We start from the raw sequence: 57,636 nt of genomic DNA on the forward strand, positions 1-57,636 counted from the left end.
ACCGGGTGCTCCTGAATGACGTGCAGGCCACGGCGCAGCAGCTTTTCCGTGAGCTGCCCGCCGACACCGCCAACAATGGCCGAGCGAACCACGACACAGGCAATGTCCAGGTCGCCGGGCAATTGCTCGATGTCGGTGTACAGCGGGATGCCGAAGGCATTGGCCAGCGCTCTGGAACGCGGGCTGCCATTGGCCAGCAGGCCAGCCAGTTGCAGGCCGGGTTGCTCGTCCAGAAAGCTGTTGAGGTACAGCTCGCCGAATTTGGCCCCGACGATCAGGACTTTCAAAGGCGTACTCATTGTTGATGCTCCTTGTCAGTGGCGACCAGCCAGGCATTGATGGCTGCGGCGGTACGTTCGACTTGTTGCGGTTCGAGCAGCAGTTGCCAGTGATCGCAGGCCATGGATTCACGTCGGGCTTGTGCAGCCCACTCCTGCCAGTCCTGTTCGGCGGGTTGCCAGTGCTGCGGGCGGCCTTCGGCGGTCAGCCACAGGCACGGCAGGTCCAGGTGTTGTGGGCGTGAGTGGCGGGTCAGCAGCTTCATCAAGTGCTCGATGCGTTGCAGCCACTGTCGGGCCTGCTCCGGTTCCGGCTGGTTCTTCAGTACGCCGGCACGGGTGGCATTGCCCATGAACACTTCCAGTTGCCGGGATGCGGAAAGTTGTTCCAGATCGTCGGGCAACTCGACGGTCTTCGCGCCCCGGGCCATCAGGCGCAACAGGCCCGAACGGTTCTCGAAGTGGAAGTCTTCACGGCAGACCGGGTCGAGCAGGATCAGGCGCACCTGCTGACCATCGCGCTGCAACAGATGAGCAGCCGCTTCGGCCACGAATGTCCCGTAGGACCAGCCCAACAGCACATACGGTCCGCTGGCCTGTTGGCGGCGAATGGCGCGAACGTAATGTGCTGCCAGATCTTGCAGAGACTGAATACCCAGTGCATCGGCGGCCTGCAGGCCGAAGACCTGCAGATCCAGCGCTTGAGCCAGCGGCAGGTAAGAGCCTATTTCGCCATCGGACGCATGGAACACAAACATCGGCAGCTTGTTGCGGCCACGGGCCAGGGCCAGCGGGTTGTCGTCGGCACGGGTTTCGGTGGTCTGCAAGGTGGCGCAGAAGTCACCCAGACGCGGGTTGTCGAACAGATTGCGCAGGCTGCTGCTTGGGTAACCCATGCGGTTGAGGCGCGCGATCATGCGGGTCGCGATCAGGCTGTCACCGCCACTCTGGAAGAAGTCGCTTTCGGCATCCAGGCTTTGCCCGAGCAATTCCTGCCATAGCCGGGCGACGGCATCCAGTGTTGCCGGGTTCACGACTGCTGTGGGACGAGACTCGGTGCTGGCTGCTTCGGCACGCTGGGTTTCAGTCGCGCTCAACAACTGTTCGACCTGACGCAATGCCAGTGGCCAGTGTGTCTGCTGTTCAATATCTGCCTGCACGGCCGCCAGATCCAGATGCGTGTTGCCTTCGGCGCGGGCCAGCATGAAATGCTGCCGCATGCTGTCCTGAGCCTGTTGCGGCCAGTTCATCACCCAACTGAAGCCCGAAGCCTGCACGGCAGTGCGCCAGCGCGGCAGATCCAGCATGGCCTTGTCGTCTTCGCTGCGCTCGTCTTCAAAGTTGCTCAGGCCTTCGATGAACCCGATGCTCGCCAGTTGCAGCGCGCTGTCGCGTTCTGTGGCCTCCAGCAGCAGCAAATGCCCGCCACTGCGTAACAGACGATGCAAGCGCTTGAGTGAGCGTGTCACATGGGAAGCATCGTGCATCACGTTGACCGCCACGATCAGGTCGTAGCCTTGTGCCGGATGCTGGCTGAAGTCCACGGGCTGGTTCAGGTCCAGAATCGAGCTGGTCAGTTGTGGCCAGGCTGCGAAGCGCTCCTGGGCCTGCTTGAGGAACAGGCTGGAAACATCGGTAAAGCGGTATTCGCTCAGATGACTTTCCAGCATCGGCAGCAAGTGGTTGGTGGTGGCACCGGTACCGGCACCCACTTCCAGCACGCGCAGGTCACGACGTTTACCGGCCAGCGCCTTAGCGGTCTGTGCGAGAACACTGTTCAGGCAATGCAGGACCGGGTTGTTGCTGTAAAGGGCTTTCACGACCTCGTCGCTGTTACCGAACAGCAGGCTCAGTGGCGAGCGATCACCACGCAGCAACTCTCCATGCAACTCGATGCAGGCATCCAGATAGGTGGAAAGTGTCTGGCTCCAGTCGGCATCAGGCAGTGTCTGCGCTATCGCCGGGGCACCTTCTGGCGCCAGGGTCAGGTAGCGCTGCCCGTCCTGTTGTACCCAGCCTTGCTGGCAGAGCATGGCCAGCCATTGGCGCAGCAGGCCGCCAAATTGCGGCAATGCTCCCAGACGGGTCATCACCTGAGCCAGGTCATGGCTCTGACCTGCTTCAGTGAACAGCCCGTGTTTTTGCAGAGTGGCGAGGATGCCCTGGCGGGCACGGCTTTCGAGCGCTTGCCAGGTCAGGTCCACTTCCCGACGCTGGGCATCGCTCAGGTCCGGCAACTCGTTCAGCGCCAGTGGCAGCGGGGCGAGAAGGGTGTCATCAAGGGCTGCCGGTTCTCTGGCGACCAGTTCACCCAGCAAGGTCCGGCCATCGGTATCGACGCTGATTCTTGCCGCCTGAACGCCTTGAGCACGGCGCAACTGTGCCTCAAGGGCTTGCGGGTCGAAACGCTCGCCGTCCAGATTGACCGACCAGTCGTGGCGCGGCAGATCGGGCAGACCATCGAAGCCTTGGGGCTGGCTTGCCAGCTTCTGCAACAATTCGCCATAGGCTTGGAACAGGCTGTCGATCAAACCATCGGCCAGCACGTCCTCCATGCAGTACCAACTGAACACCAGCTCCCCGTCGATCTCCATGACCTGATGATCGAGCCAGACCTGCGGCGTCTGGGTGAAGACATGCACCGGGTCGCCGAGGGTCGAGGTCATGGCCTGATCGATGGCTTTACCGTCCAGCGACATGCCCAGCATGCTGGTGAACACCACCGGCATTGCCGGTTGACGGCTCTGGCCCTGACGGCGTCCGAGTTCGCGCATCAGTTCCACACCGTTGACGTTGGTGTGGGTGAGGCGTTGCCAGAGACGTGCCTGGGTACTTTCCATGACCTGGCGCAGACTGTCGCCGCGCCCCAGCTGGAAGTCGATCAACAGCACCGAAGTGAAGTCGCCGATCAACTGCTGGACCTGCGGATGCAGTGGACGGCGGTTGAAGTAAGTCAGGTTGAGGGTGAAGTCCGGCGTGCGGCTGACGCTTTCCAGTGTCTGGGCAAACAGCGCCAGCAAGGCCGCGGAGGCGGTGACGCCAGACTGTTGGCATTGCGTCTTGAAGCTGCTCCAGTGCTCGGCACCCAGCGTGGCCTGCAGAGTGCGGAAACGTGGCTGGCCCTGTTGCGGCACGGCGGCCATCGGCAACTGCGGAGCGGCTGGCAGGTGCTCCAGCGTGTCCTGCCAGTAGCGCCAGGACTGGCGCCATTGCAGGCTGTCGCGCTGCGCCAGGTCGGTCAGCACATAGTCGCGGAAGGTCAGTTGCAGAGGTGCAAGGTCCTGACCGGCATAGGCCGTGGCCAGATCGTCCATCATCACCTTGAAACTCTGCACATCGAACAGCAGCAGATCGAGGTTCATGTGCAGGCGGCAATGTTCGGCATCCAGTTCGCTGACCGTGACCTCGAACAGAGGCCAGCGGTCGGCGGGCAGGACCCGATACGACATTTCTTCGCGAATGCCCAGCAAGCGCTGTTGTTGCTGTTCCTCAGGCAAGTCGCGCAGGTCATTGCGTGGCAGCTTGTACCAGGGCGTCTGTTCAAGGATGCGTTGCCGACCGTCGCTGTCGACCACCATGCGCAGCATGTCGTGGCGTGCGATCAGCGCATTCCAGGCCCGCTCGAAACGGCTCAGGTCAAAGTCGGCATAGGCCTTGTCCCACTCGAACAGCACATGGCAGGCCACACCGCCGTATTCGATCAGGTCGGTGCGTCCCAGCCAGTAGGCGTGCTGAATCGGTGTCAATGGGAACGGCTCGAAGCGCGCCTTTGGATCAGGCACGATCTGCTGATCGTTCGCGGCCACCGGCGCTTTCCCGGCATCGGCCAGCAACAGGGCGCTCAGGCCGCGGATGCTCAGGTCGCGATAGGCCTGTTCGGCGTCCAGACGGATGCCCAGTTGGCGCTGGATATCGCTGCTCAGTTCCAGGAACAGCAACGAGTCCAGACCCAGTTGCATCAGGTCCTGATTTTCCGCAGGCGCAGAATCGGAGCCCAGGCGCAATTGTCGGCAGATCGATGCGCTCAGCCACTGGCTCAGGGCCTGACGATCAGCCTGTGCTTCGCCGGTCAGCACCGGTGCCGCGATGGCATTGGTCTGCCGAGTGTTCTTGGCCTGAGGTCGGGCGGCAGGTTGTTCGGCCTGTTGTGCGAACAGGCGACGACGCGGGTCGATACGCTCATGATCCACGCGCATTGCCAGGTGCCATGGCGCACCGCGCATGACAGCTTGCTCCAGATGCCAGAGACCTTCGCCTGTTTGCAGCGTGCCCATTCCGCCCTGAGCCAGTCTGGCATGCAGGTTGTCTTCGGCAGCCCGGCCGATTTCGCCCCAGGCACCCCAGGCAATGCTGATGGTGCGCAGGCTGGTGCGAGGATTGGCTTCGGCCAGACCGTCCAGATAGGCACTGGCCAGCGCATGGGCACCCTGGCCCGATGCGCCGAGGCTGGCAGCGGCCGAAGAGTAGAGCAGCAGATAGCGGCCCTGACCGGCCAGTGCGGTCTGGAGCTGGCTGGCGGCCGAGCATTTGACCTGCAACAGCGGTTGCATGCGTTCGCTGTCGAGGTTGGCCAGCGGTGTATCGTCCAGCAGACCGGCGCTATGAATCGCGCCAGTCAGGCCGCCATCCAGTTGCAAGTCTTCCAGGCACATGCCCAGTGCAGCCGGATCGCTGACATCGCAGTCGAACCAGCGCAATTCGCAGGTGTGCTCCTGTTGCAGGCGGGCGAACCATTGCCCGACGTCTTCAGGGCAACGAGGGGCGAGCAGGGCAATGCGACGGGCACCTTGATGAGCCAGCCACTCGACGCTCAAGCGACCCAGCCCGCCAAAGGCGCCGGTGACCACATGCCAGCCGTTGCCGGTGAAGCTTTGCGCGGGCAGGTTGGCGGTGCTGTGGGGTTGGACGGCCAGTGTCTGGACCTGCACCAGGCCATTGCGTACCGCGATCCAGCGTTCGCCGCTCTGTGCGGCGCTCAGTCCCGGCAAGAGTTGTTGCCATTCGTCACTGCCATTCAGGTCGATAGCCGCCAGCGCCCGCTCTGGCTGCTCGGCACTGGCAACCTTTAGCAGACCCCAGATTGCACGTTGTTCCGGACTTACGGCGGTCGGTGCCCAGGCATTGCGGGTGACCACCAGCAACGGTTGATCGGTGTTGTGGGTCAGGGCATTGAGCACGTCGTTGGTGATGCTTTGCAGCTCGCCGTTTTCCACGATCAGCAGACAGGCCTTGGCGTCAGGGTCATGAGCAATGCCCACTTCAGCCAGTGCAGATCGCATGCTGGCCGGTTCAATACGCAACGCGGGTACAACGGCATCCTGCACTTTCAGTGTCAGCCACTGCCAGGCGTAATGAGTTCCCGGCGCTGCTTTCAGTGCGGGCAGAGACGCGCTGGCCGCTGGCTGGTTATCGGCGCTGCCCAGCAAGAGCCATTGGCCTTGGTCATTGCGTTGTTTGAGGGTGACGCGGGCGACGCCGAACGGGCTGGCACACCATTCCAGCGACAAACTGTCCAGCCGCTCCGGCAAGGCGACAGACTGATTGAAGACTGGCACTTGGCGCGTATCGCCATGCCGCGCCGCCAGTTCGCTGCACGCCTGTTGCAGACGCGCCTGCCAGCGTTGTGCCTGGCCGGCACAATCGCGCCAGTCGGGTTGATAAAGGCTTTCGCCCAATTGTCGACCGAGGACAGCGCTGCCACTGTCGTGACCGGCACTGGCAGGGTTGTTGGTGACGTTCGACGCCTGGGTTCGGGCCAGCAGAATATGTTCGCTGATGTTGGCGGTGGCGCTGCCATCGTCCGGCAGCCAGTCCAGGCGCTCGAAACCGCTTTCCCGGCATTGCTGCTGCCAGTGTTCAGTGGACAGGAACAACTCGCCGCCACGGGCCTGTTCGTCATGCAGCGGCAGTACCAGCGGGCCGAACACGAAGTCGAAAAGACGCATCGGGCGGGTGATTTCGCGCATCAACAGGCCGCCACCGGGCTTGAGCAACGGGCGCAGGTTTTGTAGCGTCTGGCCCACATGCTGGGTGGCGTGGATCACGTTGGCGGCGACGATCAGGTCATATTGCCCGGCCAGGAAGCCTTGCTCGCCGGCCGGTTTCTGCAGGTCGAACTGGGCGTAATCGACAAAGTCGTATTCGCTGAACTTGTCTTCGGCGCGGCGGCTGAACAGGGCGGAGATATCGGTGAAGCAATAACGCACATCCGCCACATCCTTGAGCTCGGGCAACAGCCAGGCGGTGGTGCCGCCCGTGCCGCCACCGACTTCCAGAATGCGCAGCGGGCCACCACCGTTCTGCTGGTTCTGGTTGACCAGCCCGGTTATCACGCCTGCGGCAATCTGGTTGAAGTAGCGACCGAAACTGAATTGCTGATACAGCACTTCCACGCCGCTCGATGCGCTTTCCGGGAAGATCACTGCCACGGGCTCCACGGAGCCGTTCATCATGGCGAAAAGCTGCTCGCCAGCGCGTTCGACCGTTTCGGCGATCACGTCCAGGCCTTCGCAGCAGTCGCGCAACTCCTTGAGCAGGGCTGCGCGCTGCTCGTAAGGCACCGGAATGGCGGTGCGATAGAGGCCTTGTTCCTGCGCGTAGTAGCCGTCCTCGACACAGGCGTTGAGCAGGCGTACCAGCAATTGCCGGTGACGCGGTAGCAGACGCCCGCCACGCAGTATATCCAGCGCCGGAGCACCGGCATCGATGCGCTCGCCCACGCACTGACTAACCATCTGATCGACATAGATTGCATGCAGCTTGGTCACGCACACATAGAGGCGTTCCAGACGCGGCAGATCCAGGCTTGCGCCTTCCTGAATGACTGCCTTGCGACCGGCTTCCAGCAACGGATCCTGCTGAGTCACCGCGAGCGTTTGACGTGGCGTATCGCACCAGTAGCGTTGTTCATCGAAGGCATAAAGTGGTGCCTGGATGCGCTGCCCGCTGCTGGGCAGCAACTCGCGCCATGGCAGGTTGGCGCCAGCGGCGAACAGGCGCAGGAGGCTGTCTTGCAATACAGTCTGTGCGGGTTTGTGACGTCGGGCACTGGCGATCCAGTGAACGCCCGGTTGTTGCAGGCGAGTGCCAATGCCGGTCAGCGGTGCATCGGGGCCAAGCTCCAGGCTGATGCCGACGCCGGTTTGCAGGGCTTGTTGCAATGCCTGATGGAAGCGCACCGGCTCGCGCATGTGCCGGCGCCAGTAATCACCGCTTTCCAGCTCTGCCTGAGTCAGCGGCTGGCCGGTCAGGGTCGAGATCAGCGGGATTTTTCCGGGGTTGGCATGCAGGCGGGCGCAGGCTTGCTGGAACTCATCAAGGATCGGGTCGAGCAGACGAGAATGTGCTGCACCGGCCACGCTCAGGCGATTATGGCGGATCTGCCGGTCTTGCAGTGTTTGCACAAGCGCCTCGATGCCGTCACGGCTGCCCGAAGCCACCAGATGCTGTTCGGCGTTATGCACGGCAATCTCGACGCCATGCTGGCGGGCCAGAGGCTCAAGGGTTGCGGCGTCGCAGAACACCGAGAGCATCGTGCCTTCGGCGGCGCTCTGGTTCATCAGGCGACCACGGGTAATGACCAGTGGCAGCACGTCTTCCAGACGGTAGATTCCGGCGATCACCACGGCAGCGAACTCACCCACCGAATGACCGATCAGCAGGTCCGGCGTCAGGCCTTGTTCGCGCCAGTGGGCGGCCATGGCCACGGCAAAGGCCACGATGGCCGGCTGCGCATAATCCATGCGGTCGATCAGCGTGTCATGCTCGCCGAACATCACCGATTGCAGGGATGGTTGAAGGTGGGCAGCGCAGGCGGCGAAGCTGCGGTCCAGGCTTTCGGTAAATGCCTTGGCCTGGCCGTAGAGACTTTTGCCCATGCCCGCCCACTGGCTGCCCTGGCCGCTGCACAACCAGAGCTGTGCGGCCTGTTGTGCATGGCCGTCATGCAGCAGTGCATCGCTGTTGCCCTGGGCAAAGGCTTCAAGTGCCGGTGCCGTTTCTTCATGCAATGGCACCGCCAGGCGATAAGGCAGGTCGAGTTGGCGACCGTGTAACGCGGTATGTGCCAGGTTGGCAGGAGCGTTGCTGTTCTTGAGTTGCAGGGCGTAGCGACCGGCCAGTTGCTGCAGTGATGCCTGGCTTGCGGCGCTGAGCAACAGAGCGCTGGCCTCAGGTTTGGGGCTGACGCTGCGCAAGGTGTCCGGTACGGCTTCGACGATTACATGGCAGTTGGTGCCGCCGATTCCGAAGGAGGAAACGCCCGCGCGGCGCGGCCCGGCTGGCCAGTCACGAGGCTGGGTCGGGACCTTGAACGGACTGTTTTCCAGTTGCAGCGCCGGGTTGGCCTGCTCGAAGTTGATACTCGGCGGAATCCGCCCATGGCTGACGGCAAGCACCGTCTTGATCAGGCTGGCGATACCGGCTGCGGTGTCCAGATGGCCGAGGTTGCCCTTGACCGAGCCCAGCGCACAGCCGCCGATGTCGCTGCGCTGGGCGAAGACATCGCGCAGCGCCTGCACTTCGATGGGGTCGCCCAGTGGCGTGCCGGTTCCGTGAGCCTCGATCATGCCGATGCTGGCGCAATCGATATCGGCCAGCAGCAGGGCGTCGCTGATGACCTCACGCTGGCCGACCACCGATGGCGCGGTGTAGCCGACCTTGTGATGACCGTCGTTATTGATTGCACTGCCGCGCAGTACGGCAAGAACCGGATCGCCGTCGCGCAGGGCATCTTCAAGACGGCGCAAGGTCACGGCGCCTACTCCGTTGCCGGCAAAGGTGCCCTGGGCACTGGCGTCGAAAGGGCGGCAGCGCCCGTCCGGCGAAAAGATCATACCCGGCTGGTAGAGATAACCGGCCTGTTGCGGAAACGACACCGCAACACCACCTGCCACTGCCATGGAGCATTCGCCGCTGCGCAGGCTTTCACAGGCCATATGCACGGCGACCAGCGAACTGGAACAGGCCGTCTGCACCGTCATGGCCGGGCCGCGCAGGTTGAGCTTGTAAGCGGCGCGGCTGGCCAGATAATCCTTGTCGTTGCCCATCAAGGCTTGCAAACCCTTGACCTGAGCCACTTCGGTGACGCGGATATTGTCGCGGCCCGGATAGGTGCTCATGCGTCCTGATGCAAAAACGCCGGTCTTGTGAACAACGTCGCGTGGCGCAAAACCCGCATGCTCCAGAGCGTGCCAGACGGTTTGCAGGAACAGTCGTTGTTGCGGGTCGATGGATTCGGCTTCCTGACGCGAATAGCCGAACAGCGCGGCATCGAACCGGTCAGGGTTATCGATGGTCGAGGCCACATTGACGAAATCGGGGTTGTCGATCAGCGCCGGGTCCAGCCCGGCGGCCAACAGTTCTTCGCGGCTGAAACGGCGGCTGCATTCGCGGCCATTCAGTAGATTCTGCCAGTACTCGGTACTGTCGCTGGCGCCGGGGAAGCGGCAAGCCAGACCAATGACTGCGATGGGTTCACTGGTGCCGTAGAACTCTTCAAAGGTGTGCATGAATGACCTCTTGGGCAGGAGCGTTAGACGAAGTGGATGAAGCGCGTTCAAGGCGGCGACGCAGCCGCAACGCAGGCCATAGAGAAAGGCAGGCAATGGCCGCCAGAATGGCCAGCAACGCTGGATAGCCCAGATGATGGGCGACTTGCAGGGCGGCCATGGAACCGAGCATGGCAATGGCGGCATCCACCGATTGCAGCAGGGCATAGTCCGAGGCCGGTTGATGCGCTCGTACGACGCCCATCAACAGGTTGTAAAGCGTGACAAAGCTGATGGCCGCCGCGACATTGACCAGCGCGAACAGCGCCAGCCAGGCCGTGAGGCTGTAGAGCGTGGCGCCCAGTGCCGCCGCCACGGCAATCGCGGCGTGGATGGCCATGGCGGGCAACAGGCAGCGCCAGGCGCCGAAACGCTTGGCCAGCCAGCCACCGAGGAATACGCCAAGGGCGCTGGCGAGGGTGCCGTACAACGTCGTTACAAAACCCAGGTCCGCAAGGCTCAAGCCTTGATCCAGCAAGAGCACGGTTTGTACGGTCATCAGGCCGCGCATTGCCAGGTAGTAGATGGCGGTCAGGCAGAGCGCAGGCCACAGGGCCGTGAAACTGCTGAGGTCCAGCCTTGGAGGCCGTGTCGGTTCCGTGCTGACCGTGCTGGCCGGTAGCAGGCTCACCGGCAACAACAGCAACAGTGAAACCGCCGCCATCCCGGTAAAGCCCGCACGCCAGCCCCAGCGCTCGGCCAGGTAGAGGAACACGAACGAGCCGAACACCACGCCCAGATAACTGCCGCCCACCTGCGCGGTATTGGCGAACGGACGACTGGCGGCATCACAAGTAGTGATGGTGATACCGTCGGCATAGATGTCATGACTGGCCGACAGCAAGGCCAGCAGCATCAAACCGGCCATGATCGGGTAGATCGAATGCTCCGGTGCCAGAAAGCCGAGCGTCAGCAAGGTCGCCGCCATGCACAGTTGCAGGATCACCAGGCTGCCCAGGTAGCGGTTGCCGCGCAGGGAAATGCTGTGGCGTTCGCACCAGGGTGCCCAGAGAAACTTGCCGACCCAGGGCAGGAACGTCAGCGACAGCAAACTGAGGCTTGCAAGGTCCAGCCCCTGATGACGGAAGTAGCCGACCACCCCTTGCAGCATCAAGGCCGTGAGCATGCCTTGATGCAGGTAGTAACACCAATAAGGCAGGTAGCGGCTCATGAAGCACTCCCGATGCGACGTAACCGTCTGGCATTGCGCTGGGTCAACTGGGTACGACGCGCCTGTTCCAGATCTTCGCTGACTGGCGCTGTCTGGCTCAGATGCAAGGCCAGCGCATGGGCATTGGGGTAGCCGAACAGGTCCGTGACTTGCAGTTGCGGGTAGCCCGACTGAGTCAGACGGATATGCAACTGCACCAGCTTCAGGGAGCTGGCGCCCGCATCGAAGAAGTTCTGTCGGGCGTCGTGCAGCTTCAGCCCCATCACTTCGCTGAAGCTCTGGCGGATCTGTTCGACGATCTGCTCATCGACCTGGTTGCCGGTGTCAACCGGCGTCGGTACTGGCAGTGCGCGGGGCAGGGTGGCGATTGAGGCGCCTGCCTGTTTGCGCGTCACCAGTTGCTCCAGCGGCAAGGCCCATGCCTGCGGTTGTTCGGCCAGTTGATGCAACAAGGCAACGTACTGCGCAAACATGGCGCGCAGCATCTCTGGCTCGAACAGCGCCTCGACGGCATCCCAGTTCAGGCACAGGTCGCCTTCCGACTCGTAGACCTGATGGTCCAGCCAGATCTGTGGCGTCTGGGAAATGCCCCAGACCGGCTTGAGCCAGGACGACTCGGCCATGAAGCGGCCTTTGTCGAAGCCCAGCGCGCTGGTGAACACCACCGGCATCTGCGCGGCAGTCATACCGTTGCGTCTGGCCAGTTCGCGCATGACCCGGATGGCCGAGTGGTCGCGTTGGGCCAGATCGCGCCAGAGTCGCTGCTGCAGGCGTTGAGCGCTGCCGAGCCACTGGCCGGTCGGTTGCCAGGCCAGCAACAGCAATGACGTGAAGTCGCCCAGTACCCGGTCGATGTGCGGGTGCAACGGCTGACGGTCGAACAGCGTCAGGTTCAGGGTCAGTTCACGTTCGCTGCTCCAGGCCGAAAGCACGGCGGCGAATGCACTGAGCAGCAGGCCTGAAGGCGTCAACTGGTGCTGGTGTGCCTGGGCTTTCAGGCGTTCCCAGGTGTCTGCCGGAATCCGGTCGGCCAGACGCACGAAGCGCGGTGTACCGACTTCGCTCGGGTCCTGTCGCAATGGCAGGCGCGGCGCGGACGGCAGACTGTCCAGGCGGCGCTGCCAGTAGGCCTGGGCGTTGACGGCCTCGGGTTGCGCGGCACGCAGACACTGGTAATCCCGGAAGCCGATCTCGATGGGCTCCAGTTCGCGGTCGGGTTGCTGATACAGCACTTCCAGTTCGGCCAGCAGAATCTGCATGCTCATACCGTCGAGCAACAGGTTGTCCAGGCTGATGAAAACGCTGCTGTGCGTGCCGCCATCCTCGGCGATTTGCACATCGAACAATGGCCATTGTTCCGGGTTCAGCACTTGATGCGACAGGCGATCACGCAGCGCCAGGGTTTCCGGGGCCTGCAGCGAGCTGACGCGGTGACGTTGCGGCACAAAAGCGGGAACCTGCTCCAGCACTTGCATGCTCCCGTCACGCACCACTGCGCGCAGTGTGTCGTGGCGGGCGATCAACTGTTGCCAGACCGACTCGAAGCGCTGGATATCCAGTTGTTCGACGTTGAACTCGACAAAGAAATGCGCGCCTACGCCACCCAGTACGAAACCGGGCTGGCGACCCACCAGATAGGCTTCCTGCACATCGCTCAAGGCAAAAGGCTGATAGCGGCCAGCGGGATCATGTTGCAGGTTTGTCGCAGGCGCGCTGTTGTCGGCAACCAGAGTGGCGGCGAAGGCTTGCAGGCCCGGGAAGTTGAACAGGTCATCGAGCCGTGCGCGATAGCCATGCTTGCCCAGTTCGCCGATCAGTCGGGTGGCCAGCAGGGAGTCGCCGCCCAGCTGGAAGAACTGGCTTTGGCAATGAACCGGACCGGTCTGCAACAGCTCTTCCCAGAGACGGGCCAGCAATTGCTCGCTGTCGGTGCTCGGGGCCTGAGTGTCGTCGAGGGTTTCGACGGCAGGTTTGCAGAGCTGGGCCAGAGTCTTGTGGTCGATCTTGCCATTGGCAGTCAGGGGCAGAGCGTCGAGAAAGTACAGGCGCTGCGGGATCATATAGCCGGGCAGTTCGCTGGCCAGTGCCTTGGCCAGTCGTGCCGCGTCCGGTTTTTGCAGTGTGTCGCTGGCGCGCAGCACCAGACGTTGCACATCGCCCAGGCGATCAGCCTGGCAAGCGTTCAGCCCGGCTTGTGCCAGCAGGTTTTGCCAGTGAGCGGTGTTGCGCAACTGTTGCGTGGCACTCTGACCGCCGTTGAGCAGATCCGCGCTGACCAATGCCAGCGCAGAAGCCTGCGCCAGTTCCAGCACGCAGACGGCTGCGCCCGGTGTACAGAGTTTCAGCCAGCGCTGGAGTGCCAGCTCTGGCTGATCGATGCGGTGCAACTGGTTATTGATCAGCAGTACATCGGCGCTGTGGCGCAGGGTCTGGAGTTCGGCATCGGTGTCGCGACAGGCTTTGCCGTGGGCAAAGCGGGCCAGACGTTCCCGGGCTTTGAGGACCAGCGCCTGGGACTCATCGATAGCCGTGTATTGCACCTGGGTGGCGCTCAGTCGCTCCAGCAGATGAACGGCGCCCACAGCGCTGCGGGCACCGGCTTCGATCAGCCGCACGGGGCGTTGCAGACACTGGCTCAGGCTGGCAATGGAGGCCGCCAGTTGTTCGAGGGCGGCGCTGCTGCCAGCGCTTTGCATCAACAGATGCTCGGGCGACCAGTAAGGGTGATCGAGCAAAGTCCGGGCATTGCGTTGGCCGCGCAGGATATCGCTGAGTGCGTCATGGTGAGCGTTCAGCGCTTCCTTGAGTGCGTAAGTCGAATCGTTGTCGGCGCTGCTGACCGATTCGGCGCTGTGTGTGCGCTGCCATTGTCCATCGGCATTGCAGCTCAGGCGGCCCTGGGCGCTCAGCCAGTCCAGCCAGCGACCCATCAGTCCACGCCATTGTTCCTGAGCGCCATAGGTTTGCAGGGCCGCGTCGAGGCTGGCGGGTGTATTGAAGTCCAGGCCGTTGAGGGCCAGATGCTGGGTCAGGAAATCAGCCAGCAGAGCATCTTGCGAGGTCGATAGCTCGGCAAGGCAGGCAGACGTCAGCCAGTCGCAATAGTCGGTCGGTGTGCGTGGGTCGGCTTCCACCGGGCTGCACAGGCTTGAGCCTTGCGGCACGACAAAGGCCACCAGACTTTTTTCCCGCTCGCCCAGCGCCATGCTGATGGCGCTTTTGACGCCATCCAGACGGTTGAACGCTGCATCAATTTCACCCAGCTCAATGCGATAGCCGCCGACCTTGACCTGCTTGTCGCGACGACCCAGAAACTCCAGAGTGCCGTCGGGCCAGTAGCAGCCCATGTCGCCGGTGCGATACCAGCGTGCGCCGTCCACTTCGACGAATTGACGGGCGCTGCGCTCGATGTCGTTGAAGTAGCCTTGTGCGACGCCGATACCGCCGATCCACAGTTCCCCCGCAACCCAGTCGGGGCAGTCGCGACCCAGCTCATCCACCACGCGATAGCTCTGGTTGGCCAGCGGCTGGCCGTAGGGAATCGAGCGCCAGTTCGGCTCGACACGCGCCACGGTGCAGGTGTTGGACCAGATCGCCGCTTCCGTCGCACCGCCCATGGCCACGAACTGGCCGTCGGCGCGGTACTGGTGATAGCGCTCGGGCAGGTCCAGGCCGATCCAGTCGCCGGACAGCATGACCACCCGCAGATGTGACGGGCTGTGCAGCTCGAAACCTTCGCTGTAGGTCAGCAGCATGTCGAACAGGGCAGGTACGCTGTTCCATAGTGTGATGCCGTGTTTCACGATCAGGTCGCACCACAGCGCCGGATCACGGCGCTGCTGCTCGTTGACCAGCACCACCGAAGCGCCTGAACCGAGCACGCCGAAGATGTCGTAGACCGACAGGTCGAAATGCAGCGCCGAGAGGGCCAGTACCCGGTCGTTTTCGTCGACCTGATGGCGCTGGCTGATATCCACACAGGTGTTCAGGGCGCTCTGATGGCTGATGACCACGCCTTTGGGTTCGCCGGTGGAACCCGAGGTGTAGATGATGTAGGCCGGTTGTTGCACATCCACCGCCACTTGCTGAAGCAGCGGTTCACCGAGGATTGCCTGCTGCCAGTCGAGGCGATTGTCGATGTCGTTTTCGCGAGGTTCTTCCGCGCTGGTCAGCACGCACTTGACCCCGGCACCTTTATAGATCCCCAGGCGTCGCGCCAGCGGTTGATCAGGTGGCACGGGAACGTAAATGGCTCCGGCCTTGAGAATGCCCAGTACGGCAATGATCTGGCCGATATCCTTGAACATGCTGACCGCGACCGTATCGCCTGCGCTCACGCCTCGGGCTTGCAGGCTGCCGGCAAGGCGACTGGCCTGGTCGATCAACTGGGCAAAGCTCAACTGACGCTCGCCCTGAATCAGCGCGATGGCATCTGGACGGTGTGTTGCCTGGGCGAAAACGGCGTCGTGCAGCAGGCCGGCAGGCACGGGACGCGCCGTGGCGTTCACCAGCTCGCGAACCACACGTTGGGTGGCAGGCATCAGTTCTGGCAGCGGGCGTGACCAGCCGCTCGGGTCAGCAATCAAGGCCAGGACCTGCTCGAAATAGACCTCGAACAGCGTGTCGGTCAGCCCTTTGGGGAACAGGTCGTTGTTGCTGTCCCATTGCAGCATGATCTGGCCGCGGTGCTCGAACGCCAGGTGGTCGATCCATACTTGCGGGGTCTGGGAAATGCCCCAGCCCAGTTCGCCGATGGAGCTTGCTTCGGCTTCGCCATACAGCGGGCGTCCCAGATTGCTGGTGAACACCAACGGCGCGCCATGGGGATGGCGCTGGTGTTTCTTGAGTTCGCGCAGCACTTCAACGCCGGACCAGGCGCTGTGCTCATGGACTTCGGCAAACGTCCGCTGGTTGGCCAGTGCCAGTTCGGCAAAGGTCTGCCCGTCACATTCCACCGGCAACGGCAGGATATTGGTGAAGTCGGCAATCATGCCGGACACAGCCGGATGCAGTGGCTGACGGTCGAACAGGGTCAGGTTCAGCAGCAGTTTCTGTTGGCCGCTCCAGCGACCCAGCACCGCGCTGAACAATGTGGCCAGCGCCATGGTCGGGGTTACGCCGTGGTTGCCGGCGTGCTCCTTGAAAACCTGCCATTGCTCGGCGTCCAGTTGTCCGCGACGGCGGCTGATGCGGACCTGTTCGATACGCTCGGGTTCTTGCGCCAAAGGCAGGATCGGGGCCAGCGGCAAATCGTCAAGACGCGCCATCCACCAGGCTTTGGCCTGTTCGATACGGGCCTGATCGTTGCGTTCGACCTGTGTCAGGTAACTGCAAAAGTCGTAATCGGTGGGCGAGGGCGGCAGCGGCTGGTCTGCTATCAGGGCAATCAGTTCCTCGAACAACTGGTTGAAGCTGGCGGCATCGCAGACCAGCAGGTCGATATTGACCAGCAGCCGGTGTTTGCCTTCAGGCAGCAGGCACAACTGGAAGTCGAAGGTTTCCCCGATCTCGACCTGCAAGCGACGATGGCCCAGTTGCTCACGTAATTGCAGGAGGCTCTGCTGGCGCGAAGTCTCGTCGTGCTGACGCAGGTCATGAACCTTCAGGCCCGGCCATGAGGAGTGTGGTTGCCATTGCTGGCGACCGTTGGCCAGAAAGCGGGTCTTGAGCATCGGATGGCGTTCGATCAGCTGATAGATCGCAGGCTCCAGCACCTGTGCGGTTAGCCCATGGCCATCGAATTCCTGATACAGATGACAACCCACGCCGCCCAGTGGTTGCTCGCTGGAGCGGCCTACCAGATAGGCGTGCTGCACGGCGGTCAGCGGGAATGGCTGGCCATCGCTCATGCGCGGCAGCGGTTCGGTGGCTTGTGGTACTGCGGCACCCGAAACTTTGGCGCGGGCATTGGCCAGCAGGTTTTGCCAGCCCTCCAGCGTCGGGTGGTCATAAAGCTCGCTCAAGGTCACCTTGAAGCCCAGGCGACGAAAACGATTGAGCCAGGCCATCAGGTGCATTGAATCAAGGCCCAGCCGTAGAAGGTTGGCATCGCCTGGTAGCTGTTCGACGGGCAAGCGAAGTTGCTTGGCGATTTCATCAACCAGTGTTGCAGGGTCGAAGTCTTCAAGCGTTGTGCCGCGCGTAGTCGAGGCTTTTCTGGTCGATGTGTACATGGTAAGACTCCATCCAGACAAGTACTCGTGCCGCGCAGGGTTTGCGCGGCGCGTAGGGTTCAGGTGTTCAGGTTCCAGTGCCGTGCCCGGCTCTGCTGATGCCATAAATGTGCGTAAAGACCGTTCAGCTCCAGAAGCTCGTCGTGACGGCCCTGTTCGACGATGCGCCCGCGATCCATGACAAGAATCTGGTCGGCGTGCTGGATGTTGTGCAGACGGTGAGCAATGACCAGCACGGTGCGGTCACGCACCAGAGCATCCAGCCCCAGTTGAATCGCGGCTTCCGAGGACGGATCGACGCTGGAAGTGGCTTCATCGAGCAACAGGATCGGGCTGTTCTTGAGCAGGGCACGGGCAATGGACAGGCGTTGGCGTTCACCACCTGAAAGCCAGCCGCCGTTTTCGCCAATCCGCGTGGCGTAACCGTCTGGCAGGGCCTCGATAAAGTCGTGGGCCTGAGCAAGGCGTGCGGCGTGGATGACCTCCTGTTCGGTTGCGTCGGGCTTGCCGACCAGCAGGTTGTCCAGCACGGTGCCGGAGAACAGCGTGACGTCCTGGAAGACCATGGAGATGTGTTCTTGCAGGTACTGACTGCCAATCTCACGGGCCTCGATGCCGCCAATCTGCAAGTGACCGCTGTCGATGTCCCAGAGCCTTGCGACCAGATGCGCCAGAGTGCTTTTGCCGGCTCCGCTCGGGCCGACCAGTGCGGTCAGGGTGCCTGCTGGCAGGTGGCAGGAAATACCGTCGATCACCGTCGATTCACGCTCGGCGTAGCTGAAGCGCACATTCTTGAGTTCGATATCGAAGTGTTGGGGTTTGCGTGGCGTGGAAGGCTCAGGCATCGGTGCCTGCTCCAGCAACTGCTCGGTGCGGGTCAGGGCCAGATGGCCGAAGCGCAGCAGCAGCGTGGAGAAACCCAGGTCGATGGCCTGGCGATACAACGGCAGAGACAGCACGGTAAAGATGAGCAGGTTTTCGATGCTCAACTGCCCCTTGAGCAGCAGGTTGCAGCCCAGCAGTACCATCAGGATGAAACCGGCTTCGATCACCAGTCCGAACAGCCCGACCCAGGGTGCCGGTTTCAGTTCGATGCTGACCATCGCCTGATGCTGCGCATCCATCACTTTGTTCAAGCGTTGCAGGGCGCTGCCGAACCGGCCGAAGCTGCGGATCACCGCAATGCCTTGAATGTATTCCTGCAACGCTGCCTGGGTGCGGTTGTTATTGGTGAGCATGCGGTCGGCATGCACCAGAGTCTTGCGGATCGCTACATAGATGGCCAGGCAGGCCAATGGCAGCATGGCCAGCACAGCGAAGGCCAGCACGGGTTCCAGCCAGAACAGGAAGATCAGGAGAAAGGCCAGCTTCGCAAGCGACAGGGCGAAGACGCCGAGAAAGTGTGACCAGAGATGTTCTACCAGTGCCAGGTCACCGGTGACCCGAGCGCTGATTTCGCCGCTGTGGGTCTTGCCGAACCAGCCAAGAGGCAGCTTTTGCAGATGGTCCACAAGGCGAATGCGGGCGTTGGCCATCATGGCGTAGGCACCAGTGAAGATCAGCGGGGTGCCGATTGCGCCGGTGACGATTCGGGCAATCAGGCAGGCGAGCATCGCCAGTGCCAGCCCGATCACGCTCAAGGTGGTGGCCGTGCCTTTGAGCAGGCTGTCGAGCAACCAGTACAACAAAGGGTAAGGCGCAGCGCTCAGCAGGCCTTCCAGCACTGCAAGGCGCAGGCCCTGATTCAGATGTGGGTCACGCTGGCCGGCCAGGCGTTCACCGGCTCGCATCAGATTGGCGATCATGCCGATACTCCTGTACTGCTCAGTTGCCATTGGCGAATACGTGTGTGGTCTTGCCAGAGCTGTCGATACAGCGTGCAGCCTTCAAGCAGCTCTTCATGACGACCGACGCCGCGCACTTGCCCCTGATCCAGCACGACGATGCGCTGGGCGACAATCACGGTATGCAGGCGGTGGGCGATCATCAGCACCGTGCGGCCTCGACACAGATTGGCCAGAGCTTCCTGGATCAGCGCTTCGTTTTCGCTGTCGGCATAGGCGGTGGCTTCATCAAGAATCAGTACCGGAGCGTTCTTGAGCAGGGCGCGGGCGATGGACAGCCGCTGGCGTTCGCCACCGGACAGTTGCGCTCCGCCTTCGCCGATCCGGGTCTGATAGCCCTGCGGCAGACGCTGAATGAAGTCATGGGCACAGGCTGCGCGGGCGGCGGCTTCGACGCTGGCCTGATCGGCATCGGGCCTGGCCAGCAGCAGGTTGTCGAGCACTGTGCCGTCGAACAGGTGAACCTGCTGGAATACCGACGCGACCCGTTCGAGCAAGGCTTCCAGCGGCCAGTCACGCAGATCCGTGCCGCCCAGAGTGATACTGCCGCTGTCGGCATCGAACAGACGGCAAACCAGTTGCGCCACGGTGCTCTTGCCGGAGCCGCTCGGGCCGACCAGCGCTGTCAACTGGCCTGCCTGGGCGCTGAAGCTGACCTGGTTCAGGGCTTTTCTTTCGCCATAGGTGTGGGAGACGTTTTCCAGGCGCAGGTCCAGTGGCGCATCGGGGATGCGGGCGTCCGGGTTTTCGCTCATCGCCGGGCTGAGCAACACCTCGTTGATACGGGCCAGTGCCGCATTGCGTTGTACCTGATCGCCGAGCATGTAGGTCAGGCGCAGCAGTGGCATCAGTACGGCGGGGGCGAGAAGCAGAAACAACAGCAATGTTTCCAGGGTGATCTTGCCTGCCAGCAGCAGCCAGGCACCCAGTGGCGCAACGATGATCAGGTTGGCGCTGAGCAGGCCCGAGAACACCACCCAGAACAGCGAACTCTTGCGGGCAAAGCCGGCCACCCACTCAGCGGCACCGCGAATGTCCTTGCTCAGTGTGCCGAAGCGCAGGCTGGTCAGGCCGAAGCTTTTCACGACCTGTATACCTTGCAGGTACTCGCTGAAGCTCTGGGAAATCTGCTGTTGCAGGCTTTGCCATTTGGCCATGCGTTCGGCCGAGCCCTTGACCATCAGCATCTGCGCTATAAAGGCCAGGGGCAGCGGGGCAATACAGGCCAGTGCCAGTCGCCAGTCGATGCAAAGCAGCACGATCAGGGTCAGCGGCGGCATTACGGCGGCGGCTATGGAGTCGGGGAGTGAGTGAGCAAAAAAGCCTTCAAGAGAGCCGACGTCGTCGTTGATTGTGCGACGCAGGTCCGTGCTGCTGTTCTTGTTGAAGAAGCTCAAGGGGACTTCGCCCAGATGCCGGGCGATACGGCTGCGCAGCTGGCGTAATAGCTCGAAGGCCGCGAGGTGGGCGGTTACATGGCTGACGGTCATGATCAGCCAGCGCAACAGAACGGCAAAAAGCGCTGCCAGCCCCCAGCCCAGGGCGGCTTCGGCATTGGGTGCGGTATTGAGCAGCATCTGCGCAATCTTGTAGATGCACCACAGCGGCACCAGGCTGAGCAGGGTCGAGGCCACGGCGCAACCGATGGCGATGGCAAACATTGTGGGTGCCAGTTTCAGCAGCCCGGTATGGCTCAAGGGCTCTTTTGTGGTCGTGCCGACAGTGTCGTGTTGTGGGCTCATTCAGAACTCCTGTAGGTTTCTGTGCTTTTCAGGAGGGTGCACGGGGCCGGGCTGACGGCTGAAGGGCCGTGGCCACGGGGCATTCCGTTGAAAGAGCGAAGCGCTTGCCGGCTTCGCCCGTTACACCTTTCCCGACGTGTCTCGCGTCAGAAGGTTATTTTGGTGCTCACGCCCAGTTCGCGGCCTTGGCCGGGTTGGCTGAACTGGGCGCCGGAGGTGATGTAGGAGTAGGTGCGATAGTCCTTGTCCCCCAGGTTGTTGCCGTACAGCGCCAGTTCCAGATCGGGTTTTGGCAGCCAGGAAAGACGGGCGTCCACCAGGCTGTAACCGCCCTGTGAAACCTCGTTGTCGACATCGAAATAGTGCTGGCCGGTGTAGCTGATGCCGACACTCGGGCGCAGCTCGCCCAGCAGGTTGTCGAAGTAGAAACTGCGCTCGGCCGAAGCACGCAAGGTGCGTCCGGGCGTGTAGGTCAGGCTGTTGCCCTGGCGGTCGGAATCCAGCATGCGGTTGCGGTTGACGGTGCCGGCCAGACGAATCAGCGTCGCTTCGTCGGCGCGCCAGTCCACGGACATTTCCGCGCCTTCGCTGCGGGCCTTGCCGATGTTGCTCAAGGCTTGAGTGCCGGTGCCTGCGGCGCCGATGAACTGCTGCACATCGTCGATATCGATGCGGTACAGCGCCGCATTCAGCCAGAGACGCTTGTCCAGCAGGCTGGATTTGACGCCGACTTCCATGTTCAGGGATTTTTCCGGCGAGTAAGCCACCGAGTCGGAGGTGATCGAGCCAATGCGGTTGTAACCACCTGCCTTGAAGCCTTTGCTGACCGATGCGTACAGGCGGGTATCAGGCGTTACCTGGAAGCCCAGCGCCACTTTGGGCGTGGTGCTGGTGAAGGTGTCGTTGCCTTTATAGACGAAGCCCGGTGTGAACAGCGCGTCCACCTGGTTGTAGGTGGTCTCGGCCTTTTCCTCGCTGTGACGGGCGCCCAGGGTCAGGTCCCAGCGCGGCGCCAGGTGCCAGATGAACTCGCCGAACACGGCTTTTTCGGTGTTCTCGATGCGGCTGTCGGCTGCGCCATACACGCCGAACAACGGGGCGCCAGCGTCAGGAGTCCGCTCTGAGTGGCTGCGGCTCTTCTGCCAGTACAGGCCGCCGACTGCATCCCAGGCACGGTCTTCACCTTGGGTGGCGAGGCGCAATTCCTGGCTGACGGTGCGCTGGGCTTCCGGCCAGTGGAAACCCATGTCACCGAACAGGCGCTCATGACGGTAATTCTGCAGGGATGTGATGGAGGTCAGTTTCAGTGAGTCACTGAGGTTCCAGTCAATGGTCGCGCTGCTGGTTTCTACCCGACGCACGTAGATCGACTCCATCAACGGCACGCTGGCCCGGCGCTTTTCATAGGTTTCGTCGGCCAGATATTGCTCGTTGTAGGACGTCAGCCGGTCACGGGCATAGGCCAGTTTCAGGCTGAAGTCTTCATTGGGCCTGAAGGTCAGTGCGACGTTGCCGCCACCGTTGTCGCTGTCGCCATGATGTTCGCTGCGGGTCAGCTCGCCATCGGTATCATCGTGATAGACGGTGCCCTGAATGAACAGCTTGTCTGTGACCAGCGGAGCCGAGCCGCTGACGGCGACTTGTTGATGCAGATTGCTGAAGCGGCTTTGTATCGTCGCCGTCGGTGTGTTGTCCGGCTGGCGGGTAATGATGTTCAGCGCACCTGCATGGGCGTTGCGTCCGTACAGGGTGCCTTGCGGCCCTTTGAGCAGTTCGATGTGTTCGACGTCGAGCAGTTGTTGATTGAAGGTGCCCAGGTATTGCGGGACGCCATCGACGTAGATTGCCACTGGCGCGTTGTAAGGGTCCGAAGACGAAATGCCGCGCATGCTCAGGCTCGGGAACACTCCAGCACCGGTATTACGCACCAGCAGTTCGGGGAATACTCTTTCCAGCTCGCCGCTGTTATAGACGTTGGCACGCTCAAGGTCAGCCTCACTGGCAACCGAAAGCGCGAGATCGGTCTGATCCTGGGCCTGGGTTCGCTTGCTGGCAGTCACTTGCATTTCGGGCAAGTTCAGAACATCGTCCGCCAGAACGTGGCCGGATATGGCGAATGTAATCGCCAGGCTGAGTATAGAGCGCTGCATGGGAAGACTCGGCTGCTAAGTGGAAGCCGCTATCTTCTGGTTATGGTTATGTTGTTGCGCGTGCGATCGGGGTATAAAAGCGCGCAATCGGCACTATAGTTGATAAGTGTTATCATTTGAGTCTGATTCCCAAAAGAGTGTGTACCAATGAGCCTTAATCATTACCGTGCTGATTATGAGTTGCCCAAGGTGCTCACCGAAGAGGTGGGAGACGAACTCGATATCCGTCTGATCGAATGGCAGGTCGATGAAGACCGCCATCTGGATGCCTCCTGCGAGGCGTCGTTGACGGTGTCCTATCACGCCAACTGTGCGGGCTGGCGCAGTTTCGCCGATACTTCGCCCTTGAGCTGGCGCGAAGATCATTGCTGTCTGTTTCATTCCACGGTGCCTTTACAGGGCGTGGGTTTTGTCCCGGCGGGGACGCGCTGGCGCGGGGTGAATATCAGTTTCGCAGCTCATCGGCTGGGCATGCTGGATCTGGCCACTCAATTGTTCGAGTACGACGGCCCCTGGGAGAAAACCCGTACGGTAGACAGTGCGGCGCGTCTGGCACAGTTTCCAGCGCCCCATGTGGTGCGGCGTATTGGCCAGGAAATGCTGGGATGCAGGCTGGAAGGTGTTGCCAGGGATTTACTGCTGCGGGGCAAGGCCTATGAAATGCTCGGGCAATTGACGGCGCATATCCAGGACCTTGCGCGCTTCACCGGGCTCAGCGCCGGTGGCCGTGATCTGGCCCGTGTCGAGCGTGCGCGCAAACTGCTTGAGGCCCACCCGGAACAGGACTGGACCATCGAGTCACTGGCCCAGTGTGTGGAGCTCAATACCAAGAAACTCAAGCAGGGTTTTCGCGACGTCTACGACAGCGGCGTGTATGGCTATCTGCAGAAAGTCCGTATCGAGCGTGCTGCACAATTGCTCAAGCAGCAGGGATCGGTCAGCGAAGTGGCGGCGGCGGTCGGGTATTCCAACGCCAGCCACTTCGCCAAGGTTTTCCGCCGTTACTACGGCATCAATCCGCTGCACTTCAGTACCCTGGCCGCCAATGGCATGGATGAGACCGCGATTCAGGCCGAGGTCTATCCATTCTGATCCTGATGGCGCCAATCAGAAGTCATAAGCGATCTTGCTATACCAGAACCCGCCACCCGGATAGAACGGCGGGTTGCTGTACAGGTTCAGACCATTGGCCGAAGGGATGGCGTTCTTGTCCGGTCGCACATTGAAGATGTTGGTGCCGCCCAGGCTGAGGGTGATGTTGTCCGCAATGGTGTAGGACAGGTCCAGGTCGGTGATCCATTTGGCACCAAAGCTGCGGTCGCCACTTTCCAGTTGTTGAAGCGTCTTGACCTTGCCATAGCGGGTGGTTTGCAGGTTCACGCCCAGATCGCCGAGGGTCCAGTTGGCGCCCAGCACCCATTTGGTTTTTGGTTGCGCGTCGGTCAGATCGCCCTCCCGGGCACGGCCGACCCAGGTCAGGCTGCCGCCGGTGTTGTCGCCCAGGCCCTGTAAGGCTGAGGGCTCGCTCTTGACGTCGGTGATGATGGTCTTGTTGTAGTTGAAGCCGGCACTCCAGCGCACATCGCCAAAAGCGCCATAACGGCTGGAGTGATCGAGCACGATATCCAGGCCGCGAGTGCGGGTGTCGAAGGCGTTGGCGTAGTACGAGGTCCAGGTGCTGGTGTCGACGCCTTGCGCGGTAAGAATCGGTGCCAGTGCCGGGCCGTACAGGCTTTCGGTACGCGCGATGCGGTCGGCGATTTCGATCCAGTAGGCATCCACCGTCACGCTGGTGCGCGGTGCCGGTTGCCAGGTCACGCCAAGGCCCAGGTTACGGGATTTTTCCGGGTCCAGAGGAGTGGCACCCAAGGCCTGGGCCAGGGCCGAATTGACCGGTGCGATGCGGGTCACGGCCGGCACGATGGTGCCGTCAGGCGCTGCACCGACCCGGTTGTCGGAGATGCTGTAGCCGATCTGGGTCAGGGACGGAGCCCGGAAGCCGGTGCCCACTGTACCGCGCACCGCGAAGGTGTCGGTGAACTCGTAGCGGGAGTTGAGCTTGGCGCTGACGGTGTTGCCCGAGTCGTCATCGAAATGCTCTGCGCGCAGGGCCAGGTCAATGAACAGTGGCTCTATGGGCGTGATGCCGAAGTCCACATAGGCTGCATAGTTGTTGCGTTTGATACTGGTGGCGTCCAGAGGTGAAATGACCGCCGCAGCCTGCGCGGCAATCGAGGCCAACTGGCCTGCCAACGGGTTGGGCTGGCCATTGGGCAGGGTGGCCGGGAAGCGATATCCCCCGACCTGATACGCCTGGGCATCACCGGCGAAGGTCCGGAAGCGCTCCCAGCGATGTTCCAGCCCCGCAGAAACCTGCAATGGCACGCCGAACACCCCGTCAAAGGCGCGGGTGATGTCCAGGTTGTTGACCCATTGCTCGAAACGGTAGGTCGCCAGGTCATCGAAGGACGTCGGTGATGCCGGACCCAGTGACGGGTTGATGGTCAGGTCACTGTATTGATGGTTGTTGTTGCGCCCGTAGGTTGTGCTCAGGTCCCAGTTCCAGCCCAGTGACTCGCCTTTGGCACCGATCAGGTACTGGTAGTCGGTATCGTCCAGGTTGTTCAGCGGATAGTAGCCATCGGGGAACAGTTCCGGGATGTTGGCGTTGCCGTTGGGGTAGCGGAAATAGTTATTGATGATGGCGTCGCGTTGACCATAGGTGCCGTAGGAATACAGCTTTGTCCGGTCATCGAGTGGCAGTTCGGCGTTGTAGGCCAGGTTGAATGCCTTGATCTGCGGGTCGCCGTTCTTGACGCCCACCCGGTCCCAGGTCGCTTCCCGAGGATCGCCGGGGAAGTAAGCGGTGTTGGTGGCTTTTTCATTCCAGCTGGCATCTCCACGCTTGCGCGCATCGGCGGACAGGTGCAGGAAACCGCCATCCCCCAGTTCAAAGCCGGTATCGCCTTCGAATTTGGTCACTTCGCCTTCGCCGCTATAGAGCTTGCCGTAGGTCACGCCCAGGTGGCCGCCCTGAGCGCTGGATTTGAGGATGACGTTGATCACCCCCGCAATGGCATCGGAGCCGTACTGGGCCGCGGCGCTGTCCTTTAGGACTTCGATGCGCTCCACAGCGCTGACGGGGATCATGTCGATGTCCACCGAGTTGGCGCCGCTGCTGTCAGTCGAGCCGTTGGCGGGCAGGGCGCTGTTATGGCGTCGCTTGCCATTGACCAGCACCAATGTATAAGCCGGTGCCAGGCTGCGGTTGGACAAGGGGCGGATAGTGGAGTTGTAACCGGCGACGTTGGTGCCGTAGTTGAACGAAGGCAGCAGCTTGGCGATGGCTTCGGTCAGGTCTGCGCGGCCGGTCTTGAGCAACTGCTCGCTGGTGACTATGTCGATGGGGGCCGGGCTGTTGGTCACGGTGCGCTCGGTGCCGCGAATGCCGGTGGAGATGACCGTGACCTTGTCCAGGCGGGTGTCATTGCCGGATTCTTCAGCCGCCTGAACGGGCGTTATCAGACCCAGTCCGGCAAAGGCGATACCTTTTAGCAGGTGAGGGTGCAGAGGCTTTGTGGCTGCGCGAGCAGTGAAGGCCATGGAGAGTGATCCTTGTCAGTTTCGGGAAGTTTTTCTGAGCCTCCACTGGTAGGGGTCGGTCTGTAAGCGGGAATATATGGTTATGAAACAATCCTGTGAAAGTTCTTTTCGGTATAAGCTAATTATAAATAATTTGAATTTATATTTATCGTGTAAATAAAATAATTGCATCTTTAGGTTGGCGGGAATCCGGACTTTCAGTCGCCACCGGACCCGATGTGCAGGCTGCGCCACTTTGTCGCACCTCGGGCTATGGCCCGTCACCACACGCTTCCTGCCTTGGCCTGCACGCCGCCCGTGGATTCGCGGTGTTCGACAGGGCGTGAGAGTGGTAGATTCGCCGCCATGAAATTCGTCCGAACCCACCGCTCGCTCATTGCCTGGATGCTGTATGGCTTCATCCTGTTCAATGGCGTCATGTGCAGCGTCAGCCATGGGCAGATGCTGGGGGCGTTTTCCTCTGTAGAGGCCGCAGATATCTGTGGTGATCACCCGGACACTTCCCTGTCGATGGAAGGGCCGGACGAGGCCAGGCATGCGCTGGTCATGCAACTGGCCATGCTGGACTGTACCTTCGCCGGCAAGCTGACCGGTATTGTGGTGTTCTTCATCGGACTGGGCTGGCTGCTGCGCTCGCGCGATGTCAGGCTGCGTATCCCGCCGGGCCTGATGCGCCAGTCTTCCCGTCACACTTCGCCAGGGCTGGTGCCACAGGCACCCTGAAGCCCGGTCTTGCCTTGATTGGTTGTCTGCAGCGCATCCAGCATGTGACGTGCTGCATGCCTTGCCTGTTTTCCTTCAAAGGACCGTAATGCATGACTCAATACCTGACCCGTCGCGAAGTGGTCGCGGGCCTCTCCTTGCTGAGCCTTGGCGTTCTGACCGGTTGCAATAACTCCAATGCCTTGCCGTTCAAGTACGGCAAGGACCTGAGCAACAAGATCATCGGGCGTAACTTCAAGCTCAAGAACTCTCAGGGTGATGTGCTGACCCTGTCGAGTTTCCGGGGCTATATGCCGATGGTGTTCTTCGGCTTTACCCAATGCCCGGCGGTCTGTCCGACGGCACTGGCCCGAGCGGCGCAGATCAAGAAACTGATGGGTGCCGATGCCGACACCTTCCAGGTGGTGTTCATCACCCTGGACCCGGAGCGCGACACGCCAAAAGTCATTGATGCCTATGTAAAGGCGTTCGACCCAAGTTTTGTGGCCCTGTCCGGCACGCTGGAAGAAACCGCGGCCACGGCCAAGGAGTTCGGCGTGTTCTACGAGAAGGTGCCGCTGGGCGACACTTATACGATTTCCCACACCTCAACCAGCTATGTGTTCGACACCCGTGGCGTGCTGCGCCTTGGTCTGTCCCACTCGCTGTCCGCACAGCAATGCGCAGAAGATCTGCTCACCTTGATGGAAGTATGTTGATGAATGCTCTGATCCGTAATGCCCTGAACGCCACCCCATGTAAAAGCCTGCTGCTGGCCCTTTCTGTCATGGGCATGAGCGTGCAGGCTCACGCGCAAACCACCGTTGATGACGCCTGGGTGCGGGCCACTGTGGCCGGGCAGCCTGCGACCGGTGCTTTCATGAACATCACGTCGACCACCAACAGCAAGCTGGTTGAAGTCAGCTCGCCTGCCGCGAAAGATGTGCAGATCCATCAGATGAGCATGAAGAACGATGTAATGAACATGCAGCAGGTCAAATCCATCGACCTGCCAGCCGGCAAGACTGTTGTGCTGGACTCCAATGGCTATCACGTCATGCTCATGGGCCTGGTTGCCCAGGTGAAGGAGGGCGATCAGGTGCCGCTGACCCTGACCGTTGAAGACGACAAGGGCGTCAAGGAGTCGATCAAGGTCCTCGCGCCAGTCAAGGCGCTGACGGCCCAAGGACATTCCGGTCATGGCGATCATAGCGGTCACTGATTGACCCGTTGACCCAGGCAGCGTCAAGCCCCGTCATGTCATTGCATGCCGGGGCTTTTTCATGGGTGAGATTTTTTATATTTCCTTTTTGAATAACAGGAGAACTAAATATTCTTTTCGGGAACAAGCGTGATCATGGATGATTGCCCGGCGCTATCAAATTGGAAAGGTGACTGATACCAACAGAACCTGGATTTTTACCGAAAAAATGCAGGAGTGTATCAATGGGCAATGTCCAGACCGCAGCCAGTGCGCATGAAGTGCCTTGGCGCCAAACGCCGAGCGGCGAATTGGTCGATCTGGGGCGTCCTTTTCGGGGACCCTTGGCGCTGTCGCGGTTGCACCGCACGCCCAAGCCTGTCTTGGGACGTCGGGAAGGAATTCTGCTCGGTGCATTTGCTCTGGTGTTGCATGGCGCAGTGATTTACTGGCTGAGCCAGACGCCGACGCCTGTTCTGCCGATCGTTCCGCCGGAAATTCCGCCGATGACCATCGAATTTTCCCAGCCCGCGCCGCCTGTGGTGGAAACACCGCCACCGCCGCCCGAGCCAATCGTTCAACCTGTGGTCGAGCCGCCGCCTCCCGTCGAGGATGAGCTGGCCGTCAAGCCACCGCCCAAGCCAAAACCCAAGCCGGTCGTTAAACCGCCGACTCCCAAGCCTGTCGCCAAGCCCGTGGAGCAACCGCCAGCGCCACCTGCACCGCCACAACCGGTTGCAGCGCCAGCGCCTCCAGCACCGCCTGCGCCAGCACCCGTGACGCCTGCTTCGGCCAGCGCCGGTTATCTGCGCAATCCGGCACCGGAATACCCGTCTCTGGCCATGCGCCGCGGTTGGGAAGGGACAGTCCTGTTGCGAGTGCATGTACTGGCCAGCGGCAAGCCTGGAGAAATCCAGATTCAGAAAAGCAGTGGTCGTGAATCGCTCGACGAAGCCGCAGTAACGGCAGTCAAGCGCTGGAGCTTCGTTCCAGCCAAGCAGGGCGATGTCGCCCAGGATGGCTGGGTCAGCGTCCCCATCGACTTCAAGATCAAATAACGGTTTCAAAGCTTCAATGCGAGCCACCTGACAAAAGGAGCATCGCGACACCAGAACCTGACGTATCAGCACAGCACGAGAGTACAGATCATGAACTTACTGGCATCCCCTTTTGAATCCATCGAACACGCCGTCATCTGGCTGCTGGTGGTCTTTTCCGTCGCGACCTGGGGCCTGGCCTTGCTCAAGGGCGTGCAGTTTTCACGTCTGAAATCCCAGGATCGCAAGTTCCACAAACAGTTCTGGGCGGCTTCCAGCCTGGACTCGGCCGCCGAGCTGGCTCAGCAGCAGCCGGGCGCCGCTGCTCGTGTTGCCCAGGCAGGTTATGCAGCAATCCAGGTGCATGAAGGCACTCAACAGACCGACCTGAGCCAGTCGATCAACCATCAGGATCGTCTGGAGCGCGCCTTGCGCCAGCAGATCGTGCGTGAGCGTCGTTCGCTGGAAACCGGCCTGGCTGTTCTGGCCAGTATCGGCAGCACCTCGCCCTTCATCGGTCTGTTCGGTACCGTCTGGGGGATCATGTCGGCACTCCAGGGTATCAGTGCTGCGGGTTCTGCCAGCCTGGAAACGGTTGCCGGTCCTATCGGTGCGGCCCTGGTTGCTACCGGTGTCGGTATCGCGGTCGCGGTGCCAGCGGTGCTGGTTTACAACTACTTCCTGCGTCGTCTGAAGCTTACCGCTGCCGACCTGGACGATTTTGCCCATGACTTCTACAGCCTTGCGCAGAAGAATTCCTTCCGTGTCCTGCTGCACCCGGTACTGACCAAGAACGGTGCCAGCGCCGCTGGCCAGAAAGTGAAAGAGGCTTCCTGATATGGCTTTCTCCACTCAAGACAGTGATGAAGTACTCAGTGAAATCAACGTGACACCTCTGGTGGACGTGATGCTGGTACTGCTGGTGGTGTTCATCGTGACTGCGCCGTTGCTGACCAACTCGATCCCGATCAATTTGCCCAAGACCGAAGCGGTCGCCCCGGCAGAGCAGAAGGACCCGCTGGTAGTGAGTATCGACGGGCAGGGCAAGGTGTTCATCAACAAGGACGAGATCCAGGCAGATCTGCTGGAAACCAATCTTCAGGCCGCCAAGGCCAAGGACGCGCAGGTTCGTGTGCAGCTTCAGGCTGACAACGATGTGAACTACGGCGAAGTGGCCCGTGCCATGGCCTCGATCGAACGTGCAGGCATCACCAAGTTGTCGGTGATTACTGCCAAATAGAGCAATACCCTTCAAGACAGTGAAGCCTTTAAGGTCGTACCCTCAGGTAGGTACGGCCTTTTTTTTGTGTGTGATGTTGTGGTCTTTCGCGAATGAATTCGCTCCTGCGGACTCCAGGCAAGCGACTTCAGTCGCGAAAAAGGCTCAATGAGCCCCAGCCGCCTTGTTCAGGTCGCTTTCTGCCCATTGGGTGTAGATACAGGCATCGGCGGTGGCCCAGCGGACGCGCACAGCATCACCGGCTTTCAGTTGCAGCCCGGTTGCAGACAGCGCCTTGACGGTCATGGCCGTACCGCCAGGGGTAACGACTGCGCAGGTCTGGCTTTCGCCCAGAAACAGTACCTCTGTCACCTTCGCGGTCACTTCATTCCAGCCATGTTCCAGCGGAGTGGCTTCAGCCTGTTGAATGCTCAGAGCCTGAGCTTTTTCCGGGCGGATCATCAACAGCACATCCTGATCGGTTTTCAGGCCAGGGGTCAGCCGAATCGACAGCGGGCTGCTTTCAAACGTCGCCACCGCATTGCCCTGAGCCTTGAGCTTCAGGAAGTTCGAGTTGCCCAGGAACGAGGCGACAAAGGCATTGGGCGGGTTCTGATAAAGGTCATAGCCAGTGCCCAGACCGACAATCTTGCCGTGGCTGAAGATCGCAATGCGCTGTGACAGACGCATGGCTTCTTCCTGATCGTGGGTCACGTAGACAATGGTGATGCCCAAACGACGATGCAACTGGCGCAGTTCATCCTGCAAATCCTCACGCAGTTTCTTGTCCAGCGCACCCAGCGGCTCGTCCATCAGCAGAATGCGCGGCTCGTAAACCAGCGCCCTGGCAATCGCCACCCGCTGTTGCTGACCGCCTGACAGTTGCGAAGGGCGGCGATGGGCGAATTGTTCCAGTTGCACCAGCTTGAGCATTGCATCCACACGTTTTTCGCGCTCGGCTGCCGGCAATTTGCGAATGGCCAGCGGGAAGGCGATGTTGTCGCGCACCGACAGATGCGGGAACAGCGAATAGCGCTGGAACACCATGCCGATGTCGCGCTTGTGGGGCGGCACGTTCACCAGCGACTTGCCACCGACCAGGATTTCTCCCGAGCTGGGCGTTTCAAATCCCGCCAGCATCGACAGCGTGGTGCTCTTGCCCGAGCCGCTGGAGCCAAGGAACGTCAGGAATTCACCGTCCTGGATATCCAGGTCGATGTTGTCCACGGCGGCGAAGTCGCCGTAATACTTGTTCAGGTTGCACAGGCTGACCAGGGTGTTCGGGTCGTGTTGTGCGTTGTCTTTGATCACGGCACTCATGAGGTACTCCTGGCTTCGTTGCGGCGACGCAGGGTCGCGGCGATGAACATGACCAGCACCGACAGGGCGATCAGCAGCGTCGAAGCGACTGCAATGACCGGGGTCAGATCCTGACGCAGAGTGGTCCACATTTTGACGGGTAGGGTTTGCAGGGTCGGGCTGGCCATCATCACGCTCAGGACCACCTCGTCCCACGACACCAGAAACGCGAACAGCGCACCGGCAACCATGCCGGGACGGATGGCCGGGAAAGTGACCTTGATCACTGCCTGGATGCGCGAAGCCCCGCAGATCACGGCGGCATCCTCGATGGACTGATCGAACAGCTTCAGCGAGTTGATGATCGAGATGATGGTGAACGGCAACGCCACGATCACATGGCTGACCACGAAGGAAAACAGCGTGCCGGTGTAACCAAGCTTGAGAAACAGCGCATACACGGCCACGGCAATGATCACCAGCGGCACGATCATCGGCAGGGTGAAGATGCCATACAGCATGTCACGCCCCGGAAAGCGTCCGCGTACCAGGGCAAAGGCGGTGGGCAGGCCCAGAGCGACGGCGCTGATGGTGGTCAGCACGGCGACCTTGAAACTGGACATCGCCGCCTGCATCCACTCCGGATTGGAGAAAAACTGCTGATACCATTTCAGGGTCCAGCCCGGCGGCGGGAAGACCAGCCACTGGGATGAGCCGAACGAAAGCAGCACGATGAACAGGATCGGCAGCAACAGGAACAGCGCGATCAGGCCGGTGGTCAGGTAAAGACCCAACCGCAGGCGCGTGCTCATGGCATTGGGAGTCAGGAGCATGGTTCACCTCGCATTGCTGGCGCCGACCGGGGATTCCGGCTGGAGCTTCAGGTAGAAGTAGAACAACACCAGGGTGATCAGGATCAGCAGCGCGGCTGCGGCGCTGGCCAGTCCCCAGTTCAGGAAAGACTGCACCTGTTGCACGATGAACTCGGGCAGCATCATGTTCTGCGCGCCACCGAGCAGTGCAGGGGTGACGTAGTAACCCAGGGACATGACAAACACCATCAGGCCACCGGAAAACAACCCCGAGCGACACAGCGGCAGGAACACTCTGAAGAAGTTGGACCACGGGCTGGCGCCGCAAATGGAACCGGCCTGCAACACCATCGGGTCGATGGCCTGCATGGTTGCCTGCAACGGCAGCACGATGAACGGGATCATGATGTAGCTCATGCCGATCACCACGCCTGTGAGGTTGTGAACCATTTCCAGCGGCTGATCGATGATGCCCATGGCCATCAGTGTCTTGTTGATGACCCCGGACGCCTGCAACAGCACCAGCCAGGAATAGGTGCGGGCCAGCAGGCTGGTCCACATCGACAGCAGTACGATATTGAGAATCCAGCGACCCCAGCCGCGTGGCACCAGGGTGATGACCCAGGCCAGCGGGAAACCCAGCAGCACACTGAACAGTGTCACCAGGCCCGCCACCGAGAAGGTGTTGAACAACACTCTGGAGTAGGCTGAGTTGGCGAACAGTTGCTCGTAGTTGCCCAGGCCCGGAGTGGGCTCAAGCACGCCGCGAAGCAGCAGGCCTATCAGCGGTGCGAAGAAAAAAAGCCCCAGAAAGAGCAGTGCCGGGAGCAGATTGCGGCTGCCGCGCCAGCGTTGTGACAAAGTGGTTTTTGACTGCATCGTCACTGCCTTGGTGCAAGCCGCGCCAGCGGTGCTTGACGCACCACCGGCCGGGTTGGATTGACGGGAAGCGATAGCCGTCATTTTTACTTGACCAGCCATTCGTTCCACCGTGTCGCGATGTCCGGACCATTCTTGGCCCAGTATGCGAAGTCGAGAGTGATTTGATCCTGGGCATACGCGGTTGGCAGATTAGGCGCCAGCGTCGAATCCAGGCGCGGCACGCTGTCCAGGTTGACCGGCGCATAGGCGCTGAGGTTGGAGAAGTCTGCCTGGCCTTTAGGGCTGGTCGCCTCGGCGATGAACTTCATGGCAGCAGCTTTGTTCTTGGCGCCTTTGGGGACCACCAGGAAATCGGCCATGACCAGGTTCTGCTTCCAGCTCACGCCCACTGGCGCACCGTCCTGTTGCAGAGCGTAGACGCGGCCGTTCCACATCTGGCCCATGGACGCTTCGCCCGAAGCCAGCAGTTGCTGGGACTGAGCGCCGCCGCCCCACCAGACGATGTCTTTCTTGATGGTGTCGAGTTTCTTGAAGGCGCGGTCCAGATCCAGCGGATAGAGCTTGTCAGGGGCTACGCCATCGGCCAGCAGTGCCAGTTCAAGTACGCCAGGGCTTGGCCATTTGTACAGGGCGCGTTTGCCGGGGTAGGTCTTGGTGTCGAACATGGCCGACCAGTCTTGCGGGGTCTTGGCGCCTACCTTGCTTTCGTTGTAGCCCAGTACGAAGGAGAAGAAGAACGAGCCGGCGCCGTGGTCAGACACGAAGCGAGGGTCGATCCGGTCACGCTTGATGGTGGTGAAATCGAGGGGTTCAAGCAGGCCTTCGCTGGCGGCGCGCAGGGCGAAGTCGGCTTCCACATCCACGACATCCCACTGCACGTTGCCGCTTTCGACCATGGCCTTGAGTTTGCCGTAGTCGGTCGGACCATCCTGCACAACAGTAATGCCGCTGGCCTTGGTGAAAGGTGCAGCCCAGGCTTGCTTCTGTGCATCCTGGGTCGAGCCACCCCAACTGACGAAGTTGACGCTTTCGGCGGCTATGGCTGTGAAACTTGAAATAGCCAACACGCCAGCAGCAAGAACTGCAGTTGCACGTTTGTTCAACACCATTTTCACGCCCTCATTTGTTGTGTTTTGAGCGGGCTTTTTTTGCCCGCGTATTCGGGAGCAGTAGGTCCAGTGGACCGGAGAAACTGGCGACCATGCCGGGTGCTGTTGTTTGGCCTTATCCCTCAGCGGGCGCACCTGACAAAAACCTTCGGTCTACGGAATGTCATATTATGGTATTCCAAACTTTGTGCAAGTATTTTGCCCTGCCGGAACCCGTTCCTTTTTAATTTTTTGCCCGTGAAAGCCTTTGTTTACTGGGGCAGGCGTCACCTCTTCAGACGTGTTGCCTGCCTTGCATCAGTGGCCGGTCAGCCAGTAAAAGGAATGCTTTCAACCACTTCCAGATCGTATCCGGTCAGCCCTGCGTACTTGAGAGGCGGGCCAAGATGGCGCAATTTACCCACACCAAGGTCCTGCAGGATCTGTGCGCCAGTACCGACTTCCGAATAGATGCGTGACTGCGAACGTGTGTACTGGCGTGGCGGTTGAGTGAGTTGCGGAATGCGTTCGAGCAAAGCCTGGGACGACTCATGATTGGCCAGCACCACGACCACGCCGCGACCTTCTTCGGCCACCTTTTGCAGAGCGGCCCAGAGCGTCCAGTTTGCCGGTCCTGTGTATTCGGCACCTACCAGATCGCGCAGAGGGTCAACCACATGCACCCGCACCAGCGTCGGGTAATTACGCTGAATGTCGCCCATGACCATGGCCATGTGTACGCCACCTTCGATCCGGTCCTCGTAGCTGAACAGGCGGAAAGTCCCGTGGACGGTCGGCAGCTCGCGTTCGCCGATACGCACGACCGTGTGTTCGGTGCTCAGGCGGTAGTGGATCAGGTCGGCAATGGTGCCGATGCGGATGCCGTGCTTTTCAGCGAACAGTTCCAGATCGGGGCGGCGGGCCATCGTACCGTCATCGTTCATGACTTCGACGATCACCGACGCAGGCGTCAGGCCAGCCAGACGAGCCAGGTCGCAACCAGCCTCGGTGTGCCCGGCGCGGGTCAGCACGCCGCCTTCCCGGGCGCGCAGCGGGAAGATATGGCCAGGCTGCACCAGATCCTCGGCGCGGGCTTCGGGATTCACGGCGGCCTGAACGGTGCGGGCGCGGTCGGCGGCGGAAATGCCGGTGCTGACGCCTGTGGCGGCTTCTATGGAAACCGTGAAGGCTGTCGCGAAGACACTGCCGTTGCTGGGCACCATCTGCTCGAGCCCCAGACGCTGGCAATGTTCGTCGGTCAGGGTAAGGCAGATCAGGCCGCGTGCTTCGCGGGCCATGAAGCTGATTGCCTGAGGTGTACAGAGGTCGGCGGCGAGCAGCAGGTCACCTTCGTTTTCCCGGTCTTCATCGTCGACCAGCAGGACCATCTTGCCTTGGCGGTAGTCTTCAATGATGTCTTCGATGCGATCGAACGCCATACTCAGGATCTCGGTGTTATGGATGAAAAATCGTGGTATACCATAAGACAGAATATTTCATAGATTCCCTATCATTGAAACAGTGAGATCGCGATGAAGGCTTATTGGATTGCAAACGTGGACGTTACCGACCCTCAGCAGTACAGCGAATATACCCAGCGAGCGCCAGCGGCGTTCAAATTATTTGGTGGCAAATTCATGGCACGCGGCGGGCGTTCTGAAGCAGTCGAAGGACGCGAAACGCCGCAACGCACGGTAGTGATCGAGTTCGAATCGTATGAGCAGGCCGTGGCCTGTTATCGCTCGGCCGAGTATCAGGAGGCGATGAGTCATCGCCATGGCGTGGCGAAGGCCGAGATCGTGATTGTCGAAGGGGTTTGACTTATCCCCGTAGGAGCGAATTCATTCGCGAAGGGCCGTTTCGCGAATAAATTCGCTCCCACACGGAGGAAATTCACCGAATGAAATGCACCTTTCCGGTATCGTCATTGCCCATGTACAGGCCATACACCCCGGCCTGACGCTCGGTGATGTAGCGTTCGAGGATCTGCCGGATGGCTGGGTAGTAGATGCTGTCCCACGGGATTTCTTCAGGTGCGAAGAAGCGGTAATCCAGTGTCTCCGGCCCGAACTGGCCGGTGATTTCCAGTGCTATTGCCCGGAAGACGATATACACCTCGCTGATCTTCGGCACGCTGAAGATGGAGTAGGGCGAGATGATTTCTGCGCGTACGCCGCTTTCTTCCCAGACTTCGCGCAGCGCCGCCTGCTCGGTGGTCTCGCCGCTTTCCATGAAGCCTGCCGGAAGCGTCCAGGTGCCGGGGCGTGGTGCGATTGCCCGTTGGCACAGCAGGTACTTGCCTTCCTGCTCGATGATGCAGCCGGCAATGATCTTGGGATTGACGTAGTGAATGTAGTTGCAACTGCCGCACATCAGCCGCGCATGGGTATCGCCCGGTGGCACACGCTGATCGAGATCAGCGCTGCCGCACTGCGGGCAAAAGCGCGGCGCTGGCATGTCAGCGGCCTATGCGGGGTTCTTTGAGCACGACGGGGGCAACGATGTCGCGAACCTTGGCATCATCGTCCTGCTTGGACTTCAGGTATTCCAGCGCCACCTTGGCGGCATTGCGCACATGATCGACCGAGGCCTGATGCGCCGCCAGCGGGTCGCCGCTCTTGATGGCTTCGACGATGCGTTCCATTTCCTGGCTGCTCGCACCGCGACGATTGACCTGGGACACCGAGGTGGCACGCAGGTAGCTTATACGTGCCTGCAACTGCCGCAACTGGGTGGCGGCGATGTGATTGCCCGACCCTTCAAGCAGCACATCGTAGAAGCTTTGCACCGAGTCGATGACCTGTTGCAGCTCGCCATCGTTGAGTGCCTTGCGGTTTTCTTCGAGGGCCTTTTCCAGGGCACGGATATCTTTTGCCTTGGCTCGCAGGGTGAAAAGCTGCACGATCAGCCCTTCAAGCACGCAACGCAGTTCATAGATATCGCAGGCATCTTCCAGAGTGATGATCGCGACCCGTGGCCCCTTGGCGTCGGCGAACTCCACCAGCCCCTCGGACTCCAGGTGACGCAATGCTTCGCGCACCGATGTTCGACTGACCCCCAGGCGGTCGCACAAGTCTCGCTCGACCAGGCGATCTCCCGGCAGAAGCTGGAAGTTCATGATCGCGCTGCGCAGTTTGTCCAGCACGATCTCACGCAGGGTAACGGGATTGCGATTGACCTTGAAGTTGTCGTCGAGTGGCAGGCGTTTCATCGGGTGTGCTCGGAGTGGGGCTGTCTATGTGAAAAACACGGCCAGAACAAGGCGGTCGCGTTCATGGCGTCAGCCTGAAAACTGGTCGGGCTGACGCATGACCGGGCATGCATCGCCCGGAAAGGTGCCGAGTTTATCATGCCGTTGCACTCGACTACCAAGAACCCCGTCTCATGCAAAAGGTGGCAGAGCCCCCAGTTTGCCGCGGTAGTAGAGCATCGGCGTCGCCGGTGTTTCGGGCAGGATCAGGTTTTTCACGGCACCGACGATGATGGCGTGATCGCCGCCATCATATTCGCGCCACAACTCGCACTCGATGATCGCCGTCGCCTTGCTCAGCAACGGGTTGCCGAGGTCGCTCAGGTGCCATTCGATACCCTTGGTCTTGTCCTTGCCCTTGCTGGCGAAAGCATAGGCTTCGGTCTGCTGTTCTGCGGACAGCAAATGGATGGCGAATTTTTTACTGTCGCGCAGGACCGGGTAGGTGTCGCTGGCATAGTTCGGGCAGAACAGCACCAGCGCGGGGTCGATGGACAGTGCGCTGAAGGCACTGGCGGTGATGCCTACCAGACCGCCTTCGGCGTCAAGTGTGGTGACGATGGTGACGCCCGAGGGAAAGGACGCCATGACTTCTTTATAAATGCCGGGTTCTATCATTGCCGCCGCCTCACTCAACGCATTACAAAAGGATCAGGCATAGGGGCCTGCGATAGATTGATCCATACCGTTTTCAGTTCGGTATAGGCCAGGACCGAGTCAATGCCGCTCTCACGGCCATAGCCGCTGTTCTTGAACCCGCCGATGGGGGCCATGGCAGAGACGGCTCGATAGGTGTTGACCCAGATGATACCTGAACGAATGTCCCGTGCCAGACGGTGTGCGCGGCCAAGGTCGCGGGTCCAGATGCCTGCCGCCAGCCCAAACTGGGAGTCGTTGGCAATTGCCAGGGCTTCTGCTTCGTCCTTGAAACGAATCACGGACGCCACAGGGCCGAAGACTTCTTCCTGCATGATCTTCATGGAGTTGCGGTCGCACTCGAACAGGGTCGGCTCGTAGAACCAGCCTTCACCGGCTGTTGCCGGGCGTTTGCCACCCAGTCTCAGGCGTGCGCCTTCGGCCAGAGCGTCAGCCACCAGACCTTCGACCACCGCCAGTTGCTGGGCGGTGGCCATGGGGCCCATTTCAGTGGTTTCGTCCTGCGGGTTACCGATGCGGATGCGGCTGGCACGTTCGGCCAGCCGCTCGACGAATTCGTCGTAGATCTCGTCCTGAACCAACAGTCGCGAACCGGACACACAGCTTTGCCCCGATGCTGCGTAGATACCGGCGACCGCGCCATTGATGGCGCTGTCCAGATCGGCGTCGGCAAAGATGATGTTGGGGGATTTGCCACCCAGTTCCAGTGACAATTTGGCGAAGTTCTCGGCGCTGCTGCGCACTACATGGCGTGCGGTCGCGGCACCGCCGGTAAAGGCGATCTTGCGTACCAGCGGATGACGGGTCAAGGCTGCGCCGGTGCTTGGGCCATAGCCGGTCACGACATTGACCACGCCCGGCGGAATACCGGCTTCCAGTGCCAGGCGAGCCAGTTCAAGAATGGTCGCCGAGGCATGTTCGGAAGGCTTGAGCACGATGGTGTTGCCAGCCGCCAGTGCCGGAGCCAGCTTGATGGCTGTCAGGTACAGCGGGCTGTTCCAGGGAATGATCCCGGCGACCACGCCCATCGGTTCATGGACGGTGTAGGCAAACAGATCAGGCTTGTCGAGGGGCAGGGTGCCGCCTTCGAGTTTGTCTGCAAGGCCGGCCGTGTAGTGGAAGAACTCCGGCAGATAGCTCACCTGACCGCGGGTTTCGCGGATCAGCTTGCCGTTGTCGCGGCTTTCCAGCTGGGCCAGTTGTTCCTTGTTCTCGGCAATCAGGTCGCCCAGCCTGCGCAGCAGTTTGCCCCGTGCAGTGGCGGTCAATCCACGCCATGCCGGGCTTTCAAAGGCCTTTTGCGCCGCCTGGACGGCGCGCTCCACATCCGCTTCATCAGCGTCGGGCAATTGTGCCCAGGGCTCGGCCAATGCAGGGTTGAGACTGTCGAAGGTCTTGCCGGAAAGTGCGTCGACCCATTGGCCGTCGATGCACATCTGAAAGCGCGTGAGAGTCATGCAACGATTCCCTTTACCGGGTTGTGTAGAGCTGCCGACTTGTCGAGGAAGTCCAGCAACACCTGATTGACCAGACGTGGCGATTCCACCGGCATCATGTGCCGCTGCTCGGGCAGTATCGCAACCTCTGCACCCTGAATGCGCATTGCCAGCTGGCGGGCCATGTCGGGCGTCGAGCCCGGGTCCAGCTCGCCGGTGGCAATCAGCGTCGGGACGTGAATATCGCCCAGATCGTCGGCGCGGTACATATCCTGCGTGGCGAACAGCTTGTAAGTCGTCAGGTAGCCCTGCGGATCGTTACTGGCCAGGTTCTGGCGGATGGCAGCGATCTGCGCGGGGTTGGCGGCCTGGTATTCACGACTGAACCAGCGCGACAAGGCCTCTGCGGCATTGGCGTCCGGCCCGTGCTCGGCTGCCTGGCTGGTGCGTGCAATCACACCGGCACGTTGTTCGGGGGTGCGATTGAATACGCTGTTGAGGATGACCATGCCTGACAGGTGCTGCGGGAAGTGCAGGGCAAAGGCCCGCGCCACCAGCCCGCCCATCGAGAAGCCGATGATCGTGGCCTGGGGCAAACCCAGATGGTCGAGCAGCTCACGCAGTTGTTCGGCATAACCGGGCAGGCCGGTATCCGGGTCCGGGCGCGGACTCGATCCATGACCCAGCATGTCGTAGGCAATGACTCGATAGTGCGGGGACAGACCGACGATCTGCCCGCCCCACATCTCTTTGTTCAGGCCTACCCCGTGAATCAACACCACAGGGTGGCCTTGGCCGGTGGCCAGATAACTGGTCCCGGCCGGGGTGCGTTCAGCGGTGAGCTGAATCATGGATCGCTCCTGCGCAGGCATTCATTATTGTTGGGGATGGATGATTACTGGGCTTTTTCGGCAGCCAGCTCTTCCAGGTCGATATAACGGTTGCCGATGCGCGGATGCAGACGGCCGCCGTTGGCTGCGCCCAGCACGACAATGATTTCATCGGCGCGTGGCGAGTCTTCGATCTGCATTTCCAGGGTGATGTAGTGCGAGCGCAGGCCTTCGTCGTCCTTGTGCATCATCGGGATCTGGATGGACGTGCCCGGGCCGCCGCGTTTGTTGGTGAAGCTCAGGTAGCTCTTGGCCTTGACCGCTTCACGGTAATGGTTGCCAAAACGCAGGGTGTGAATGACCGCCGAAGCATGCTCGATCTCGCCTTCGGCCCCGACCACAGCGGCTTTGCCATAGGCCTCGATCTTGTCTGCGCCACCGATGGCATCGGTCAGGCGTTTGACCATCAGTTCGCCCAGCTCTGAGCAGTTGGCGCGGATTTCCGGCTTGAGGTCTTCGACAAAACCACGACCGAGCCAAGGGTTCTTGATCACGACAGCCAGGCCGACCATGGTCACTGGTTTGTCGGTCGCCTTGCCGCCTTCGATGAAGGTCTCTTCGGTGTAATTGACGATCTTGCGAATTTCAAAGCTCATGTAGGACTCCCGGATCGAGCGCTGTTGTATTTCGTCTTATGGTATACCATAAGATTGCGTGTGCAAGCGCTTTATTCAAGTCGGATACAAAAACCTCGTGCGTCGACCATTCGTCAGTCGTTCTTCCCTGTTCTTTGAACGTTGGTCCCGGGTGACGGGCCAGATATTCCATGAGCCATGGATGACTTCCGTCTTCTTCAGCCCACAACAGGAGAAAGAAATGACTGACTACCCGAGACCTCCATTCCCGCCACAGGCCCAATCGGTGCCCGGTTCGCAGGCGAAGATGGAGCCTTATCCCGATTGCGGCGAACAGAGCTACCGCGGCGCTGAACGGCTACAAGACAAAATTGCCCTGATTACTGGCGCCGATAGCGGCATTGGTCGTGCGGTGGCCATCGCCTTTGCACGAGAGGGCGCCGATGTCGCGCTTTCTTATCTCGATGAGCATGAGGACGCTCAGGAAACCGCTCGTTGGGTCGAGCAGGCGGGCAGGCAGTGCCTGCTGCTGCCGGGTGATCTGGCGCAGAAGGAGCATTGCCGTGGCATCGTTGAAAAAACGGTGGAGCGATTTGGCCGGATTGATGTATTGGTCAATAACGCAGCTTTCCAGATGAGCCACGAAACCTTCGAGGAAATCACCGATGAGGAGTGGGTGAAGACCTTCGATATCAATATCACGGCGATATTTCGTATCTGTCAGGCGGCTCTGCCGCACATGGCTGCGGGCAGCTCGATCATCAATACCAGTTCGGTGAACGCCGACATGCCCAAGCCAACCTTGCTGGCCTATGCCTCCACCAAAGGGGCCATTGCCAACTTCTCCGGTGGCCTTGCGCAAATGCTGGGCGAGCGTGGCATCCGGGTGAACAGCGTCGCTCCGGGACCGATCTGGACACCCTTGATCGTTTCGACCATGCCCGAAGAGGAGGCCAGCAACTTTGGTAGCCAGACGCCATTGGGGCGTCCGGGCCAACCTGTCGAGGTCGCACCTGTTTATGTGTTGCTGGCTTCCGATCAGGCCAGCTACACCTCGGGCGCGCTGTATAGCGTCACGGGTGGTAAGCCCATTCTGTAGCGAACATTCTGGTGTCGATGTAATCCCATGCAGTGACGGCCTGACGATGAGGTGTTGGCAGGCCGCTGCTGTTTCCGTATGTCATTCATTCTTGACTGTGCCTTGACTTATGCGGGGATATCCCCGTAAGTTGGTCGGCTCTGTCATTCAACTGCCTCAGGAGAATTGCCATGTATCCCGATGTTCAGCTATTTATCGATGGCCAATGGCGTGCAAGCCGTGATGGCCGCACCTTGCCGGTCATCGATCCTGCCACCGGCCAGTCTCTGGGAACTGTGGCGCATGCCAGCATTCCCGATCTGGATGAAGCGCTGGCGGCAGCTGAACGTGGTTTTGCAACCTGGCGTGCCACTTCGGCTTATGATCGCTACAAGATCATGCAGAAAGCTGCACAACTGTTGCGCGAACGCGCCGACAGCATCGCCCGCATCATGACTCAGGAACAGGGCAAGCCGCTGGCCGAGGCGCGCATGGAAACCCTGTCTGCTGCCGATATCATCGACTGGCTGGCCGAGGAGGGGCGCCGCAGCTATGGCCGCCTCGTGCCGTCGCGCAATCCTTCAATCGAACAGAAAGTCATCAAGGAGCCGGTTGGCCCGGTGGCGGCGTTTACGCCCTGGAACTTCCCGATCAACCAGGTGGTGCGCAAGCTGTCTTCTGCACTGGCTGCCGGTTGCTCGATCATCATCAAGGCACCGGAAGAAACCCCGGCATCGCCTGCTGAACTGATCCGTGCCTTTGCCGATGCTGGTATGCCGGCGGGTGTGATCGGTCTGGTGTATGGCATTCCTGCCGAAATCTCCAATTACCTGATCCCGCATCCGGTGATCCGCAAGGTGACCTTTACCGGCTCCACGCCGGTGGGCAAGCAACTCGCGGCACTGGCTGGCCAGCATATGAAACGTGCCACCATGGAACTGGGCGGCCATGCGCCTGCGCTGGTGTTCGACGATGCCGATCTGGATCTGGCTGCTCGGGTGCTGGTAACCGCCAAATTCCGCAATGCCGGCCAGGTCTGCGTTTCACCGACGCGGATTCTGGTTCAGCGCAAGGTATTCGAGGCTTTCACCGAGAAATTCGTCGGCCTGACCCGTGAGGTCAAGGTGGGCAATGGTCTGGAGGCGGGCACCACCATGGGGCCGGTGGCCAATGAGCGTCGTGTTCCGGCGCTGGTGGATCTGGTCGAGGATGCCGTGGGTGCCGGTGCGAAGCTTGAAACGGGCGGCAAGGCCCTTGAAGGGCCGGGCTATTTCTTCGAGCCAACCGTATTGAGCGGTCTGAACCGTGAAATGCGCATCATGAACGAAGAACCTTTCGGGCCGGTAGCATTGCTGGTGCCGTTCGACACGCTGGAAGAGGTTATCGCCGAATCCAACCGAGTGCCGTTCGGGCTGGCGTCCTATGCCTTCACCACGTCGATGAAGACTGCTCAGGCGCTGAGCAATGGCATCGAGGCAGGCATGCTGTCGATCAACCATCAGGGCATTGGCCTGCCTGAAATTCCGTTTGGCGGGATCAAGGACTCAGGCTACGGCTCCGAAGGCGGCACCGAAGCCATCGAGGCTTACCTCAATACCAAGCTGGTGACGCAGTTCAACTAAACCTGCCCCGGTAGGAGCGAATTCATTCGCGAAGATCTTCATACCTTCTTCGCGGATAAATCCGCTCCTGCGCAGGTGGGGTTTTATTCCCGCGCCTGCTGAATACCGTTCTGTTTCATCACCAGATTCTTCTCCTTCTTGTACTGCAAGGCGACTTCCGGCGCAGGGCCGCTCTGGCCTGTTTCCAGCCACCGGCGCAGGCGGCTGGCATCGGCGAAGTGTGTGTATTTGCCGAAGGCATCGAGAATCACCACGGAAACCTGGCGGTTAGCCATGGTGGTCAGCAGCACCAGGCAATGACCGGCCTGATTGGTGAAGCCGGTCTTGGTCAGCTTGATATCCCAGTTATCCTTGCGGACAAGGTGATCCGTGTTGCTGAAACCCAGGCTGTAAGTGGGTTTACGGAAGGTCACGGTCTTTTCCGGGGTGGTACTCAGTTCGGTGATCATCGGGTATTTGCGAGCGGCCATGATCAGCTTGGTGAGGTCGCGAGCCGTGGACACGTTATAGACCGACAATCCGGTAGGCTCGACATAGGCCGTATGCTTCATGCCCAGTGCCTTGGCCTTGGCGTTCATTGCCAGGATAAAGGCCGGGTAGCCGCCCGGATAACTGTGGGCCAGGCTTGCGGCGGCACGGTTTTCCGAGGACATCAGAGTAATCAGCAGCATGTCCTTGCGATTCATTTCGCTGCCCAGTTTGACGCGGGAGAACACGCCTTTCATTTCCGGCGTCTGGGAAATATTGACCGGAATGACTTCGTCCATCGGCTGCTTGGCATCCAGCACCACCATTGCCGTCATGAGCTTGGTGACCGAGGCGATCGGGACGATAACGTCCGGGTTGTGCGAATAAAGAACCTTGTCGGTCTGTACATCAATGACCAGTGTGCTGCCGGAAGCCAGATGAAGTTGTGATGGGTCCCGGTTCAGGGCTGCGGCTTCGTTTGCAATGGCATGGGTGGAAACTACAGGGCCTGTAAGTGCAAATAAAAGACCCAGAAGTGGCAGACGAATTTTCAAGAGCAAGGCTCACTCGATAAATGTGCGGTTTTGCACGTGGATATAGGAAAAACGCTGCATTTTAGGAGCGGACTTTGCCCAAAGTCGATGGGGTGAGTAGGGCGTTTCGTCAATTAATGCAGGAATTGTGGTTTTATTAAGTCGCTGTTAAGTAGGAAAGCCATGAATTGATGTTGTGCTTTCAATATTCGTGGTGTCGGAGGCTCGCACCGATTAGCATCCACGCCATCAATGGTCATCGATTTAAGGAAGCGTGCAATGCTCAAGGGGTTTATCGGCAAGGATTACGTTGTTCTGGTGATCGCTGCATCTCTGGTTGCGGTAGTGCTGCTTGTTACAGGCTTTTTTTCACGTCCTTCCGACTGGGCTGGCTGGGTCCAGGCTACCGCGCTGATTGTCGGCATGATGGTCGCGGTGGGTGTTCCAGGTATCCAGCGCAAGCAGGAAGCAGTCGTGGCTCACAGGCAACTGCGTGAGCGTGAAACCGGTTATGCCCGCCGTATTCAATACCTGTGCGGCGAGTTGACCGAACTGCAGGCCAGAACGAGCCTCAACCTCAGCCATTTGCGTGCCAGCGACCGTCATCGCCTGAAATACACCTTGCAGGATTATCTGCACCGCTTGTTCGAGTCCCATAAACAGGACTTGAACGATGATCGTGTAGTGCTCGCCTATGAATTGCGTCAGGTCGCCAATGACCTGATCGATGAGCTGGACAGCGGTCGCACTGATCGTGTCGTGTTCATTGCCCTGGAAAAGCGCCTGCAAAAACTGACTCATCGCTGCCAGGTGAATGCGGCGATGGCCGAGCGCGTCTGAGGCTTTTTCAGCCCCCATAAAAAAGCCCACATCAAAGGATGTGGGCAAGGGGATGTGCGGAGCAACGCACGAAGTTCGTTAAAGCCGGGTACTGCATTCAGCCGTTGAGCATGTTGCTTTCCAGTTTCTCGGAACTGGCCTTGGCTGCAGGCAGTGAAGCGAAAGGGCCGCTGACGGGCTCGCCGTTGTGCATCAGATACCAGCAGGCCAGCAGGCCGCGTTCTCTGAGTGTGGCTGGTACGGCGCTGCCAACTACTGACATGATCTGAACCTTGTTCATGGCTGTCTCCATCAATCGATGGCGCTACTTTACGCAGCCATCGTCTCTGGTAAAAATCATCGCTCTCGATAGTGGTCATTGATGAGCGCGAGGTTCCCAAGCCTTGACGCTCCACCCCCGACTCATGACAAAGAAACGAAAAACCCCGCCAAAGCGGGGTTTTTTGTGGGTTACCAGTGACCGCGTGGCGGGCCATAGTAGGCTGGCGGCGGTGCATAGCGACGGTAGTAGACCGGTGGCGGAGCCGGGTAGCGTTCCACAACCTCATAAGCGGGTGCCGGCTGGTAGTAAACCACTGGCGGAGGAGGTGGAGCGTAGTAAACCGGCTGCGGTTGAACATAGACCGGCTGGCGCTCTACATACACTGTCCTGTCACGGCTGGACGAAACAGCCGCTCCAACCACGGCAGCGCCAACGATTGCGCCCAGTACGGCGGGCCCACCCCAGCCACGATCAGCGTTGGCTTGACCTGCCAGTGCCAGGGCACCAATAAACAAGGCAATTTTGGGGATATGACGAATCATGACTGTTCCTCGCTCTCAACCCGTTGTCGCGGGCCTGCATTACGCTCAAGCACTGCCACGGGATAACTCTAAGACATCGTAATTTGAGAAAACTGCGAAGCCGTTAGGTAAATTTTGTGTAAGGGGCTGGCGATGTTTTGTGTGGCTTGTCCATCGCGAATCTTGCCGCTGATTCTACGCCTGCTCCTCAGAGTTAATCCAATACCGTTTGGTAGGAAGGTGTGGAAACATCTGCCGGATGCCTTGTCATGCATCGACAAGCCTGTCGCGCAGAAACTCGATAAACCGCTGAGTTTTTGCCGGTAGCAAACGAGTTTCGGTCAGTGCGTAAACGGATACAGGAGAAGCGTGCCATTTCGTCAGGACCTGGCGTAATGTTCCGTTGTTCAAATCTTGTTCCGCGATCCCCTCTGGCAATAACGCAATTCCCATATCCAGCGATGCCAGGCGCCTGAGCATGCCTACGCTGTTGAGTTCAAATCGCCCGCCGACATCCACTTCCACGCTCTCTTCGCCAGTGGACAGCGTCCATCGATCTGCACCTGAACCGCGTAATCGCAAGCACTCGTGGTGGCTCAGATCCGAAGGTTGCTCAGGTTCGCCAGACATTTCCAGATATCGGGGAGAGGCATACAGGCCGCGCCGCAAACTGGCGAGTTTGCGGGCTATCAGGTTTGAATCTGCAGGCTCTCCCATCCTGATCACGACATCCACCGAGTCGCTGACCAGATCAACCTGACGCGGGCTTAGATCGAACTCAAAACCGATACCCGGATAAAGTCGGGCGAACTCTGCAATCAGTGGTGCCAGGTAGACAGTGGCGAAATCGACGGGCAGCGAAGCGCGGAGTATTCCGCTGGGCCGTGCCAGCATTTCCCCTAGCTGCTCATGGGCCAGACGGGCTTCATCGACGATCCGTTTACAACGCTCAAAGTACAGCTGACCGGCCTCCGTCGGCTCGATCTTTCGCGTTGTGCGGTGAAGCAGTCTCAGGCCAATCCCTTTCTCCAATTCACTTATGCGTCGCGACAGCGTCGAGTTTGGTATGCCCAGGGTTTCTGCCGCACGGCTGAAGCTGCGCGTCTTCACCACCTCTACAAACAGCGCCATATCGTTGAGATATTCCAATTAATTATCCCACTGATGGATTAGTGATTTCATTTTTACGGGGTTTATCCCGTATTCGGGTCTGATTAATCATAACCACATCACTTCTGAGGAGCACCGTAATGAATTCCCTTTTTTCGCAAGTCCAGGTCGGTCGCTACACCCTCTCTAACCGTATGGTCATGGCTCCGATGACTCGTTCACGTTCCGATGACACAGGCGTGCCATCCGATTTCGTTGCGACCTATTACGCCCAGCGTGCCACTGCCGGTCTGATCATCAGCGAAGGTGTTTTCCCTGTTGCGCTGGGCAAGGGGTACGTCCGCACTCCGGGTATCGAAACCGCCGAACAGGTCGCCGCCTGGAAAAAAGTAACCGAGGCTGTCCATGCCGGTGGCGGGCGAATCTTCATGCAGTTGATGCACTGCGGGCGTGTTTCTCACCCTTCGCTGTTGGCTGACGGCGCACAGCCGCAAGCACCTTCGGCAATCAAGGCAGCGGGCCAGACCTGGACTGCCACTGGTTTGCAGGATTTCGTGACACCCCATGCCCTGAGTCAGGCCGAGATCGGTGTCGTGATTGCTGGCTACCGTCAGGCGGCACGCCAGGCCATCGAGGCCGGCTTCGATGGCGTCGAACTGCACGCGGCCTCCGGTTATTTGCCAGAGCAATTCCTTTCCACAGGCAGCAACCAGCGTACAGATCGTTACGGTGGTTCGGTTGAAAACCGTGCCCGCTTTGTGATCGAAGTGCTGACAGCCATGGCCGATGAAGTGGGTAGTGATCGCGTGGGTATCAAGATTTCGCCTGAGATGAACTTCAACGACATCGTCGATGCAAACCCGCAGGAAACTTACACCTATCTGGTAGAGCAGCTTCGCGACCTCAAGCTTGCCTATCTTCATGTCGCCTTGTTCGGGGCCGATTTCGACTACCACGCTGCACTGCGTCCGTTGTTCGGAGGCAGCTATCTGATTGGCAGTGGCCTCACCAAAGAGAGTGCCGACGCCCTCATTCGTGAAGGCAAGGCCGATGCCGCTGTATTTGGCGGCGCGTTCCTGGCCAACCCCGACTTGCCCGAGCGTTTCCGTACCAGTGCCGAACTTAATGTACCGAACAAGGAGACTTTCTACTCGCCGGGTGCCGAGGGTTACATCGACTATCCCGCCATGTCCCGAAACGCATAAGGAGCGCAGCCATGTTAGCCACCGCTCGTTTGCAACGCATGAACCACGGCAGCCAGTTCCGGGCCTTCACACTGCGCGGCGATCAGTTTGCCAAACCTATCGATCCGTTTCTGGCGGTCGATCATGCCTGGATCAGTGGGCCTACTTTTCCGCCGCATCCCCATGCGGGGTTTTCAGCCGTGTCCTACCTGTTTCTGGATTCGGAAACAGGCATCGATAACCGGGATTCGCTGGGTAACCGCAACCTGATTCAACCCGGCGGGCTGCATTGGACGGCTGCCGGAGCGGGTGTGGTGCATGAAGAAATCCCTGCCGAAACGGGCAAGACCGTGCACATGCTGCAAATCTTCATCAACCTGCCGGAGGATCGGCAGGCGCAGGCACCTTTTGCCCTGAGCCTCGAAGCACGCGATGTTCCGGTTGTGCATTTGCCAGGCGCAAAGATACGAGTGCCGCTGGGTCGTTTCGAGAATGCTGTTTCGCCACTCTCGGTGCCGACCGAAGTGTGTGTGCTGGACATCTCCCTTGAGGAGGGTGCCGAAATCAATGTTCCTATCCCGGATGGCCATGTCGCGTTCGTGATGCCCATCGACGGCGATGTGTCCGTTGATGGCCAGGCTTTCAATCTTGTGGAGCCCCGGTTGCCGGTAAGTCTGCCGCAGAGTGCGGACCGGACCGTCACCTTGCGGGCCGGAAAAGGCAATGCCAAGGCCGTCGTGTTTTCCGGTGTCCCGCTCAATCAACCGGTGTACTGGCAAGGACCGTTGGCGCTTGCCTCATCGACTGCATTGGCAGCAGCCGTAAACGGCTACCAGAGCGGCGCATTCGGAACCCTGCAACCTCGATAACCAGACATAACAACCCCAAACCGGGGCCTCAGGCCCTAATCTTGCTGTCAGGAGAGTCAAATGAGCTACGAAAAATTCAGTGCCGACAATGCTGCCCTGTTGTTGATCGATCATCAGGTGGGGACGATGGGATGGGTTAAATCCATTTCATTCGAAGACATGAAACGCAATGCACTGATGCTCGCCAGGACTGCCAGCATTCTGAAACTGCCGGTCGTATTGACTTCCAGCATGGAGGAGTACGCCCAAGGTCCACTGCTCAGTGAACTGGAGCAGATCCTGCCTGCCGAATTCGCTTCACGAATCAAGCGCCTGGGCATCGTCAACGCCATGGACGATGAGAACTTTGCTGCTGCGGTCAAGGCGACAGGCCGCAAGAAACTGATCATCGCCGGTGTCACCAATGACGTTTGTACGGTCTATCCGGCATTGAGCCTGGTACGCGACGGCTTTGACGTGCAGGTTGTCGCCGATGGCGGTGGCTCACCTACCGTCATGGCGGACGACATCGCTTTGCGCAGGATGGATAAAGGCGGTGTGACATTGACCACAACCAACCAATTGATTGCCGAACTTGCTGGAAGCTGGGCGACACCAGAAGGTGGGCAGTTGGTGCAGGTGCTGATTGAGGCACTTCAAGGCTGAGGCCTTTTTAGAACAACAGGCAGGACCTCAATGTGAGGTTCTGCCTGTTGTTCAATACCCATGAAGCAAGTGTTTCAGGCAGTCATACCCGCGCGACCTTTCACTCCAGCCTCGCCAACCGCTCCTCAAGCGCCGCAATCCGTGCCTCAAGTTCATCAATCCGCTCGCTCGATGCAGATGCCGATACCCGTTCCGGCTGGTTTTGCCGTGCAGCCAGCAGTTCCTCCAGGTCGGCCGGATCTCCCAGTGAATGCATGTAGCGATCTTCCCGCTGGCCGGCCTGGCGTGGCAGCAGGGTTGCCAGGCCTCGGGCGATGAGGCGGTCCAGTTGGTGGACGACTTGTTCGCTGTCTTCGAAGTCGTGCATTCGGTTACTGCGCGTCAGCAGTTCGTTGGTGGTTTGCGGGCCACGCAAAAATAGCAGGCCGGTCAGGATCACTTGCGCGGGCACCAGTTCCAGATGCTTGTCGACCTTGTGTTCCCAGCGATCGGCGCGGCTGCCCATGACCAGGCGGGCCAGCCCAAGGTTTTCCAGGGTGCGCAGGCTTTGGCCAACCTGGCCCTGGGTCAGGTTCATCACCGGGTCGCGGCTGGTTTTCTGGTTGCAGGCAATGACCAGGGCGTTGAGTGTCAGCGGGTAGGTTTCCGGGCTGGTGGCCTGTTTTTCGATCAGGCAGCCGAGAATGCGTACTTCGGTGCTGTTGAGTTGCAGCGCTTGGGTGGCATCGGCTGATTCGATTGAAGAGGATTCGGTGGTCATTACGCTTTCCCTGAGCGATGGCGGGGTGTCAGCCTATGGGCTGCGCTGAATTATATCCAGTGCGCCGCTGGCTCGTTGTGTGGAATGGAAAAAGACTCGCCATCTTTCCTGAAGAGCATGTCTATAATTCCTGCTTTCACTCTCAGGATTTGTCATGTCTATTTCCCTGTACGCCGCTTCCGTTCCTGTATTCCAGCAAATGCTCAACGCGCTGAATGACGTTCTGGTCAAGGCCGAGGCCCACGCTACCGAGAAGAAAATCCAGCCTGAAGCCCTGTTGCAGGCGCGTCTGTTCCCGGACATGCTGCCTTTCACCCGTCAGATCCAGATCGCTGTCGACTTCGCCAAGGGCGCTTCGGCTCGTCTGGCTGGTGTCGAGATCCCAAAATACGAAGACTCCGAAACCACCTTTGCCGATCTGCAAGCCCTGATCGCCAAGACTCTGGCCTTCATCGGCAGCATCAAGGCGCAGGATGTCGACGGCAAGGAAGGTATTGAAGTCGTCCTGCGTCCTGGCACTGACAAGGAAAAACGCCTCAACGGCCAGGCTTATCTGTTGAGCTATGCCTTGCCGCAGTTCTTCTTCCATGTCACCACCGCTTACGACCTGCTTCGCCACAATGGCGTGGAAATCGGCAAGCGCGATTACATGGGCAAGTTTTAAGCTCAGTCGGTAAACAGCTTGTTTCGAGCACTCTCGGTAATGGCGACAATGCCGGGGTGCTTGACCTTGCGTTCGACGGTAATGGCATAGAACGACTCGGTGACTGATTCGGTCTGGCCAATGATCTGCACGTCATATTGGTTCTGCACTTCATCGGCGATCACGCTGGGGGCGACGAACACGCCGCTGCCGGATTTGCCGAAAGCCTTCATCAAGGCGCTGTCATCAAACTCGCCGATAATCCGCGGCTGGATTTTCTGTTCGGCGAACCAGCGCATCAATCTGCCGCGCACCACAGTGTCCTGCCCAGGAATCAATAGCGGTGCGCCATGCATGCTCTGCGGAAAGTCTCCCCACAGATTTTCAGCGACGCCTCGGGTCGCGAAGAAGCTGACACCGCATTCTCCCAGTTTCTGGTTGTAGCCTTTAATGTCCAGATGTGGTGGCATAGGGCTGTCAGAAATCACCATGTCCAGTTTCTGGATTGCCAGGTCGGCCAGCAGGCGTTCGAGCTTGTCTTCGCGGCAGGTGATGCGAATCGACTCTTCGAGTTCCATGGTGGGGGCGATCAGGCGATAGACGATGGATTTGGGGACGACATCTGCAACGCCGATGCGAAACAGGATCTGTTGCTCGTCGGGCTGTGAGCGCAGCATGGTTTCCAGCTCATTACCCAGTTGGAACATCTGTTCGGCATAGGGCAGTGCCAGGCGACCGGCTTCGGTCAGTTCCAGTTGCCGGCCTACACGGCGAAAGAGATCGACGCCCAGTGTCTCCTCGAACAGGCTGATCTGGCCGCTGATGGTCTGGGGCGTGAGGTTCAATTGTTCGCAGGCGCGCACGATACTGCCGGTCTTGGCCACGACCCAGAAATAGTGGAGTTGGCGATAGTTGAGCATAAAGATTGCCGATTCGGTAAAACCGAAGTATACACCTTGAAAAATCGAATTTTTCTGATGTTTCCATGTCCCTAGAATGCTTCGCTGACGCCGGACCAAAGGTGATGTCCGGCCTTGCTTATCGAGGGAGACATGATCAAACCCATTTACGCCGCATTGCTGACATGTTCGCTGGTTGTAATGGCGGGCTGTGACCAGGTTGAAACATCGACCAAACAGATTCTGGATACGGCTGCCAACACAGCCAAGCAGGCGATTGACGATACCCATGAAGCTGCAACCAAGGCGCTTGAAGATACCCGCAAGGATCTTTCGGTACTTGAACCCAAGAAACAGCCCGAGTCTCCCGAAGAGAAGTCTGGTAAAGAAATCTAACGCTTAATATTGGCTCAAGCAGGACACGATCTATGGAATACCTTTTGGAACTCGCTACAAGTCCCGCAGCCTGGATTGCCTTGGCCACGCTGGTGGTGATGGAAGTCGTATTGGGTATCGATAACCTGATCTTCATCTCCATCCTGACCAACAAGTTACCTGAGCATCAGCGTGCCAAGGCCCGTCGCCTGGGTATCAGTGCGGCCTTGATCATGCGTCTGGGCCTGCTCAGTACCGTGGCCTTCATTGTCCAGTTGACCGAACCTGTGATCGAAGTACTCGGCCAGGCGTTCTCCTGGAAGGACATGATCCTGATCGCGGGTGGCCTGTTCCTGGTCTGGAAAGCGACCACTGAAATCCATCACAGCATGGACAGCAAGGCCGAGCAGGAAAAGACCATCGGGTCTGCTGTGACGCTGAGCATGGGCGCGGCGATCTTCCAGATCCTGCTGCTGGACCTGGTGTTCTCCATCGACAGTATCATCACTGCGGTGGGCATGACCGAACACTTGCCGATCATGATTATCGCTGTGGTGTCTGCTGTGATCGTGATGATGGTGGCTGCCAACCCGTTGGCCAAGTTCATCAATGACAACCCGACGGTGGTGATGCTGGCGCTGGGCTTCCTGATCATGATCGGTATGACACTGATCGCTGAAGGTTTTGGTGCCCATGTACCTAAAGGCTACATCTACGCCGCCATGACGTTCTCGGCAGCGGTTGAGATCCTCAACATCCTGGCTCGCAAGGCCAAACGTAAAAAGGCTGCTGCTGAAGCTGCCAACGCCTGATACCTGGGGCGGTAATGTAAAAAATGGTCGGCCCTGTAATGGGGCCGACCATTTTTCATTTCATGGACGGTAATCAGTGGGCTGTTGCAGGCTGTCTTTTTTCCAGCCGGACCACTGGGGTCGGTCGCACCGGACGAGGATGATGGCGGCGAGAAATTCGCAGAACTCCCCAAAGCATGGCACCTGCAACCATCAGCCATGCCATGATCAGCATCACGATTGTCATTTCCAGGCTCATAAGCGCCTCCGCATTTGCTGCATCTTCTTGCTGTCTGAATAACTGACAGTCTAGTCCCTCACATGTTTCGATTAATTGACGGCTATGATCGATTTGATCTATCCAGACACTCTGACTGCGTGAGAAGGCTATACCCATGCCTTGCGCGGCTCTATGATCGACGTCCGAGTCAGGTCGCGTGTTGCCTGACGCCAGTTGAAGTGAGTGAAAATGCTGCCGGTATCCTTTTTGTTCAACGCCGCCAGATCCCGGCGGTCATGGGTGATTGCCCTGGCACTGAGCCTGGCCGCCTGCGCTTCGATGGTCACCCCGCAAATCCAGCGTCTGCCGGATCGGGTCGAACTCAACTCCGTGCCGTTCTTCCGGGGCAATGCCTACCAAAGCGGGCCGGGCGCACTGGCGAGCATGCTGTCCAACCATCAGGTGCTGATTACCCCCGGCCTGCTCGACAAACCTCTGCAATTGCCGGGCGGCGAAGGCCGTCTTGAAAGCAGCATGCAGAACGTGGCGCGCCAATATGGCTTTGTGGTCTACCCCCTCGATGGTGAGCTGCACGCTCTGCTGGAGCAGGTTTCGGCGGGATATCCGGTGATGCTGCGCATGTCCGAAGGCTCGGCCTGGTGGAAAGGGCCTCGCTATGTCGTGCTCGTTGGCTATAACCGCATCAAGCAGACGGTGCTGTTGCAGGCGGGCATGAACCGTCGGCAGATGATGAGCTTTGGCAGCTTCAGCTCTGCCTGGAAGGATGCGGGTAGCTGGGCTGTCCTGATTCAGGGGCCTAGGCAACTGCCTGCCAATGTGGATCAGCAGCGCTGGCTGAAAGCTGCCAATGAAGTGTCCCTGGCGGGACAGGAGCAGGCGGCGGGTGAGGCGGTCAAGGCGTTGGCGCGCCAGGGTGTTAAATAAGTTTGGCCTTGCAGAGTGAAAACCCCGATATAGGCGGTTTTCACTCTGAAGCCGAGTATCAGAAGCCCAGCCTGTCGCGCAGGCTGTAATACCAGGCACCCAATGCCGTAAGCGGTGTGCGCAACAACTGGCCACCGGGGAAGGGGTAGTGGGGCAGGTCAGCGAATGCATCGAATCGCTCGGCCTGGCCGCGCAAGGCTTCGGCGAGCACTTTGCCTGCCAGATGGGTGTAGGTCACGCCATGCCCGCTGCAACCCTGAGAGTAATAGATGTTGTCGCCCAGGCGCCCGACCTGCGGAAGTCGTGACAGGGTCAGCAGGAAATTGCCGGTCCAGGCGTAATCGATCTTCACATCCTTGAGTTGCGGGAAGGCCTTGAGCATCTTGGGACGAATGATGGCTTCGATATTGGCCGGGTCGCGGGCGCCATAGACCACGCCACCACCAAAGATCAGGCGCTTGTCGGCGCTGAGGCGGTAGTAGTCCAGCAGGTAATTACAGTCCTCGACGCAGTAATCCTGAGGCAGCAGGGATTTGGCCAGCTCTTCGGTCAGCGGTTCGGTGGTGATCACCTGAGTGCCGCATGGCATCGACTTGGCCGCCAGTTCCGGCACCAGATTGCCCAGATAGGCATTGCCGGCCACGATGATGAATCTGGCCCGGACTTTCCCTTGTGCCGTATGCACGACCGGGTTGGCGCCACGTTCGATACGGATCGCCGCCGATTGTTCATGGATGACACCGCCCAGCGATTCCACGGCAGTCGCTTCGCCCAGCGCCAGGTTCAGTGGATGGATATGGCCGCCGGTCATGTCCAGCATGCCGCCGATATATTGCTCGCAGGCAACGACTTCGCGGATGCGGTTTTTATCCATCAGCTCCAGATGCGAATGCCCATAGCGTTCCCACAAACGCTTCTGAGCTTCCAGATGCGCCATCTGCTTGTTGGTCAGGGCTGCGAATACGCCGCCGTCCTTCAGGTCGCATTGAATACCGTAACGGGAAACACGATCTCGAATGATCGCCGCGCCCTCGAATGCCATCTGCCCCAGCAGTTGCGCCTGTTTGGGGCCTACGCTGCGCTCGATGACATCGATATCGCGGCTATAGCTGTTGACGATCTGCCCGCCGTTACGGCCCGAGGCGCCAAAGCCGACCTTCGCGGCCTCCAGCACGGTGACTCTGAAGCCATGCTCAAGCAGGAAGAGGGCGCTGGACAACCCTGTATAGCCTGCGCCGATGACGCATACGTCCGTCTCCACTTCACCCTGCAAGGCAGGACGTTCCGGGACCGGATTGGCTGATGCGGCGTAGTAGGACTGCGGATAGAGCGTGTTCGCCATCCTGAAGCTCCGTTTAAAATTCTTGACGAGTGCCGTGATCCTACCCCAGTTAAAAAACCTCTGCCAGCCACGGGATAAAACATATTTACCTGCGCAGCACCTAAAAGCGTTGCGAATTCATAGGCTTAGCTGAAAAAGAGATTGACAGGCCAGCCAATGTCCGTAGAATGCGCACCCACAGCAGGCACGTAGCTCAGTTGGTTAGAGCACCACCTTGACATGGTGGGGGTCGTTGGTTCGAGTCCAATCGCGCCTACCAGACAAATCCGCTCTGCTGGGCGGTGAAGAAGGGCGATCCGAAAGGGTCGCCCTTTTTTCGTTCGACCGTGAAGTGCATGATGCCGGTTGTCTATGGGTATTGCGCCAGAGCTTTATGTCTAGAGTCGGATTACAACATATATGGTGCTCTCCTTCTGAATGTTGTAATCGCTCAGGCTTCTCTGATCTTCAAGCTGTTTCCCGGCAAAGATAAGCCTCTGTGCTTCGGGGGAAATGCCAGATTTATCCTGAATCTTGCATTTCACGTTACTGATCGTATCTGAGGGTTCAACATCCAGTTCCCAGAGTTCTCCGGTCAATTTCTTTGCATAAATAATCATTTCGTCACCTGGCGTGAATGGCATAGGAGACGCGAACAGGAGTGCCTTGAACGTGTTCGTGCAGATAGCTACATTCGCTTGCGCGCGTGCGTACAGATTAAAAGTGGGGGGAAATGACGGGAACTGACAGAACTGTCAGCGCCGTGCGCTTTCAGACAGTTGGCTTGATGCCCTTGCCGGAGCTTGCGTCTGATGGCATGTGCTGAATTCAGAGCTAAAAATTTGAATATATCAGTGGGTTACTGCAAAAATCCGTTGACACCTTTTTCAATATCCGTAGAATGCGCTCCCACAGCAGGCACGTAGCTCAGTTGGTTAGAGCACCACCTTGACATGGTGGGGGTCGTTGGTTCGAGTCCAATCGCGCCTACCA

At 59.7% G+C, this 57,636-nt stretch carries 47 protein-coding genes and 2 tRNA genes (1 of these 49 only partly in view); 20 read left to right on the plus strand and 29 right to left on the minus strand.

All coding sequences use genetic code 11. The features are described from left to right. The 7 genes from ACODS3_RS04830 to ACODS3_RS04860 form a co-directional block, all read right to left on the minus strand. Positions 1-299 carry the start of a Gfo/Idh/MocA family oxidoreductase gene (locus ACODS3_RS04830; RefSeq protein ID WP_201001916.1) on the minus strand. It extends 784 nt beyond the left edge of the window, so the window shows 299 of its 1,083 coding nt (coding positions 1-299); it begins with the start codon at positions 297-299; its stop codon lies off the left edge, out of view. Then, positions 296-9,787: a polyketide synthase gene (locus ACODS3_RS04835; protein WP_489033506.1), complete on the minus strand. Its 9,492-nt coding sequence runs from the start codon at positions 9,785-9,787 to the stop codon at positions 296-298. Before ACODS3_RS04835 ends, ACODS3_RS04830 begins: the two co-directional genes overlap by 4 nt. Continuing rightward, positions 9,774-10,997, minus strand: a complete 1,224-nt coding sequence (locus ACODS3_RS04840; protein WP_489033508.1) for an MFS transporter — start codon at positions 10,995-10,997, stop codon at positions 9,774-9,776. Before ACODS3_RS04840 ends, ACODS3_RS04835 begins: the two co-directional genes overlap by 14 nt. Beyond that, on the minus strand, positions 10,994-17,170 hold the full coding sequence (locus ACODS3_RS04845) for an amino acid adenylation domain-containing protein (protein WP_489033509.1): 6,177 nt from the start codon (positions 17,168-17,170) through the stop codon (positions 10,994-10,996). Before ACODS3_RS04845 ends, ACODS3_RS04840 begins: the two co-directional genes overlap by 4 nt. Positions 17,171-17,229: 59 nt before the next feature. Continuing rightward, positions 17,230-18,975, minus strand: coding sequence for an ABC transporter ATP-binding protein (locus ACODS3_RS04850; RefSeq protein WP_489033511.1), 1,746 nt, complete (start codon positions 18,973-18,975; stop codon positions 17,230-17,232). Continuing rightward, entirely contained in the window at positions 18,972-20,756 is a 1,785-nt protein-coding gene (locus ACODS3_RS04855) for an ABC transporter ATP-binding protein (protein WP_489033513.1), read from the minus strand. The genes ACODS3_RS04850 and ACODS3_RS04855 overlap by 4 nt, the downstream gene beginning before the upstream one ends. A 146-nt stretch (positions 20,757-20,902) precedes the next feature. After that, positions 20,903-22,906 (minus strand): TonB-dependent receptor, encoded by a 2,004-nt coding sequence (locus tag ACODS3_RS04860; RefSeq protein WP_201001926.1) that lies wholly within the window; start codon positions 22,904-22,906, stop codon positions 20,903-20,905. A 147-nt stretch (positions 22,907-23,053) separates the two neighbouring features. Here ACODS3_RS04860 and ACODS3_RS04865 point away from each other — a divergent pair, with 147 nt between their 5' ends. Beyond that, positions 23,054-23,998 (plus strand): helix-turn-helix transcriptional regulator, encoded by a 945-nt coding sequence (locus ACODS3_RS04865; protein ID WP_304573995.1) that lies wholly within the window; start codon positions 23,054-23,056, stop codon positions 23,996-23,998. A gap of 15 nt (positions 23,999-24,013) precedes the next feature. On the opposite strand, the gene ACODS3_RS04870 is transcribed toward ACODS3_RS04865, so the two are convergent. Further along, the gene (locus ACODS3_RS04870) at positions 24,014-26,509 is read right to left on the minus strand and encodes a TonB-dependent receptor plug domain-containing protein (RefSeq protein WP_201017556.1); all 2,496 of its coding nucleotides are present in this window, start codon (positions 26,507-26,509) and stop codon (positions 24,014-24,016) included. Positions 26,510-26,854: 345 nt separating this feature from the next. Between ACODS3_RS04870 and ACODS3_RS04875 the strand changes: the two genes are divergently transcribed. From ACODS3_RS04875 to ACODS3_RS04900, 6 genes are all read left to right on the plus strand, one after another. Then, positions 26,855-27,232 (plus strand): DUF2946 domain-containing protein, encoded by a 378-nt coding sequence (locus ACODS3_RS04875; protein ID WP_201001932.1) that lies wholly within the window; start codon positions 26,855-26,857, stop codon positions 27,230-27,232. A 92-nt stretch (positions 27,233-27,324) separates the two neighbouring features. Further along, positions 27,325-27,930, plus strand: a complete 606-nt coding sequence (locus ACODS3_RS04880) for an SCO family protein (protein ID WP_201017555.1) — start codon at positions 27,325-27,327, stop codon at positions 27,928-27,930. Continuing rightward, positions 27,924-28,433 carry a copper chaperone PCu(A)C gene (locus tag ACODS3_RS04885; protein WP_201017554.1) on the plus strand — a complete coding sequence of 170 codons (510 nt, stop codon included), beginning with the start codon at positions 27,924-27,926 and terminating at the stop codon, positions 28,431-28,433. Before ACODS3_RS04880 ends, ACODS3_RS04885 begins: the two co-directional genes overlap by 7 nt. A gap of 224 nt (positions 28,434-28,657) precedes the next feature. Beyond that, positions 28,658-29,470: an energy transducer TonB gene (locus ACODS3_RS04890; RefSeq protein WP_201017553.1), complete on the plus strand. Its 813-nt coding sequence runs from the start codon at positions 28,658-28,660 to the stop codon at positions 29,468-29,470. Between the two features lie 90 nt (positions 29,471-29,560). Beyond that, complete coding sequence (locus tag ACODS3_RS04895) at positions 29,561-30,286, plus strand: MotA/TolQ/ExbB proton channel family protein (RefSeq protein WP_201001940.1); 726 nt, start codon at positions 29,561-29,563, stop codon at positions 30,284-30,286. A 1-nt stretch (position 30,287) separates the two neighbouring features. Beyond that, the gene (locus tag ACODS3_RS04900) at positions 30,288-30,689 is read left to right on the plus strand and encodes an ExbD/TolR family protein (protein ID WP_122318332.1); all 402 of its coding nucleotides are present in this window, start codon (positions 30,288-30,290) and stop codon (positions 30,687-30,689) included. Between the two features lie 144 nt (positions 30,690-30,833). Here the strand turns inward: ACODS3_RS04900 and ACODS3_RS04905 are convergent, their stop codons facing one another. The 5 genes from ACODS3_RS04905 to ribBA form a co-directional block, all read right to left on the minus strand. Next, positions 30,834-31,988, minus strand: a complete 1,155-nt coding sequence (locus tag ACODS3_RS04905) for an ABC transporter ATP-binding protein (protein WP_201017552.1) — start codon at positions 31,986-31,988, stop codon at positions 30,834-30,836. Beyond that, a complete protein-coding gene (locus ACODS3_RS04910; RefSeq protein WP_201001946.1) occupies positions 31,985-32,800 on the minus strand; it encodes an ABC transporter permease in 816 nt (271 codons plus the stop codon). Before ACODS3_RS04910 ends, ACODS3_RS04905 begins: the two co-directional genes overlap by 4 nt. A 3-nt stretch (positions 32,801-32,803) precedes the next feature. Further along, entirely contained in the window at positions 32,804-33,760 is a 957-nt protein-coding gene (locus ACODS3_RS04915; protein WP_201017551.1) for an ABC transporter permease, read from the minus strand. Continuing rightward, positions 33,745-34,770 (minus strand): ABC transporter substrate-binding protein, encoded by a 1,026-nt coding sequence (locus ACODS3_RS04920; RefSeq protein ID WP_201001950.1) that lies wholly within the window; start codon positions 34,768-34,770, stop codon positions 33,745-33,747. The genes ACODS3_RS04915 and ACODS3_RS04920 overlap by 16 nt, the downstream gene beginning before the upstream one ends. Positions 34,771-35,078: 308 nt before the next feature. Next, the gene (ribBA, locus tag ACODS3_RS04925) at positions 35,079-36,188 is read right to left on the minus strand and encodes a bifunctional 3,4-dihydroxy-2-butanone-4-phosphate synthase/GTP cyclohydrolase II (protein WP_201001951.1); all 1,110 of its coding nucleotides are present in this window, start codon (positions 36,186-36,188) and stop codon (positions 35,079-35,081) included. Positions 36,189-36,281: 93 nt separating this feature from the next. Between ribBA and ACODS3_RS04930 the strand changes: the two genes are divergently transcribed. Continuing rightward, positions 36,282-36,569, plus strand: coding sequence for a DUF1330 domain-containing protein (locus ACODS3_RS04930; protein WP_201017548.1), 288 nt, complete (start codon positions 36,282-36,284; stop codon positions 36,567-36,569). 73 nt (positions 36,570-36,642) lie between these two features. Here the strand turns inward: ACODS3_RS04930 and ACODS3_RS04935 are convergent, their stop codons facing one another. The 6 genes from ACODS3_RS04935 to ACODS3_RS04960 form a co-directional block, all read right to left on the minus strand. Next, the gene (locus ACODS3_RS04935) at positions 36,643-37,206 is read right to left on the minus strand and encodes an NUDIX hydrolase (protein ID WP_201001954.1); all 564 of its coding nucleotides are present in this window, start codon (positions 37,204-37,206) and stop codon (positions 36,643-36,645) included. Between the two features lies 1 nt (position 37,207). Further along, positions 37,208-37,960: a GntR family transcriptional regulator gene (locus ACODS3_RS04940; protein ID WP_201001956.1), complete on the minus strand. Its 753-nt coding sequence runs from the start codon at positions 37,958-37,960 to the stop codon at positions 37,208-37,210. A gap of 171 nt (positions 37,961-38,131) precedes the next feature. After that, positions 38,132-38,617 carry a flavin reductase family protein gene (locus ACODS3_RS04945; protein WP_201017547.1) on the minus strand — a complete coding sequence of 162 codons (486 nt, stop codon included), beginning with the start codon at positions 38,615-38,617 and terminating at the stop codon, positions 38,132-38,134. 14 nt (positions 38,618-38,631) lie between these two features. Further along, the gene (locus ACODS3_RS04950) at positions 38,632-40,113 is read right to left on the minus strand and encodes an aldehyde dehydrogenase (protein WP_489033522.1); all 1,482 of its coding nucleotides are present in this window, start codon (positions 40,111-40,113) and stop codon (positions 38,632-38,634) included. Beyond that, positions 40,110-40,943 carry an alpha/beta fold hydrolase gene (locus ACODS3_RS04955; protein WP_201017545.1) on the minus strand — a complete coding sequence of 278 codons (834 nt, stop codon included), beginning with the start codon at positions 40,941-40,943 and terminating at the stop codon, positions 40,110-40,112. The genes ACODS3_RS04950 and ACODS3_RS04955 overlap by 4 nt, the downstream gene beginning before the upstream one ends. A 44-nt stretch (positions 40,944-40,987) precedes the next feature. After that, entirely contained in the window at positions 40,988-41,578 is a 591-nt protein-coding gene (locus ACODS3_RS04960; RefSeq protein ID WP_201017544.1) for an amino acid synthesis family protein, read from the minus strand. 220 nt (positions 41,579-41,798) lie between these two features. Here ACODS3_RS04960 and ACODS3_RS04965 point away from each other — a divergent pair, with 220 nt between their 5' ends. Continuing rightward, entirely contained in the window at positions 41,799-42,656 is an 858-nt protein-coding gene (locus tag ACODS3_RS04965; RefSeq protein WP_201017543.1) for an SDR family oxidoreductase, read from the plus strand. A gap of 170 nt (positions 42,657-42,826) precedes the next feature. Continuing rightward, complete coding sequence (locus ACODS3_RS04970; RefSeq protein WP_489033525.1) at positions 42,827-44,257, plus strand: NAD-dependent succinate-semialdehyde dehydrogenase; 1,431 nt, start codon at positions 42,827-42,829, stop codon at positions 44,255-44,257. Positions 44,258-44,340: 83 nt separating this feature from the next. Here ACODS3_RS04970 and pbpG read toward each other — a convergent pair whose 3' ends face one another. Continuing rightward, the gene (pbpG, locus tag ACODS3_RS04975; protein WP_201001970.1) at positions 44,341-45,285 is read right to left on the minus strand and encodes a D-alanyl-D-alanine endopeptidase; all 945 of its coding nucleotides are present in this window, start codon (positions 45,283-45,285) and stop codon (positions 44,341-44,343) included. A 252-nt stretch (positions 45,286-45,537) separates the two neighbouring features. Between pbpG and ACODS3_RS04980 the strand changes: the two genes are divergently transcribed. After that, positions 45,538-46,098, plus strand: a complete 561-nt coding sequence (locus ACODS3_RS04980) for a hypothetical protein (protein ID WP_489033527.1) — start codon at positions 45,538-45,540, stop codon at positions 46,096-46,098. Between the two features lie 97 nt (positions 46,099-46,195). Here ACODS3_RS04980 and ACODS3_RS04985 read toward each other — a convergent pair whose 3' ends face one another. The 3 genes from ACODS3_RS04985 to ACODS3_RS04995 form a co-directional block, all read right to left on the minus strand. After that, positions 46,196-46,378 carry a hypothetical protein gene (locus tag ACODS3_RS04985; protein WP_201019531.1) on the minus strand — a complete coding sequence of 61 codons (183 nt, stop codon included), beginning with the start codon at positions 46,376-46,378 and terminating at the stop codon, positions 46,196-46,198. Between the two features lie 170 nt (positions 46,379-46,548). Beyond that, positions 46,549-46,902, minus strand: coding sequence for a hypothetical protein (locus ACODS3_RS04990; RefSeq protein ID WP_025259829.1), 354 nt, complete (start codon positions 46,900-46,902; stop codon positions 46,549-46,551). A gap of 246 nt (positions 46,903-47,148) precedes the next feature. Next, positions 47,149-48,030 carry a LysR family transcriptional regulator gene (locus ACODS3_RS04995; RefSeq protein ID WP_304574001.1) on the minus strand — a complete coding sequence of 294 codons (882 nt, stop codon included), beginning with the start codon at positions 48,028-48,030 and terminating at the stop codon, positions 47,149-47,151. 101 nt (positions 48,031-48,131) lie between these two features. Here ACODS3_RS04995 and ACODS3_RS05000 point away from each other — a divergent pair, with 101 nt between their 5' ends. From ACODS3_RS05000 to ACODS3_RS05010, 3 genes are read left to right on the plus strand one after another with little or no spacing between them, the layout of a single operon-like run. Next, positions 48,132-49,196, plus strand: a complete 1,065-nt coding sequence (locus tag ACODS3_RS05000; protein WP_304574002.1) for an alkene reductase — start codon at positions 48,132-48,134, stop codon at positions 49,194-49,196. An 11-nt stretch (positions 49,197-49,207) separates the two neighbouring features. Then, positions 49,208-50,044 (plus strand): pirin family protein, encoded by an 837-nt coding sequence (locus ACODS3_RS05005; protein WP_304574003.1) that lies wholly within the window; start codon positions 49,208-49,210, stop codon positions 50,042-50,044. 60 nt (positions 50,045-50,104) lie between these two features. Beyond that, a complete protein-coding gene (locus ACODS3_RS05010; protein WP_304574004.1) occupies positions 50,105-50,689 on the plus strand; it encodes an isochorismatase family protein in 585 nt (194 codons plus the stop codon). Positions 50,690-50,789: 100 nt separating this feature from the next. Here the strand turns inward: ACODS3_RS05010 and ACODS3_RS05015 are convergent, their stop codons facing one another. Further along, positions 50,790-51,449 carry a YceH family protein gene (locus tag ACODS3_RS05015; RefSeq protein ID WP_489033531.1) on the minus strand — a complete coding sequence of 220 codons (660 nt, stop codon included), beginning with the start codon at positions 51,447-51,449 and terminating at the stop codon, positions 50,790-50,792. A gap of 154 nt (positions 51,450-51,603) precedes the next feature. Between ACODS3_RS05015 and ACODS3_RS05020 the strand changes: the two genes are divergently transcribed. After that, the gene (locus ACODS3_RS05020) at positions 51,604-52,113 is read left to right on the plus strand and encodes a DUF1993 domain-containing protein (RefSeq protein WP_201001977.1); all 510 of its coding nucleotides are present in this window, start codon (positions 51,604-51,606) and stop codon (positions 52,111-52,113) included. 2 nt (positions 52,114-52,115) lie between these two features. Here the strand turns inward: ACODS3_RS05020 and nhaR are convergent, their stop codons facing one another. Beyond that, positions 52,116-53,012, minus strand: coding sequence for a transcriptional activator NhaR (gene nhaR / locus ACODS3_RS05025; protein WP_201019533.1), 897 nt, complete (start codon positions 53,010-53,012; stop codon positions 52,116-52,118). 132 nt (positions 53,013-53,144) lie between these two features. On the opposite strand from nhaR, the gene ACODS3_RS05030 reads away from it, so the two are divergent. Both ACODS3_RS05030 and ACODS3_RS05035 read left to right on the plus strand, forming a co-directional pair. After that, a complete protein-coding gene (locus tag ACODS3_RS05030) occupies positions 53,145-53,387 on the plus strand; it encodes a hypothetical protein (RefSeq protein WP_201019534.1) in 243 nt (80 codons plus the stop codon). A 32-nt stretch (positions 53,388-53,419) separates the two neighbouring features. After that, entirely contained in the window at positions 53,420-54,178 is a 759-nt protein-coding gene (locus tag ACODS3_RS05035) for a TerC family protein (protein WP_201019535.1), read from the plus strand. Between the two features lie 73 nt (positions 54,179-54,251). Here ACODS3_RS05035 and ACODS3_RS05040 read toward each other — a convergent pair whose 3' ends face one another. After that, on the minus strand, positions 54,252-54,416 hold the full coding sequence (locus tag ACODS3_RS05040) for a hypothetical protein (protein WP_201019536.1): 165 nt from the start codon (positions 54,414-54,416) through the stop codon (positions 54,252-54,254). A gap of 128 nt (positions 54,417-54,544) precedes the next feature. Beyond that, complete coding sequence (locus tag ACODS3_RS05045) at positions 54,545-54,724, minus strand: hypothetical protein (protein ID WP_236124047.1); 180 nt, start codon at positions 54,722-54,724, stop codon at positions 54,545-54,547. A gap of 7 nt (positions 54,725-54,731) precedes the next feature. Here ACODS3_RS05045 and ACODS3_RS05050 point away from each other — a divergent pair, with 7 nt between their 5' ends. Beyond that, positions 54,732-55,322 carry a peptidase C39 family protein gene (locus ACODS3_RS05050; protein ID WP_374063445.1) on the plus strand — a complete coding sequence of 197 codons (591 nt, stop codon included), beginning with the start codon at positions 54,732-54,734 and terminating at the stop codon, positions 55,320-55,322. Between the two features lie 58 nt (positions 55,323-55,380). On the opposite strand, the gene ACODS3_RS05055 is transcribed toward ACODS3_RS05050, so the two are convergent. After that, entirely contained in the window at positions 55,381-56,664 is a 1,284-nt protein-coding gene (locus ACODS3_RS05055) for an NAD(P)/FAD-dependent oxidoreductase (protein ID WP_201019538.1), read from the minus strand. A gap of 182 nt (positions 56,665-56,846) precedes the next feature. Between ACODS3_RS05055 and ACODS3_RS05060 the strand changes: the two genes are divergently transcribed. Next, positions 56,847-56,923: transfer RNA gene (locus tag ACODS3_RS05060), tRNA-Val, on the plus strand. A gap of 118 nt (positions 56,924-57,041) precedes the next feature. Here ACODS3_RS05060 and ACODS3_RS05065 read toward each other — a convergent pair. Beyond that, the gene (locus tag ACODS3_RS05065) at positions 57,042-57,263 is read right to left on the minus strand and encodes a ubiquitin-like protein (protein WP_025259836.1); all 222 of its coding nucleotides are present in this window, start codon (positions 57,261-57,263) and stop codon (positions 57,042-57,044) included. Positions 57,264-57,559: 296 nt separating this feature from the next. On the opposite strand from ACODS3_RS05065, the gene ACODS3_RS05070 reads away from it, so the two are divergent. Next, positions 57,560-57,636, plus strand: a tRNA-Val gene (locus ACODS3_RS05070).

Source organism: Pseudomonas sp. FG43 (genome assembly GCF_057809175.1).

Bases quoted from the DNA above. Each gene is read 5' to 3' on its own strand.
- ACODS3_RS04930 (WP_201017548.1), top strand. From the start codon at position 36,282: ATGAAGGCTTATTGGATTGCAAACGTGGACGTTACCGACCCTCAGCAG.
- ACODS3_RS04875 (WP_201001932.1), top strand. From the start codon at position 26,855: ATGAAATTCGTCCGAACCCACCGCTCGCTCATTGCCTGGATGCTGTAT.
- ACODS3_RS04890 (WP_201017553.1), top strand. From the start codon at position 28,658: ATGGGCAATGTCCAGACCGCAGCCAGTGCGCATGAAGTGCCTTGGCGC.
- ACODS3_RS05000 (WP_304574002.1), top strand. From the start codon at position 48,132: ATGAATTCCCTTTTTTCGCAAGTCCAGGTCGGTCGCTACACCCTCTCT.
- ACODS3_RS04985 (WP_201019531.1), bottom strand. From the start codon at position 46,378: ATGAACAAGGTTCAGATCATGTCAGTAGTTGGCAGCGCCGTACCAGCC.
- ACODS3_RS04920 (WP_201001950.1), bottom strand. From the start codon at position 34,770: ATGGTGTTGAACAAACGTGCAACTGCAGTTCTTGCTGCTGGCGTGTTG.
- ACODS3_RS05015 (WP_489033531.1), bottom strand. From the start codon at position 51,449: ATGACCACCGAATCCTCTTCAATCGAATCAGCCGATGCCACCCAAGCG.
- ACODS3_RS04955 (WP_201017545.1), bottom strand. From the start codon at position 40,943: ATGATTCAGCTCACCGCTGAACGCACCCCGGCCGGGACCAGTTATCTG.
- ACODS3_RS05040 (WP_201019536.1), bottom strand. From the start codon at position 54,416: ATGAGCCTGGAAATGACAATCGTGATGCTGATCATGGCATGGCTGATG.
- ACODS3_RS05035 (WP_201019535.1), top strand. From the start codon at position 53,420: ATGGAATACCTTTTGGAACTCGCTACAAGTCCCGCAGCCTGGATTGCC.
- ACODS3_RS04910 (WP_201001946.1), bottom strand. From the start codon at position 32,800: ATGCTCCTGACTCCCAATGCCATGAGCACGCGCCTGCGGTTGGGTCTT.
- ACODS3_RS05005 (WP_304574003.1), top strand. From the start codon at position 49,208: ATGTTAGCCACCGCTCGTTTGCAACGCATGAACCACGGCAGCCAGTTC.
- ACODS3_RS04945 (WP_201017547.1), bottom strand. From the start codon at position 38,617: ATGATAGAACCCGGCATTTATAAAGAAGTCATGGCGTCCTTTCCCTCG.
- ACODS3_RS04855 (WP_489033513.1), bottom strand. From the start codon at position 20,756: ATGAGCCCACAACACGACACTGTCGGCACGACCACAAAAGAGCCCTTG.
- ACODS3_RS05010 (WP_304574004.1), top strand. From the start codon at position 50,105: ATGAGCTACGAAAAATTCAGTGCCGACAATGCTGCCCTGTTGTTGATC.
- ACODS3_RS04905 (WP_201017552.1), bottom strand. From the start codon at position 31,988: ATGAGTGCCGTGATCAAAGACAACGCACAACACGACCCGAACACCCTG.
- ACODS3_RS04860 (WP_201001926.1), bottom strand. From the start codon at position 22,906: ATGCAGCGCTCTATACTCAGCCTGGCGATTACATTCGCCATATCCGGC.
- ACODS3_RS04870 (WP_201017556.1), bottom strand. From the start codon at position 26,509: ATGGCCTTCACTGCTCGCGCAGCCACAAAGCCTCTGCACCCTCACCTG.
- ACODS3_RS04915 (WP_201017551.1), bottom strand. From the start codon at position 33,760: ATGGCTGGTCAAGTAAAAATGACGGCTATCGCTTCCCGTCAATCCAAC.
- ACODS3_RS04885 (WP_201017554.1), top strand. From the start codon at position 27,924: ATGTTGATGAATGCTCTGATCCGTAATGCCCTGAACGCCACCCCATGT.
- ribBA (WP_201001951.1), bottom strand. From the start codon at position 36,188: ATGGCGTTCGATCGCATCGAAGACATCATTGAAGACTACCGCCAAGGC.
- ACODS3_RS04865 (WP_304573995.1), top strand. From the start codon at position 23,054: ATGAGCCTTAATCATTACCGTGCTGATTATGAGTTGCCCAAGGTGCTC.
- ACODS3_RS04970 (WP_489033525.1), top strand. From the start codon at position 42,827: ATGTATCCCGATGTTCAGCTATTTATCGATGGCCAATGGCGTGCAAGC.
- ACODS3_RS04835 (WP_489033506.1), bottom strand. From the start codon at position 9,787: ATGCACACCTTTGAAGAGTTCTACGGCACCAGTGAACCCATCGCAGTC.
- ACODS3_RS04880 (WP_201017555.1), top strand. From the start codon at position 27,325: ATGACTCAATACCTGACCCGTCGCGAAGTGGTCGCGGGCCTCTCCTTG.
- ACODS3_RS05055 (WP_201019538.1), bottom strand. From the start codon at position 56,664: ATGGCGAACACGCTCTATCCGCAGTCCTACTACGCCGCATCAGCCAAT.
- ACODS3_RS04965 (WP_201017543.1), top strand. From the start codon at position 41,799: ATGACTGACTACCCGAGACCTCCATTCCCGCCACAGGCCCAATCGGTG.
- ACODS3_RS04845 (WP_489033509.1), bottom strand. From the start codon at position 17,170: ATGTACACATCGACCAGAAAAGCCTCGACTACGCGCGGCACAACGCTT.
- ACODS3_RS04940 (WP_201001956.1), bottom strand. From the start codon at position 37,960: ATGAAACGCCTGCCACTCGACGACAACTTCAAGGTCAATCGCAATCCC.
- ACODS3_RS04980 (WP_489033527.1), top strand. From the start codon at position 45,538: ATGCTCAAGGGGTTTATCGGCAAGGATTACGTTGTTCTGGTGATCGCT.
- ACODS3_RS04850 (WP_489033511.1), bottom strand. From the start codon at position 18,975: ATGATCGCCAATCTGATGCGAGCCGGTGAACGCCTGGCCGGCCAGCGT.
- ACODS3_RS04950 (WP_489033522.1), bottom strand. From the start codon at position 40,113: ATGACTCTCACGCGCTTTCAGATGTGCATCGACGGCCAATGGGTCGAC.
- ACODS3_RS05065 (WP_025259836.1), bottom strand. From the start codon at position 57,263: ATGATTATTTATGCAAAGAAATTGACCGGAGAACTCTGGGAACTGGAT.
- ACODS3_RS04895 (WP_201001940.1), top strand. From the start codon at position 29,561: ATGAACTTACTGGCATCCCCTTTTGAATCCATCGAACACGCCGTCATC.
- nhaR (WP_201019533.1), bottom strand. From the start codon at position 53,012: ATGCTCAACTATCGCCAACTCCACTATTTCTGGGTCGTGGCCAAGACC.
- ACODS3_RS04960 (WP_201017544.1), bottom strand. From the start codon at position 41,578: ATGAGCTTTGAAATTCGCAAGATCGTCAATTACACCGAAGAGACCTTC.
- ACODS3_RS05020 (WP_201001977.1), top strand. From the start codon at position 51,604: ATGTCTATTTCCCTGTACGCCGCTTCCGTTCCTGTATTCCAGCAAATG.
- ACODS3_RS05030 (WP_201019534.1), top strand. From the start codon at position 53,145: ATGATCAAACCCATTTACGCCGCATTGCTGACATGTTCGCTGGTTGTA.
- ACODS3_RS04935 (WP_201001954.1), bottom strand. From the start codon at position 37,206: ATGCCAGCGCCGCGCTTTTGCCCGCAGTGCGGCAGCGCTGATCTCGAT.
- ACODS3_RS04990 (WP_025259829.1), bottom strand. From the start codon at position 46,902: ATGATTCGTCATATCCCCAAAATTGCCTTGTTTATTGGTGCCCTGGCA.
- ACODS3_RS04840 (WP_489033508.1), bottom strand. From the start codon at position 10,997: ATGAGCCGCTACCTGCCTTATTGGTGTTACTACCTGCATCAAGGCATG.
- ACODS3_RS04900 (WP_122318332.1), top strand. From the start codon at position 30,288: ATGGCTTTCTCCACTCAAGACAGTGATGAAGTACTCAGTGAAATCAAC.